Raw genomic sequence first — 57,671 nt, forward strand, 5'->3', positions numbered from 1 at the left:
GATTCGGATATGTTCACCCTCGGCTACCCGTTCGAGCCGTGGCGCGATGCCAAATCGATCGCCGACGGTCCCTCGATTCTGCGCTACATCACCGAGACGGCGCGCCGCTACGGGATCGACAAGCATATTCGCTACGGCACCAAAGTCGTTGCGGCACAATGGTCCAGCGCCGAGTCGCGATGGACGCTGACCCTGCGGCAGGGCGATGCGGAGCGCACGCTGAGCTGCCGCTTTCTCTACTCGTGCGCCGGCTACTACGACTACGACGAGGGCCACGCTCCCGAATTCCCCGGCGTGGAGACCTTTTCCGGCACCATGGTGCATCCGCAGTTCTGGCCGGAGGATCTCGACTACGCCGGCAAGAAGGTCGTGGTCATCGGCAGCGGCGCCACCGCCGTGACGCTGGTTCCGGCGATGGCCGAGCAGGCCGAACTGGTGACCATGCTGCAGCGTTCACCGACCTGGATCTCCGCGGTGCCCGGCCGGGACAAGCAGGCCGACAAGATTCGGGAACTGCTACCGGCGGGCTTGGCGCATCGCGTGATCCGCACGAAGAACATCCTGTTCAACGTCGGTTTCTATCAGTACTGCCGACGTCGTCCGCAGGCGGCGCGCAAGCTGCTCACCGGGCTGACCACTCGCATTCTCAAGGACGAGAAGCTGGTCGCCGAACACTTCACCCCGGAGTACAACCCGTGGGATCAGCGGCTGTGCGCGGTGCCGGACGCCGACTTCTTCAAGGCGATGCGCAAGGGTAAGGCCGAGGTGGTCACCGATCACATCGACACCTTCGTGCCCGAGGGCATCCGGCTGACATCGGGTCGGGTGCTCCCCGCCGACGTCGTCATCTCGGCGACCGGCCTGAAGTTGCTGGCCTTCGGCGGCATCACGCTGGAGGTCGACGGCGAGCCGGTGAACCTGTCCGACCGGTTCGTCTGGCAGGGAACGATGCTCACCGGCGTTCCCAACTTCGCGGTCTGCATCGGCTACACGAATGCGTCCTGGACGCTGCGCGCCGACCTGACCTCACGGCTGGTGTGCAAGGTGATCGCCCATATGGACCGGCGTGGATACGACGCGGTGGTACCGCAACCGCAGGGCGAGCTCACCGAACATCCGCTGCTCGACCTCGCCTCCGGCTACATCCAGCGGTCCATCGGCGACTTCCCGCGGCAGGGCGATCGGCATCCGTGGAAGGTGCGGCAGAACTACCTGCTGGATTCGGCCACGACCATGCGCACGAATCTGGACAAGACGCTGCAGCCGGTCCGGCGCACGGCGGCGCTGTCGAACGCCTGAGCGCCGCGCCGGACCGGTCCGGTCAGCTCGCCCAGGGGCCGACGCCGCCGATCTTGTCGATCCGTACGCGGGTCAGCAGTCCCGGCGGTGCGTCGGCAGGGGGGAAGTTCAGACCCGGTGCGGCGAGCACGGCGGCCAGTTCCTTCAGCAGTTCGGGCGCCCCGCCCTCGACGATGCGCGCGGTGCCGATGACGGACAGATACGGTCGCATGAACTCGCTGGGCTGATCCGAGACGATGGTCAGCGCCACCCGCGGATCGCGGCGCACGTTTCGCACCTTCAGATATTCGCCGAGATGGGCGCTGACCAGCTCGTCGCCCTCGGGAGTGGACTGCAACGCCACCCAGACGACGGAAATCTGCGGGCTGCCGTCGGCATTCAGGGTGACCAGGGTCGCGTTGGCCCCGGCGCCGACGAATTCGCGCGCGGAATCGGGAAGTCGCATATCCAGTCCGACGCCTGCGCGAATCGTTTCATTCCCGCGGTGCGCGCACTCGCCGCGCGGCTGGGACGCGATGTCTGATTTCCGCCGGTATTCGATCCGGGGCTCCGGCAGATTGGGGAGCGTACGGATCGAATACCGAAAGGATCAGCAATGACGGTCTACACGACGACGGCGAGTCCGCTAGGTGAGCTCATGCTCGTCGGCGAGGTGCGCCCGGGTGGTGTCGCCCTCACCGCCCTGTCCATCGCGGGCGGGAAAGGTGTTGTAGCGCAACCTGATTGGATCGAAGATCGCGCACCGTTCGAATCGGTCGTCGACCAGCTCGACAGCTACTTCGCCGGGCGGCGCACCCGCTTCGAACTCGACTGCGCGGTCGAGGGCAGCGAATTCCGGCGTCGGGTGTGGCAGGCGCTCGACGACATCCCGTACGGCCGCACGGTGACCTACGGCGACATCGCCGCCCGGGTCGGTGCGCCGCGGGCTGCGGTGCGGGCGGTCGGGGCCGCGATCGGCGCCAACCCGGTTCTGATCGTGCGACCGTGCCACCGGGTGATCGGCGCGAACGGCCGCCTGACCGGCTATGCGGGCGGGCTCGAGCGCAAGCGTCAACTGCTGGAGCTCGAACATGCGGCGTGAAAACGGTCCGGCAGCGACCGGACCGGGACTTACCGCGACGTCGTTCGGTGCTCGGGTGGATGCGCAGGACTGGACGCGGATGGCGGACGACCTCGACGAGCACGGGTACGCGCTCAGCGGCAGCCTGCTGAGCGCGGACGAATGCCGCTCGCTCGCGGCCCTGTACGACGAGGACGGCCGCTTCCGCTCCACCATCGAGATGGCGCGCCACCGTTTCGGGTCCGGCGAATATCGCTACTTCACCCACGATCTGCCTCCGGTGGTCTCCGAGTTGCGCGCCGCGCTGTATCCGAAACTGCTGCCCATCGCGCGGATGTGGGCGCAACGACTGGGCCGCCCCGGTTCGTGGCCGGACGAGTTGGACGACTGGATCGCCCAGTGCCACCGGGCCGGGCAGAACCGCTCGGCGCAGATTCTGCTGCGCTACGGCCCGGGCGATTGGAACGCGCTGCATCGAGACCTCTTCGGCGACATGATCTTTCCGCTGCAGGTGGTGGTCGGACTGGATGCCGCCGGCTCGGATTACACCGGCGGTGAATTCCTGATGGTCGAACAGCGCCCGCGCGCCCAATCCCGCGGCGCGGCAGTCACTCTGCCGCAGGGGCACGGGCTGGTCTTCACCACCCGCGAGCGCCCGGTGCGGTCCACCCGCGGCTGGTCGGCCGCGCCCATGCGCCACGGCGTGAGCGTGGTGCGCAGCGGACACCGCCATACTCTCGGCCTGGTTTTCCACGATGCGTGAGGGCGGCGTCGACAGGGGTGTCGATGGATGACGGGGACCGCGCTCCGGCGCGGTATTACGTGCTGCTCAACTCCGACGCCGTGCCGTACCGCAGCCCGACCGCGGGCACGATCGGCGGGCATCGGCGTCAGCGCATCTACGGGCGGCTGGACTGCCCGGCGGCACTGCGCGCCCTGCGCCGCGGCAAATACGCCGCATACCGGGTGTTCTTCGCCGACGAGGCCACCGCCGTCGCCGCCGGATACCGGCCGTGCGCGCGGTGTCTGCCGGAGGCGTATCGGCGCTGGAAGTCCGAGCGCTCAGATGCTGCGCTGCCGCCGCCGGATCGGCGGCCGGGGCGGACCGATGTGCCGGTGCACCAATTGCAGGGCGGCCAGCAGGATCAGCGAGAATCCGGTGGACAGGTAGTCCTCGGTCAGCACGCCGAGCACGGCCAGGCCGCCGAAGACCGGTAGTTCCAGCCAGGAGCACCAGGCCAGTAGTCGTAGCCGGGAGGCGTGGGAATCGAGCCAGGCCAGTCCGTCGTCGACGATGTCGGCGGCCGTGTCGAACTCGACCAAACCGTCGCCCACCTGCACGAACCGGTGTACCGCCTGCTCGCGACTAATCCGCCCCAGCCATACCTCGTCGATGAGCCGCTTACCTTCGACCGCAACTTCCGTGACGACCGCGTCCATTCTGCGCCAGTCCCTTTCCAGTTGGTCTCGCAAAGTGTAAGCGCCGAGAGCCGCAATCACCCCGCAATCCGGCCCTCCCATCGCTGGGTCGCGCCACGCCACCCGGCCGGGACCGCCCGCGGTTCCCGGGCGATCGACGCGAATCGGACAGCGCCGCAACCCGTGCGGGTCCGGCCTGGAGGCATCGCCGAAAGTCTTGGCGACGAACGCAATTCGATATCCGACGCAATAACCGGGGGAGTGTTCCGACTTTTCGAAATAAGGTATGGAATACCTTCCTGTGCAATGGTTTACCTAAATTCGGGCAGCCTTTCTTTGCTGGCGAGGAAAAGGCGGCCGGGTTATTTTTGTCTGGTGCAAGCGGATACGGCGGTAATGGAGAGTGTGGTCCGGCCGGAAACTCACGGACCGGGTTTGTCGGTACGACTGAATTGGCTGCGGGCCGGGGTGCTGGGTGCCAACGACGGAATCGTCTCCGTCGCAGGGATTGTCGTGGGTGTGGCGGCCGCCACTACGTCGACGTCGGCGATCGTCACCGCGGGCGTCGCGGGACTCGCGGCGGGCGCGGTGTCGATGGCACTGGGCGAGTATGTGTCGGTGAGCACACAGCGCGACAGTGAGCGCGCGGTGCTGGACGTGGAACGGCGGGAACTCGCCGAGGACCCGGCGGGTGAGCTCGCCGAGCTGGCCGCCATCTACGAGGGCAAGGGCCTGACGCCGGCCACCGCGTGGAAGGTCGCCGAGGAGTTGACGGCCAAGGACGCGTTCGCCGCCCATGCCGAGGCCGAATTGGGCATCGATCCGAGCGAGCTGACCAACCCGTGGCATGCCGCGCTGTCGTCGGCCTCGGCGTTCACCATCGGGGCGTTGCTGCCGCTGCTGGCCATGCTGGTACCGGCGGCGATCCGGGTTCCGGTCACCGCGACGGCGGTTCTGGTGGCACTGGCCGCGACCGGCGCCGTCGGCGCCCGTCTGGGGCAGGCGCCGGTGGGGCGCGCGACGATTCGCGTGCTGGCGGGTGGTGCGCTGGCGATGGCGACGACCTATGTGGTCGGCCACCTGGTCGGTATCGCGGTCTAGCGGGCGGTCGGGGCGGCAGGCGAAATCAGCGGTTCCGGAACCGGTTTCCCACGCGCAGCCGGTCCATGACCGCGCGCATCTTGGCTTGCCGGTGCGGATCGCCGATCCGGAATTCGACGTGCACGACGGGATGGGATGCGTCGATCAGCGCCACGGTTTCGCGGTCCGTGGAGTGAGCAGCGCGGGGTGAAGCGGTCATAACTCCCAGTGTGCACCCGCGGCTATTTTCTGGCAATGTGTTCTGCCGCTCTGTCGCTTTCGAAACCCAATCGAAATGCTCGGGGATGCAGTCGCTTACACCGCCGCGCTGCCGCCGCTCACGACCGGGAGCCCACCAGCTCCCGTTTGCGGGCCTCCCGGGCCAGCGCCCGGTCCCGCTGTTCTTCGAAACGCGCACAATCGTTTCGCAGTTTCTCCAGGAATTCCCCGAGGGTATTGCGCGCCCGGTCGCCGCGCGCGGTGAAGTCGTTGCGATCGAACACATTCCACTTGCGCAACACCGGCATCACCACTTCCTCCAGATGCTGGCGCAGATCGTAGATTCCGTGTTTTGCCATCAGCACGCCGTTGCGCCGCCAATCCGGCATTCCGGCGCCCGGCATCTGGAAATTGCACACGATATCGGTAATCGCCTCCAGCGCCTGGTCGGGCGCCAGATCCAAAGCCGCCGCGCACATATTGCGGTAGAAGATCATGTGCAGATTCTCGTCCGCGGAGATGCGCGCCAGCATGCGGTCGGCGACCGGATCGTCACAGACCTTGCCGGTGTTGCGGTGTGAGACGCGGGTGGCCAGTTCCTGGAAGGTCACGTAGGCGACCGAGTGCACGAATCCGGTGTCGGCCCGCTCCACCACGCTGGCCTTGCCGCTTTCGCGCACGAGTTTCATCGCGTCGTAACCGTTGGTCATATGGACCATCCGGGCCCGTTCCAGGGCCACGGGGTCGACCGCGCGGGTCACGACCAGATAGTCGCGAATCGCGATGCCGTGCCGGTTCTCCTCGGCCGTCCAGCGCCCCACCCAGGTTCCCCAGGCGCCGTCGGTGGAGAAGTTCTCGGCGATCTCGCGATGGTAGGACGGCAGATTGTCCTCGGTGAGAAGATTCGTGACCATCGCGGCGCGGGCGAGTTCGCTCAGTCGTGACTGGGCGGGGTCCCAATCGGTTCCGCCGAGGGCGGCGAAATTGCGTCCCGCATCCCACGGGACGTAGTCGTGCGGATGCCACGTCTTCGCCATCGACAGATGCCGATGCACGTTGCTCTCCGCCACTGGCTCGAGTTCCAGTAGCAACTCGAGTTGGGTGAGATTCCTGACCACGGTGTTGCCCTTCCTCGTTGTGGATCGCCGTGCGACGCTGCGGGAAGAAACCGGTACAGTGCAGTCACGACCGGGTTGCCGGGTGGCACGCAGGGCTGTGCCGGTCGTGTTTCGTCTCGCTAATGTAGCCGCTCCACCGCCACCGTTGTCGCTCCAGCTTGTATTCGCCGCAGTGTTGCCCCTGTTCCGCAGTGTTGCCTGTCGAAAGTGAGCCGAGAATGACGGTTTCCAGCCGTATGCGCTACCGCGATGTCGTCGTCACCAGCCTGGCCGCGACCACGTCCATCGCCGGTGATGTCGACTCCACGTGGAAGGGACTGTTGAACGGTGAGAGCGGAATCGACGTACTCGACGACGGTTTCATCGACCAGTTCGAACTTCCTGTCCGCATCGGCGGTCACCTCAAGGTCGTTCCGTCCACCGTTCTGAGCCGTGAGGAGACCCGCAGGCTGTCCTACGTCGAGCAGATGGCATTGGTGCTGGGGCGCGAGGTGTGGCGCAACGCCGGTGCGCCCGAGGTCGATCCGGAGCGGCTCGGCGTCTCCATCGGCACCGGGCTCGGTGGTGCGGAGGCGTTCATCGACGTCAAGGACAAGATGGCCAACGGCGGATATCGTCGGGTCAGCCCGCTCGCGGTCCAGATGATCATGCCCAACGGCGCGGCGGCGGTGGTCGGGCTGGAGTTGGGTGCCAAAGCCGGTATCGCGACCCCCGTTTCGGCGTGTTCCTCGGGGTCGGAGGCCATCGCCAACGCGTGGAAGATGATCGTGATGGGTGATGCCGATGTGGTCGTGACCGGCGGGGTGGAGGGGTCGATCCAGGCCGTGCCGATCGCCGCGTTCACCATGATGCGGGCGATGAGTACGCGCAACGACGATCCGAAACGCGCCTCGCGCCCCTTCGACACCGATCGCGACGGATTCGTCTTCGGTGAGGCCGGCGCGATGATGGTGCTCGAATCCGAGGAACACGCCCGGGCTCGCGGCGCCACCGTGCACGCCCGGCTGCTCGGCGCCGGCCTCACCTCCGACGGTTTCCACCTGGTGGCGCCGGATCCGGACGGCACGGGCGCGGCGCGGGCCATCACCCGCGCGCTGCAGACCGCCGGATTGTCGAAAACCGATGTGGGACATGTGAACGCGCACGCCACCGCCACCCCGATCGGCGACACCGCGGAGGCCCGTGCCATCGCCGCGGCGGTCGGCAATCACGCCTCGGTCTACGCGCCGAAATCGGCGTTGGGACATTCCATCGGCGCCGTCGGGGCACTGGAATCGGTGCTCACGGTGCTGTCCATTCGCGACTGCGTCGTCCCGCCCACGCTCAACCTGGACAACCAGGATCCGGATGTCGATCTGGACATCGTCAAGGGCCAGGCCCGGGCGGGGCGGATCGACTACGCGGTCAACAATTCCTTCGGATTCGGCGGCCACAACGTGTCGTTGACCTTCGGCCGGTATTGAGTTGCCCGCCGGAGCTCCGCCGAGTGCGGGCTCCGGGCTTTCGTTCCTGCGTGACTGTCCGTGCGTGACGTTCGTGCGTGAAAAGGATGAGGGAATGATCGGCGAGACCTTCGATGACTATCTGGACGAACACGGCAACATCAAGATCCTGGGCGATGCGACCCTGATCGATTTCGTCGACAAGCACAGCGCGGCGAACGGGGACGAGCTGGCCTACCGCTACATCGACTATTCGCGCGAGCGCGACGGTGAGTACCACGAGCTCACCTGGCGTCAGTTCGGTGCGCGGTTGCGGGCGGTGGCCGCCCGGTTGCAGCAGGTGACCCGGCCGCGGGATCGAGTGGCCATTCTGGCGCCGCAGGGCCTGGACTACGTGGTGGCGATGTTCGCGGCGGTGTACGCGGGCAATATCGCTGTGCCGCTGTTCGATCCGGACGAACCCGGCCACACCGACCGGCTGCACGCCGTCCTCGGCGACTGCCGGCCGACCGCGATTCTGACCGCGAGTTCCGCGGCGGCCGGGGTGCGCGAATTCTTCCGCGGCATGCCGACGGGTCAGCGTCCGCGCATCATCGCCGTCGACGCGATTCCCGACAGCGTCGGCGCGGGCTGGACCGCACCGGATATCAGCATCGACAGCGTCGCGTATCTGCAGTACACCTCCGGTTCCACCCGCACGCCCGCCGGGGTGGAGATCACGCATCGCTCGGTCGGCACGAATCTGCTGCAGATGATCGACGCGCTCGGCATCGACGAAACCGCCCGCGGCGTCACCTGGTTGCCGCTGTTCCACGACATGGGCCTGCTGTGTGTGATTCTGCCGGCGATCGGCGGCAAGTTCATCACCATCATGTCGCCGAGTGCGTTCGTCCGGCGGCCCTATCGCTGGATCAAGGAGTTGGCCGCCGCCTCCGACGGCGCCGCAACCTATGCCGCCGCACCGAATTTCGCGTTCGAGCACGCTGCGACGCGCGGACGCCCGAAGGCGGGTGAGCACCCCGATCTGTCGAATGTGATCGGTCTGATCAACGGCAGTGAGCCGGTGTCGGTGTCGTCGATGGCGAAATTCAACGATGCCTTCATGCCCTACGGATTGCCGAAGACGGCGATCAAACCGTGCTACGGGATGGCCGAGGCCACCCTGTTCGTGTCGGCCACCCGGCGCGAGGACACCGCGCGGGTCGTCTACGCCGACCGCACCCGCCTCAATGCCGGACACCTGGTCGAGGTCGCCCCGGATGCGGAAGACGCCGTGGCACAGGTGTCCTGCGGATATGTGGCGCGTTCACAGTGGGCGGTGATCGTCGACGACAACGGCGCCGAACTGCCGGACGGCCGGGTGGGCGAGATCTGGTTGCACGGGGAGAACATGGGGATCGGCTACTGGGGTCGTGCCGAGGAGACCGAGGCGACCTTCCACAACCGGCTCAGCGCTTGGCAGCCCGTTGGCAGCCATGCCGAAGGTGCTGCGCCACAGGCATATTGGATGCGCACCGGGGACTACGGCGTGTATCACGACGGCGAGTTGTACATCACCGGCCGGGTCAAGGATCTGGTGATCGTCGACGGGCGCAACCACTATCCGCAGGATCTGGAGATGTCGGCACAGGAGTCGTCGGCCGCACTGCGGCCGGGTTTCGTGGCGGCGTTCTCGGTGCGCGGTGACGAGCTGCCCGCCGAACTCGCCGCCTCCGGGGCCGGAGGCGAACATCTGGTAATCGTGGCCGAACGGAAAAGTGGCGCAGCGAAACTCGATGCGGGGCCGGTGGTGGCGGAGGTGGTGCGGGCGGCGATTTCGGCGCGCCACGGGGTCACCGTGCGCGAACTGCTCCTGGTGCCGGCCGGATCGATTCCGCGCACGTCGAGCGGGAAGATCGCCCGACGTGCCTGCAAGGCCGCATATCTGACGGGAACCCTGCGCGGCGGCCACCGCCAGCAGGCCTTCCCGGACGTCTCCGACGACTAGCCGTGGCGGAGTGGGGGAGGCTGATTAGGTGAGGCAATCCTCGTGTGCCCGTTGAGATGTCCTCTGGGCACCGGATTGTCCGGTACTTGTCCGTCGGCGACGCCCCGTTGCGGAGTTACCGTGTAGCTACGTCAACATGTAGAACCGGATATGGGGCAATGTCATGGAGTTGTCTACCGATTATCTCATTGTGGTGATGGCACATTCGGCGCCCACCCGGCCATTGACAGTGGAGCGTGCGCATCAGGTGATGCAGTTGCACACCGATTGTTCGACCGACGGCTGCGGTATCAAGCAGGCGGCGTTCGACGCGCTGGTAACCGCCGGGCATATCGTGCCCGACAGTTGCCGGCGCCGCGGGTAGCGTGCGTCGGTCGGCGTCGGGGACGCCGACCGGCACACGTGATCCGATCGATCCTCAGAGTCGTTCGATGACGGTGGCGTTGGCGAGACCACCGGCCTCGCACATGGTCATCAGGCCGTAGCGGCCGCCCGACTGTTCGAGGTGGTTGACCAGCGTCGCGAGGATGCGGACGCCCGAGGCGCCGAGCGGATGCCCCAGTGCGATGGCGCCGCCGCGGGGGTTCAGCTTGGCCGGGTCGGCGTTCAGTTCGTGTGCCCACACCAGCGGGACCGGCGCGAAGGCCTCGTTCACCTCGTAGGCGTCGATGTCGTCGATCGACAGACCGCCGCGCGCCAGGACTTTCCGGGTCGCGGGGACGACCGCGGTCAGCATCAGCAGCGGGTCGTCGCCGGTGACGGCGAAGGAATGGAAGCGGGCGCGCGGGCGCAGGCCGAGTGCGGCGGCCTTCTCCTCACTCATGATCAGGGCCGCGGAGGCGCCGTCGGTGAGCGGGGAGGAGTTGCCCGGCGTGATGGACCAGTCGATCTCGGGGAAGCGGGCCAGATACTGGTCGTCGGCGAAGGCGGGACGCAGACCGGCCAGGCCCTCGACCGTGGTGGACGGGCGGATGGTCTCGTCGGCCCGCAGGGTTCCGGCCGCGACGATCTCGCGATCGAACCCGCCCGAAGCGGCGGTCTCGGCGGCCAGCCGGTGCGACCGGGCCGCGAATTCGTCCAGTGCGGCGCGGTCGAACTTCCACCGCGCGGCGATCACCTCTGCCGAAATGCCCTGCTGCACAAGCCCTTCGGGGTAGCGATGGGCGATCGGACCCCGATTGGCGTCGGCGCCCTGGCCGTTGGAGAACATCGGAACCCGCGACATCGACTCCACACCGCAGGCGATGGCGATGTCGTAGGCGCCGGCGATCACCCCCTGAGCGGCGAAGTGCGCGGCCTGCTGACTGGAGCCGCACTGGCGGTCGACGGTGGTAGCGGGGACGGCCTCCGGAAATCCGGCCGCGAGCACTGCCGTACGGGCGATGTTGAACGCCTGTTCCCCGCTCTGCGTCACACAGCCCGCGATCACATCGTCGACCAGCGCCGGATCCAGGTCGTTGCGTGCGACCAGGTCGGACAGCACTCCGGCCAGCAGGGTGGCCGGGTGGACCTGGGACAGGCCGCCACCGGTTTTTCCCTTACCGGACGGGGTCCGGACGACATCGACGACGACTGCCGTGGTCATAGCCACTCCGATCGATCAAAGTTACTCGAGGTTCTGCTATAAGTTAACACCGATTCGCTTCTTTTCCGAGAGTGGCCCGGTCTGCCGGCGGTCTGCGGCCCGGCGGCGGCGCGGCTCGCGGGCGTCGTCGGCTGCTGCGCGGTCCCCGGATGTGGCAGACTCGGCACGGCACGATGCGGCCGGTCGACGACCGTATGTGGAAGGTGATGCGGGAGTTGGGATGGCGAGTGCGCTGAGCGCGATCGAACAGCAGGTGGCCGACCACAGACGGGCCGCCGCTCAGGAACGATCGGCCGAGGCCGAACTGCGCCTGGCGACGTCGCTGTGCGAGCTGGCCAAGGCCTGCCTGGACACCAAGACCGAGGGCGCCGACCGCGACCGCGCGCCGGCCGCGCTGGAACCCGCCCAGGAGGCGGTGCTGATCCGGCTGCACTGGCTGACCGCCGGTCATGTGACCGCGCAATTCGCCGGGCAGGTCACCGAGGCGTTGCGACTGTTCGAACAGGCCGCTCGCACCATCGGCCATCGTGAACTGGCCACCGCGACCATCCGTCAGGCCTGCGACGCGTATCACCAAGTGGCGCAGAACTATCCGATGGCGGCCGGGGTGTGTGCCGACGGTCTGTCCAAATGCGGGGTGTGGCTGTGCCGGCTGGATCCCGAGTCGGCGGTGGCGGCCAGTGCCGAGGCGGTGCGCATCCGCGCGGGCCTGTTCGCCGCCAATCCCGATCAGGCGGGCCGCTATCTGGCCAGCCTGAACATGCTGTTGCGCACCCTGATGATCGGCCGCGCGCGCAAACAGGCCCTGGCGATGTATCGCGAACGGTATTCCGCGTGGACCACGCCGGAGATGACCACCCGGTTGCGTGAGACCTCGATCGATGAACTCGAGTTCACCAGCAAAACCCATGCCGCCCTGGTGAAATTGGAATGCCCGACGCTCGAGCGCGCCGGATATCTCACCCAGCAGCAGATCCTCTACCAAACCGCCGGCGATCTGACCACGATCGAGGAGATCAACTGGAAGCTCGGCCTGGTCGGGCTCAAACCCCTCGCGGCCGGTGCGCTGGCGGACCCACCGTCCAAGCCGATGGAGATCGCCACCTCCTACGGTGCGTTGAGCGTGCGCTGCGCCGCCGCCGACGCGGTGGCCCGGGTGCGCGCGGCGGTGATCGAGGCCTATGCCGCCGACGGCGCGCATCCGGTGGACAGCAGCGCCTTCGCCGGGGTCGGCGAAACCCATTGGCATATACCCGATCCCGTCCTCAACGCCGATTCGAACCTCGGTGACGACGTGGTGCTGCTGCAGCGCGCGGGCAGCTGGGTGCATGTACTGAGCCTGTTCTGGGAACTCGCGCCCACCGGGAAAAACCCGCTGGCGCTGCGGCTTTCGCGGCAGTGGCCGGTGCTCGCGGTCAACACCATCGAGAATCTGACCTACGAATTGTGCTGGTACGCCGACGGTGCCGCGCGGCAGTTCGCCGCCCTGGGCCGCCCGGCCGGACAGGAGCCGCTGGACACTCCGCTGGCGCCGTTGGACTTCGCGATGCTCGCCGACTACGGCGCCGACTACGCCTCCGAAACTCAGGTCCGGGCGGCGTTCGGCAACTCCGGCATGTTCGCCAAGCTGACCAACTTGCCCGCCAGTGGAATCCGGCAGGCGGGGCAGGCGCGTGCCCTGGCCGATTACGGCGACCAGATCCTGTTCTTCCGCGGCGGTCCGCGGCAGGACTGAGCCCGCCCCGCGTTCCCTGTCACCGCGGGCGGTTACCGTCGACACCATGACACTCTCGGTCGGATGCGCGCAGTGGACCCACGAGGCGTGGCGCGCGTATCAGCCGGATTCGCGGCGGCGGCTGGGCGGTTATGCCCGGTACTGCACGGCGGTGGAGGGCAACACCACCTTCTACGCGACGCCGAGTCCGGCCACCGTGCGGTCGTGGGTCGAGCAGACGCCCGACGATTTCCGGTTCGTGCTCAAGCTGCCGAGGACCATCACCCACGAACGCCGGATGCGCGGTGCGGAAACGGAATTGGCGGAATTCCTCAGCGCGGTGGAACCGCTGGGGCCGCGCATCCACGCGCTCTGGGCGCAATTGCCGGCCTCGTTCGGGCCGGACGATCTCGGCGTGCTCGCCGGACTGCTGCAGCGCCTGCCACGCCGGTACCGCTGCGCGGTCGAGGTGCGCCACCGCGCGTTCTTCGCCGATCCCGAGGCGGCCGACCGGCTGGAGTACGTGCTGGAACGGGTTGGCGCCGAATGGATTCCGTTCGACACCACCACTCTGTTCGCCGCGCCGCCGCGCAGCCCGGCTGAGTACGAGGCGAGCGCGAAGAAGCCGCGGCTGCCGCGCCGCTTGCGCGCACTGACCGACTATCCGATCGTGCGGTATCACGGCAACGACGATATCGAGGCGACCGTCGCCGGCTGGCGGCCGTGGCGCGACCTCGTCGTCGAGTGGTTGCGGGAAGGGCGGTCGCCGACGGTATTCGTCCACACGCCCGACAATGCGGATTCGCTACTGCTGGCCCGGCGGTTCTACGATGACGTGCGGTCCGCCGGCGCGGAACTGCCGGCCCTCGTGGATCCGGCGCCGATCGAGCCGATGACGTTGTTCTGAACGAAATGAACCACCGCCGTACGCCGTCTGTATAGTTGGCGTCGGCAACTACTTGTACGCGCTAAGCAAGTATGCAGATCTGGGAAAAGGGACACCCGATGACCGCTGCCGGCCTTGACCGCACCGTCACTGCCACAGCGCTCGACGACGCTGATCGACTCGGCGCCCAATTGATCCGGTTCGTACGCGCGGTGAATCGCGCCAAGACGCAGCTGTCCAAGACCGGCCCGGACGGACTGGAGAAACTCGCCTACGCCATGCTCTTCTGTCTGGTTCACGACGGACCGCAGCGGACGGGCAAGCCGGCCGAGCAATTGCACGCCGAGATCTCCACCATCAGCCGGCAGACCAGATCTCTCGTGGCACACGGCCTGGTCGAGCGTCGCGCCGATCCGATCGACGGCCGGGCATGCGTACTGGCGGTGACCGACGAGGGTCTTCGGGTGTTCGCCGAGAATCGGCGCTTGCGCAACCTCTGGATCGCCGAGGTGATGGCCGATTGGCCCGCCGCGGACAGGTCCACGCTGATCGCATTGCTCGACCGGCTCAACTGCGGTATCGAATCAACCCCACCATCGACGGCCGAACCGAAACAGGGCTTGGAAATATGACCACTTCGACCACTCGGGAGCCGGCGGCGCAGCCGGCCCCGGGCGCCGCGCCGGGCACACTCTCGCATCGGCAGATTTTGACTATTTTGTCCGGTTTGTTGCTGGGGATGTTCTTGGCGGCGCTGGATCAGAATATTGTGAGTGTGGCGATTGTCCGGATCGCGAATAGTTTGCATGGTTTCGATCAGCAGGCGTGGGCGACGACGGCGTATTTGATTACGGCGACGATTTCGACGCCGTTGTACGGCAAGTTGGCCGATATTTATGGGCGTAAGCCGTTTTATTTGCTGGCGATCGGTATTTTCGTGGTGGGGTCGGCGGCGTGTACGTTCGCGACGTCGATGTATGAGTTGGCGGCGTTCCGGGCGTTCCAGGGTTTGGGCGCCGGTGGCCTGATGTCCTTGGCGTTCACCATCATCGGCGATATCGTGCCCGCTCGCGAACGCGTGCGGTATCAGGGCTACTTCATGATGGTGTTCGGCACCGCGACGGTCGCCGGCCCGGTGCTCGGCGGCTTCTTCTCCGATTACGACACGTTGTGGGGGATCGACGGCTGGCGCTGGGTGTTCCTGGTGAACGTGCCGATCGGCGTGCTCGCGCTGGCCGTGGTCGCGAAGGTACTCAACGTGCCGCACGAGCGGCAGCGGCATCGCGTGGACTGGTTCGGCGCGATCGCGCTGGCGATCTGTGTGGTGCCGTTGCTGATCGTCGCCGAACAGGGCCGCGGCTGGGGCTGGGAATCACCGCGGGCGCTGCTCTGCTACGGAATCGGCGCCGCCGGTGTGCTCTTGTTCCTCCTCGTGGAATTCCTGATGAAGGATGCCGCGCTGATTCCGTTGCGGCTGTTCCGGAATTCGACGTTCTCCATCACCATTCTGGGCGGTTTCATCGTCGGTATCGCGATGTTCGGCGCGATCAGTATGGTGCCGCTGTATCTGCAAGTGGTGCGTGGTTATTCGCCCACCAAGGCGGGATTGCTGATGCTGCCGCTGGTGCTGGGCATCATGATCGGCTCGCTGATCGCCGGGCAGATCACCAAGCTCACCGGCCGGTACAAGATCCTGCCCGTGCTGGGTACTTTCATCATCGCGTGCGGGGCGGCGCTGTACGCGCAGGTGCATTACGACAGCCCGCTCTGGCAACCGCTGGTGTACAGCGCGGTCATCGGCTTCGGACTCGGTGGCTGCATGCAGACGTTGATCATCGCGGCGCAGAATGCCGGTCCGCGGTCGGATATGGGTGTGTCGACGGCGTCGGCGACCTTCTTCCGCCAGATGGGCGGCACGCTGGGCGTCGCGGTGTTCCTGACGATTCTGTTCAATCTGTTGCCGCACAAGATCATCGACGCCTTCGGTGGTGTGCTGCCACCCGGATTCGACGCGGGGAAACTCGACCAGTTGCAGGCCAACACCAGCGGCATCGCGGCGCTGCCGGCGCAGGTGCGCGATCCGATTCTCATCGGCTTCACCGAATCCCTGCACGGCGTCTTCTACGCCGCCGCCGGGGTAGCGTTGCTGGCCTGTGTGGTGCTGCTGTTCATGAAAGAGATTCCGCTGCAGGACAGTCCGACGCCACCGGCGCAACCGCAGCGCGCGGAGTCGGCACCGGATGAGCCGGCCGTGCTCGACCTCGACGCCGCGCCCGCCGACGACGCCGAGACGGCAGGGTCGGAGCCGGAAGCCTGGGAGCGAGAGCGGTTGCGGGAGGATGACGAGGGAGCCGCCCGGCCGGAGCCGGCACCCGCCGGAACGGGGGCGCACGCCGCGTTCCCGGAGAGCGCCGGCGACGCGCCCCTGTCCGGACGCATTCACCGCGAAGACGGGCAACCGGTATCCGGCGCGGCGCTGACTCTGATCGACCAACGGGGACATCAGGTTTCCCGAGCCACGACCGACAGCGCGGGCGCCTATCGCCTGAGCGCGCCGGACCAGGGGAACCACGTGCTGATCGTGTCCGCCGAGGGGCATCAGCCCGCCGCGGTGAACGTCGTGATCGGTGCCGAGCCGCAGACGGCCGAGCTCACCCTGCTGGGCGCGGGGGAGCTGTCCGGCATCGTCACCGAGGGGCCGGGCCGACCCCTCGCGGGCGTGACCGTCACGCTGACCGATCGGCGGGGCGAGGTCGTCGGTGCGGCGGTGACCGGACCCGACGGCGCCTACGCCTGTCACGGCATCGTCGCCGGCACCTACACCCTGGTCGCGGTCGCCGGACATCGCAGGCCCGATGCCACGACGTTGACCGTGCCCGCGACCGGCATGCTGCGCTACGACATCGAGCTCGCGCCGACGGCGGTGCTGTCGGGCCGGGTGCGCTCCGAGCGTGGCCCGGTCGCCCATGCCCACGTCGCGGTGCTGGACTCGGGCGGCACGATGGTGGCCGCCGCGTTGACGGACGGCGACGGTCGCTACCGGATCGACGATCTTCCCGCCGGCGACTACACGGTGGTGGGGCGCGGCTATCCGCCCGCCAGTGCGCGCGTCGCGGTCGACGGCGAGCGGATCGCCCACGACCTGCGGCTCTGCTACGACGGCGCCGCCGACAGATCGTGATCGGTATGCCGCGGCCGGTGCAGCGAGACCGGGGTGCGGTGGGCGTGCGGTAGGTGTGGGTGGCCTCGGACCGGGCCGTATTCGGTGGTGCTCGCCCCCCTGTCGCCCGGCCCGATATCCCCGGGCTCGATATCGCCCGGTCCGATTTCGCCGGATCGCAGGGCGGTGCGCTCGAGGACCCGGGCGCACAGCCGGATCACCGCCTCGTCCAGGGTGATGCCGAGTTCGGCGGCGTGCAGGGTGGCCATCTCGACGGCCCCGAGGTCGTCCACGAAAGCCGGATCGGACAGGATTTCGTCGACGATCATGCCGCTCAGCGCCTGCTCCTGGGTCAGAAGCTCGCCGGGCAGCCAGCTCAGCAGCCACTGCCCGGGAAGTGAGGGCAGACGCTGGGCAGATTCCGGGGTGACATCGCTGGTCATCAACCAGTCGGTGATATGAAGCGTCATGGCATTCCCCTTCCACCAAGCCGGCCGCTGCGGCGGTCGTTGCCGCTCCGATAAACGGAGAGCCGGTGGCTATAGCTAAATGCTAAGGACGGCTTTCCGGGGCTGTCAACTAAGCATCTGTGCTTATCTGAGATATCTTCGGGACCTCAATGCCCATCTTGAATCAGATATGCCCAGCGAATATCCGAATTGATTACCAGTGATGGGTACGAAGGGGTGAAAGTTGGCTTCGCGGAAGGAGTTCGGGCGCCTTGTGGCAGAATCCGCAGCGGGCCCAGCGCATTCGAGTTATCGACGAGCGGTGTTCGAGGTGCGTTCATCGGAGTAATGAAAAATTGATGTTTAGCTGATGATGCAATGGGCCACATGTGATTAGAATTCCGCATCGTGACACAATCTGACCCAGACGGTGGCGAACGGATCGGCGAACTGGTGCGCCGGCTCCGTATCGAGTCCGGTCTCACCCAGGCCGCGCTGGCCAAACAGGCGGACTGTTCACGCAGCCTCGTGCAGCAGATCGAGAACGGCACCCGGGTGCCGCCGCTGCCGCTGCGGGAACGTTTGAGTTCTGCGCTGGGGCAGGAACTTCCGATGGACGGCGTCGCCGGCTCGTCCGAACCCGGCGGGCATTACGACCTGCGGATGCGTTTCAACGTGCTCCTCGGCAAGGACCCCGCGGTGGTGGATCGCGTGCTGACGATCGCCCAGACCGTGCTCGACGCCCGGGGTGCGCGCGAGGAGGTGGAGCCACTGCGCCTCATCGCCGCCCGCCAGCTCGAACGCGCGGAAGAGCTGCTGGCGCAGATACCTTCGCGCAGTGCGACGGTGTGGGAGTGGAATACGGTCAACGACTGGCTGACCATTCTGGAGCAGGCCGAGCAGTCCGTCCGCGCGATACACACCGCCGACCTGGGCACCATCGGTGGTGACGTCGGCGACGACTACCACGCCGCGATCGTGCGCCTCGCCGATTCGGTGCACGAGCCGCGAGTCACGGTGCGGCGCATGTACGTTCTGGATCGCATCGAGGATGTGTGGCCATACGACGACAAGTTGTGGTGGCAGGCGCGCTCCGGTGTCGAGAGTGTGCTGGTCAAGCGCGAGCACGCGCGCAATGCGCAGAGCATGCTCGTCGTCGACGACCGATACGTCTGCGTAGGGGAATACGACTATTCACGGCAGACCCGGGTCGCGACGCGTTTCTCGGTGCTCAAACACGATGTGTCATTCGCGGTCCGACGCTTCGAGAAGCTCTACGACCTGCGGCGCATCGGTTCGGCGATCGTGGTCAACGATCTGCTGGCCGATCCGCGACTGGCCCGATTCGAGCGTCTGGGTGACGGCGAGGGACGGGAGTTGTTCCGCGAGACGCTCGTTCGAGCGTGGAACGAAATCCCGACGCCGGGCCAGGCGCCGCTGGAAACAGGGCGGCTGTGACGACCGGCCCCGGGCATGCCGAGCGCGCCGCCGCCGCGCTGATTCTGCGTTCGGAGGAGCGCAAGAAGGAACTGCGCCGGCAGCTGCCGGAGAGCGTGCCGTTTCTCGGCCGATCCGGTCGCCGGTACCACGGTGTGCTGGACGCATATCACGGCGAGACCGGATTCGAGATCGATCCGGCGGCGGCGCGCGCCCTGCGGCGTGCGTGGAACGATCTGGCGCCCCATCGGATCCGGCGCCGCGGCCTGCCGGACTACGACAAGCGGCAACCGCTGGAGTTGCGGGAGTCGGCCGCCGCCCACCTGTTCGACCGGCTGCACCGCCCCGCCGACGGAGTGGCCGGCGTCCGGGTCCGTCCCGAAGAGGTTGTCGTCTGCCCGTATTCGAGCATGCTGATGCTCGAGGAGGTGATCGCCACGGTCGTGCGGCCCGGCGGCGTGATCGTCTGTCCCGAGGGCTTCTACAAGAACTTCGCCACCCACATCGCGAAATTCGATGTACGAGTGGTGGTTCCGGAGGCGACGCCGGACGACTCGTTCCGGATCGATCCGATGGCACTGGCCCGCGAACTGGAACGGCACGGTGACACCGTCTGTGCCGTGCTGCTCACGCTGCCGGGCAATCCCGTCGTCACGCGGTACTCCTCGGACGAATTGCGCGAACTGGCGGCGGTTCTGGTCGCCGCCGATGTTCCGGTGGTCTGCGATATGGCCTTCGACCGGATCGTCGGCGGGCATATTCCGCTCGCCGCGCTGGAGGTGCCGACCGCGCAGGGTCCGGTCCGGCTGTACGACCGGATGGTGACCGTCACCGGTAATTCCAAGGGCTACAACGCCTTCGGCCCGTGCAAGCTCGGCGCGGCCTGCTCCGGGGACTCGCGGTGGCTGGAGCGTATCCGGGCGCGACTCACGATCGCTTTTCAGCGTGAGAGTACGCATCTGGTGCGCGCGGTGCTGGACCATACGCCCGACGCGTATTTCGAGCACAACCGGAAGCTGGTGCGCGAACAGTTCGACACCGCCTTGGAGCGGATCGCGGCGATCAATGCCGAATTCGGATCGAACACACTGCGACCGTTGGGTTCCGGGGCCAGCATGTTCCTGTCCGTGGTCGCCGATTCCGCCCTCTTGGACGCGGCCGGGGTGGGCGACAGCGCCGCATTGGAGGATCTGCTGCTGGCCGGCGCGGGAATCGACAGCGTCGCGCTGGGCCGCACCGGATCACCGCGGCGGGGTGTGCGGCTCAACGTCCTCGCGCCCCGGCACGGCCCCGGCACCGAGTCCCGGGAGTTGATCGACGAACTGTTCGACCGGCTCGGCGGGCTCGTCGCCGACCTGGCCGGTGGTGCCACCTACCGCGACATCCTGCGTCGGCGCGGTATCGCGGAGCCACCGGCGTGATCGTCGGCGTGCTGCGCGAAACCGCCGCGCGGGAACGGCGCGTGGCGCTGACACCGGACGGTGTGCGATGCCTGACCGTGGCGGGGATGCGAGTCGTCGTGGAGGCGAATGCCGGGCGGGCGGCGGGCTTCGGCGACGCGGCCTACCGGTCCGCGGGGGCTGCCGTCGCCGTGGATCCGGTCACCGTGGTCGCGGCCTGCGATGTGCTGGCGTGGGTGAAGCCGACGACCCACGATCTGCGCACGATGTCGCGGCGGCCGCACCTCACGTTGATCGGCTTCCAGGACCCGCTGCGGCGAGCCCCGCAGATCGCCGAACTGCGTGAATTGGGCGTGGAATCGATCGCGTTCGAACTCTTTTCGCGCGAGTCCGGTGAATTGGACGCGCTCTCGGCGATGAGCCGGATCGCCGGCAGCGTGGCCTATCTCGCGGGCCGGCGGCTGGTGCCGCGCACCGTGCGCCGGCCGATCCGCTCACTGATCCTGGGGTGCGGGCAGGCGGGACTGTCCGCCGTCGCGGCGGCAGCCGCCTGCGGGGCCGAACCCCCGGTGGTGCTGGGGCGCCGGCCCGAACTGCGGCAGGCACTGGATGCGCAGGGCCCCAATGTTTTTCACTGGTCCGAAGAGGTCGACGCAGCCTGCGTCCTGGAGCGGATCCGCGCGGACAAACCGGATCTGCTCTTCTGCGCCGCGGTGCGCCGTGGACAACGGGCGCCGCTGCTGGTCGACCGGACCGCACTCGACGCGCTCGGCGACGGTGCGGTCGTGGTCGACCTGACCGCCAAGGCCGGTGGCAACTGCGCGGCGACCGTCACCGACGCGACCGTGGTGCTGGGCAACGGCGTCGTGGTGACCCACCGCTCGAACTATCCGGCGCGCCGACCGGCCCCGGCCAGCCGGGCCTACAGCGCGGCGGTAGCCGCGTCGATACTGCGATTGGCGGACTCCGGGCTGCCGGAGGCTCAGACGGCCTCGAACGCCTCCGCCACGATCGGCCGGACCTGATCCATTCGCGCGCCCGGCTGTTCGCGCCGCACCGACGTCATATCCACATCGGGCAGTCCGCAGGCGACGGCCCACTGCCACGGCTCCAGATCGCCGTCGACGTTCAGCGCGAATCCGTGACTGGTGACGCCGCGGCTCTGCCGCATGCCGATGGAGACGATCTTGCGGCCGGTCTCGACGGTCCACACGCCGGTGAGCAGTTCCGAACCCGGCGGGGTGTCGCGGCGTTGCGCCCGTATGCCCAGCCGGTCGAGTGCGGCGACCAGGCGGTGCTCGACCTCGCGGATGTAGTCCACCACGCCCTCGCCGTCCCCGAGTTTCACCACGAGATATCCGACCAGCTGTCCCGGGCCGTGATAGGTGAGCTGCCCGCCGCGGGTGGTCTCGACCACCGGAATCCCGTGGTCGGGATCGGGGAGATGCGCACTCGGCGTCCGGCGCCCGATCGTATAGACCTGCGGGTGACTCAGCAGCCACAACGTATCCGGTCGTTCATCGCGCTGGCGCTGTTCCACCAGTTCGGCCATGCGCTCCATGGCCTTGTCGTAGTCGACGAGTTCGTCCTGGATCAGTGTCAGCGGCCGCGACCTCATGCTCCGAGAATACGACCGGGGTCGACAGCGAACTCGCGCAGTAGTCGTCAGAACGCTTCGGTATTCAGCTTGTCCCGCGGCGGCAGCGCGTCGCCGGGCAGCGTGACCCGATCGATGGGAAACCCGGCGTCGAGGCTGGACAGCTGGCCGGTGTCGCCGCGCAGCGTCAGTTCGTCCCCGCCGAGGGACAGATGCTCCAGCTCGGTCTCGGTGGCGGCGGGCGCCGGGTGGCGCCGGTTGTGGACGATGCTGCTGAGGTAGGCCGCGGCGATGATCCCCACTCCCAGCAGGCCGGTGACCACCTCGTTCAGATGGTGGCCGGTGGAGACCAGCAGGATCGCCGCGAGCGCGCCGATCGCCCAGTGCGCACCGTGTTCGAGGTAGATGTACTCGGCCAGGGTGCCGCGCCGGACCAGGTAGACGGTGATCGAACGGACGAACATCGCGCCGATCAGACCCAGTCCCAAGGCGATGACGATCGGATCCGCACTGATGGCGAAGGCGCCGATCACGCCGTCGAAGGAGAACGAGGCGTCCAGCACTTCCAGATAGATGAAGCCGAAGAAGGCGGCGCGCCCGGTCAGAAGGGCGGCGCGCGAGGGGCCCTGGCCGGGCTGCTCGTTCTCGAAATGCGCGCCGAGACCGTCGACGAGGAAGTAGGTGGCCATGCCCAGAGCGCCGGAGACCATGACGACGTCGGCCTTGTTGTTGGGGGCGAGCACACCGGCGGTGAGCACCAACGCGATCAGCGCGATCACCACCGTGAACATCGAGAACCGCCCGATCCGCGCCAGCGGTCGCTCCAGCCAGCTCAGCCAGGTGACCTCACGCTGGGTGCAGATGTAGTTCAGGAACAGCAACAGCAGGAACATGCCGCCGAAAGCCGCGATCTTCGGATTGGCGTCGTTGAGCAGCGTCTCGTAACTGGGCCGGCCGTCCGGGAAGAACGGCGCGCCGCCGGCGGGAGGGTTCATCGCCAGCCGCAGCGCCTCGATCGGGTCCAGATGCGCCCCGATCGCGACCACCACCAGTGGGAACACCAGGCGCATACCGAAGACCGCGATGACCATGCCCACGGTCAGGAAGATGCGCTGCCAGAACGCGCTCATGCGTTGCAGGACACTGGCATTGACCACCGCGTTGTCGAACGACAGTGATACCTCGAGAACGCCGAGGGCCGCGACCAGCACCACGGCCTCCGGCCCGCCGTACAGCAGCGCGACGACGAGAGACGCCGCGGCAACCAGGAACGACAGGGCGAAAACTCGCACGAACATGCCGATGCCTTTCGTCAATTCGACACCCGCGGGGGGTATGACCTCGCGGGTTACAGCATTCAGAGTGCTCGCAACCCTGCCTTCGATTGTGACAGTTGAAGTGGTCCGGCGACAATCGAGGGCTAGTACCAGTGGTGGGACTGCCAGAACGCCCAGGCACCGTCGGGGCTGCCGTACCGCTCGACCATGTAGTCGTAGGTCCAGCGGATCTGGGTCACCGGGTTGATCATCCAGTCCACCCCGTGCGAGGCCATCCGCTCCGGCGGCAACGCCTGCCCGAGACCGTAGGCGCCCGATTCCGGATTGACCGCGAACGGGTTCCAGCTGCTCTCGTGCGTGATCACGTTGTCGAACGACGGGAACTGCGGAGCCGGGACGATCGTCAGGGCGACCGTCTTCATCGGCAGGCCCAGCAGCAGACCCGCGGTGGCGGAACCGGAGGATCCCGCCGAACCCGAGGCCGAACCGGATGCCGATCCGGAGGTGTCGGCGCACGCGGGCCCGCAGTCGGCGCCGGCCGTCGCGGCGAGGGCCACCGGCGCGCCGACCAGCCACAGCGCGCAGAATGCGGCGAGAGCGGCGCGGCGACGCTGAGGCGCTGGTGTCGTCTCGGTCACAATTTGGCCGGCGGTCCGAGCGGGGTCGAAAGATGGCGGCGAGGTTGCCGAGTCGATCGGCGCTGCGAAGGCGGCCGGAAAATGCGTTGCGGAATCCGCGGTGTTCGGGGTCTGATTTGTCGGCTGGGCCGGAATTCGGGCGGGCTCGATTGGCGCAGACATGGTCAGCTCGGTCCTTCCGCGTCGACTTGCCGATCGATCAGAGTCGGAAATGCGACAGTTCGAGCAAACCATCGGTAATCCCGGGATGTCCGGATTGCTCTCGGCGTGTCCGGGCCGGTGTTCCCTGGTGTGGGCCGGGGTACGTGCGAGTGGGTTCCGAACGTATGTATAGTTGGCCTCAGCAACTAGTTGTACATGCTAATCAAATGCGTCGTGGGGAGAAGGAAGCTCGGTCATGGTCGTCGATGCCCGTGATCCCGGCGCCGGCGTCACCGAACAGGATGTGGCCGATCGACTCGGCGGTCAGCTGATCCGGTTGATGCGGGCGATCGGCAGAACCAAATCGCACATAGCCAAGTACGGTCCGGACGGTCTGGAGCGATCGGCCTATTCTGTACTGTTCTGCCTGGTCCACGACGGTCCGCAGCGGACGGGAAAGCTGGCGGACACTCTGCATACCGAAACATCGACCATCAGCAGGCAGACTCGATCGCTGGTGGCACATGGCCTGGTGGAACGCCGGGCCGACCCCGTGGACGGCCGGGCCTGCGTGCTGGCGCCCACCGCCGAGGGGGTGCGGGTCTTCGAGGAGAACCGTCGAAACCGCAACCGCTGGCTGGCCGAGGTGATGGCCGAGTGGCCCGCCGACGAGCGGGCCAGATTGACCGATCTCCTCGAGCTGCTCGTCAGCGGCATCGAGGAATCCACAGCCGAAAAATCCACTGCAACAGCCGATTCGAATTAGGGCTTACATACACATGACGACTTCGACCAGTGAGGCTCCGCCGGCGCAGCCGAACGCTCCGACCGTCGCGCCGCCGGCGGACGTGCGACCGTCTCTGTCGCATCGGCAGATTTTGACTATTTTGTCCGGTTTGTTGCTGGGGATGTTCTTGGCGGCGCTGGATCAGAATATTGTGAGTGTGGCGATTGTCCGGATCGCGAATAGTTTGCATGGTTTCGATCAGCAGGCGTGGGCGACGACGGCGTATTTGATTACGGCGACGATTTCGACGCCGTTGTACGGCAAGTTGGCCGATATTTATGGGCGTAAGCCGTTTTATTTGCTGGCGATCGGTATTTTCGTGGTGGGGTCGGCGGCGTGTACGTTCGCGACGTCGATGTACGAGTTGGCGGCGTTCCGGGCGTTCCAGGGTTTGGGCGCCGGTGGCCTGATGTCGCTGGCCATGACCATCGTGGGCGATATCGTCCCGCCGCGTGAACGGGCCCGCTACCAGGGCTATTTCATGATGGTCTTCGGCACTTCGACCGTGCTGGGCCCGGTGCTCGGCGGTCTGTTCTCCGATTACGACACCCTGTGGGGGATCGACGGCTGGCGCTGGGTGTTCCTGGTGAACGTGCCGATCGGCGTGGTCGCGCTCGCGGTCGTGGCCAAGGTGCTCAACGTCCCACATCAGCGGCAGAAGTTGAATGTCGACTGGTGGGGTGCGATCGCGCTGGCGATCTGTGTGGTGCCGTTGCTGATCGTGGCCGAACAGGGCCGCACCTGGGGCTGGGGCTCCGGCGATTCGGTGATCTGCTACGCCGTCGGCGCGGTGGGCCTGGTGCTGTTCATCGGGGTGGAGTACCTGATGAAGGACTCCGCGCTGATTCCGCTGCGGCTGTTCAAGAATTCCACTTTCTCGGTGGTGATGATCGGCGGCTTCATCGTCGGTATCGCGATGTTCGGCGCGATCAGTATGGTGCCGTTGTATCTGCAGGTGGTGCGCGGCTATTCGCCGACCGAGGCGGGTCTGCTGATGCTGCCGCTGGTGCTGGGCATCATGATCGGGTCGATGATCTCCGGCCAGGTCGTCAAGCGCACCGGCCGCTACAAGATCCTGCCGGTGGTCGGCACCTTCCTGGTGACCGTGGGCGCGCTGCTCTATGCCCAGTTGCACTTCGACAGCGCGATGTGGCAGGTGCTCGCGATCGGCGCGCTGGTCGGTCTGGGCTTGGGCTGCTGTATGCAGACGTTGATCATCGCGGCGCAGAATGCCGGTCCGCGTTCGGATATGGGTGTGTCGACGGCGTCGGCGACCTTCTTCCGGCAGGTCGGCGGCACGCTGGGCGTCGCGGTGTTCCTGACGATTCTGTTCAATCTGTTGCCGCACAAGATCACCGACGCCTTCGGCGGTCACCTGCCGCCCGGACTGGACGCCGGCAAGCTGAACCAGTTGCAGGCCAACACCGCCGGAATCGGCGCGCTGCCGCAGCAGATCAAGGATCCGATCCTGATCGGATTCACCAACTCGATGCACGGCGTCTTCTACGCCGCGGCGGGCGTGGCCCTGCTGGCCTGCATTGTCATGATGTTCATGAAAGAGATTCCGCTGCAGGATGCTTCGGCGCCCGCCCCGGCGCCGAAGGATCCGGTCGAGGCGGCCGAAGCCGAATGGGCCGAGAACCAGGTGTGGGAGGGTGCCGCCCAGGCGCTCTCCGAGCCCGAACCGGTTCTCGCCGCCGCGGCGGCGGGTCGGCACGCCGCGGCCAACGGGCACGAATCACATCGAATTGCGGAGGTTTCGGCGATGACAAACACTCCTGTCGTCAACTCCCACGGCAGCGGCCACGCCATCGGCGGGCAGGTGCGTCGGGCCGACGGCCGACCGGTCGCGGGCGCCGCGCTGACACTGATCGACCAACGCGGACACCAGGTTTCGCGTTCGACCGGCGACAGCGGCGGGCGCTACTCGATCGAGCCGCCCGGCGCGGGCAACTATGTGCTGATCGTCTCCGCGAACGGTCACCAGCCCGCCGCGGTCAATGTCACCGCCGACGGCCGCACTCAGCGCCTCGACCTGACCCTGCAGGGTTCGGGCGAGCTGTCGGGGACGGTCCGGACCACTGTGACGGGTCAGCCGCTGGCCGGTGCGACCGTCACCCTCACCGATCTGCGTGGTGAAGTAGTGGGTGCGGCGGTCACCGACGAGTCCGGCAACTACCTCTGCCACGGGGTGGTCTCGGGGACCTACACCCTGGTCGCGGTGGCCGAACACATGCGCCCGAGCGCGACCGCGCTGGTCGTGCCCGACAGTGGCCTGTTGCACCACGACATCGAGCTCTCGCCGATGGCGGTGCTGACCGGAACCGTGCTCGCCGACGGCGGTGCGGTGCCGGACGCGGAGGTCACGATGCTGGATCGCTCCGGAACCCCGATCGGGACCACTCGCACCGACGAGAACGGGCAGTATGTACTGACCGACCTCAGCGAGGGTGAGTACACGGTGGTCGCGCGCGGATATCCGCCGGTGACCAGCCGGGTCGCCGTCGGCGGCGGCGAGGTCGAGCACGATGTCCGGCTGGGTTACGACGACGGTGACGAGGACGAGCGCCCGGCCGCCGGGCCCACCGGAGTCGCCGGCACCAACGGTGCCGCGACGAACGGAGAACGGAACGGGGTCCGGCACAATGGTGTCGAGCCCAGTGGTGTCGATCAGAACACGGAGCACTCATGAGCGGTTTGACCGCACAGGTTCGCAATTCCGATGGCTGGCCGGTGCCGGGTGCGCTGCTGACCGTGACCGATCTGAACGGTCGCCAGCTCGCCCGTGCGGTGGCCGACGAAACCGGGGCCGCGGCGACCGAGCCGCTGCCCGCCGGTATGCACACCGCGGTGGTGACCGCCCCCGGTTATCAGCCGGTGGCGCAGATCGCGCGGATATCGGCTTCCGGCAGCGGGCAATTGGGTGCGGTGGCGTTGCAGTCGGAGGCGAACTCCCTCGGCACGCCGGCACCCGGCCCGTGGACCATCGACCCGGTGCATTCCACGGTCGTGGCCACCGCCCGCCACCTCGGTATCGCGAGTATCAAGGCGCGGTTCGCCGAGGTCGGCGGCCGGCTGGACGTGGCCCGGAACTTCGAGCAGACAACGGGTTTCGCCGAGATCAAGGCGGCCAGCATCGACACCGGAATCGGGATGCGCGACGACCATCTGCGCTCGGCCGACTTCCTCGATGTCGAGAGTTACCCGCTGATCGGATTCACCGGAACCGGATTGCGGCGCACCGGCGCCGACACCTGGGTGATGCCCGGTGAACTGGAGTTGCACGGTCAGCGCCGCCCGGTGGAGCTGGACCTGACCTACGGCGGGTCGGGACCCGATCCGTGGGGCGGGGTCCGCGCCGCATTCCATGCCGAGACCCATTTGCACCGCAACGATTTCGCGATCGACTACAACGCCGTCGTGCGCGCCGGTGTGGCCGCGGTGGGCACCACGGTGAAGATCGAGCTGGATATCGAACTGGTGCAGGGAGATTCGCTACCGCAGATGTAGCGGCGGGCCGGGCCGGTGCGACCGGTCAGCTCGCGTGGCGTTCCGGGACGACCCAGATGCGCTGCACCGCGGGAAATTCCGTGGTGTCGGCGCTGGGGTCGACCTCGACGTCCGCATCGAACTCCGGATACCAATGTGTCATGCCCGCAAGGGAATCCGCCGCATCGGGGATGTCGAGTTGCAGCTCGATGGTGTCGGTGAACGGGTCGATCACCGCGGCGTGGCGGGCCGGTTCCGGCGCGGCGTGGCGCGGGCGAAACCGTAGCCGATCGATGAAGTCATCGACGGAGGTGTATCCGGCCTCGTAGATCTCGGCCAGCAATCGTTCGGCGGGCGACGGGGCGTGGAATCCGCGCATACTGTCCCTCGATTTATCGATGTTTCACACTACGGTGTTGTTCAGGGGCGATGGGGGCTGTCGGGGACGCAGCCCCCACCTGACCTGATGTTGCGACAGCGGGACGCTGTGGGCATGGCGACCCGCTCTGCAAGCCCCGAGCTATCGAGGCAGTCAGAGCCTAAGCCACCCCGGAGCAACCGCACGGCATTTCGGGGGAAACTTCACTAATTCGCAGACGCGAAATTCGTTGCGCCAGGCCGTACCAGACGGTCGTATTGAATCGCCCACCACACCTGCGCACCCGTGTGGGCCCGGCGCAGATCGCACCCGGTCAGCTCCTCGAAACGGCCGATGCGATAGCGGACCGTATTGGGATGCACGATCAGTCGCTGTGCGGTCGCCTCGATGCGCATGCCGGTATCGAGATACGCCGTCACGGTGTCGATCAGCGTCGCGGCCGAGCCGCTGCTGCCCAGCGGCGCGAGATAGCGACGCACGAGTTCGGCGCCGAGTTCGGGATCGGCGGCGACGCCCGGAAGCAGTCCGAGACTGTCGAATTCACAGGTCCCGGTATGGCCGAGCGCGGCCGCCGTGGCCAGGGCGCGGCCCGCCAGCCGAAACGACCGCGGGGCCTCGGCGAGCGGGCGCGGTGGTCCGAACGCCAGCAGTGCCGCACCCGGAATGTGGATCGTGCGATCGGTGAACCCGGCGTAGTCGCCGTCGATCACGGTGCGGAAGGCGTAATCCGCGCCCTGGGGTCGCAGCAGACGGTCGAATTCGGTCGGCGGCGCCGCGTCGGCGCGGGCGCGGAAGGCACGATAGTCGGCGTCGGCGCGCAGGCCGTAGCGCTGAATGCCCAATGTCAGCTCGGTGGCCGAAATCGTGCCCGCCAGCACGGCTCGCGTGAATTCCGCGCGCTGGATACGGTCGTGACCGGCCCGGGTGCGCTCGACCTCGTGGTGGGCGTCGGAGAACGAGGCCGTCGCATCGTCGACCAATTCGAGCAGATCTCGGGTGATCTCGAACAGCACCGCGTCGTCGGCGCCGCATTCGGCCGCCACCGCGCTCAGCGTCTCGAGATGCAGGCGTTCGGCCAGGCGCCAGGCGCGTAGCAGCGCCTCCATGGACACCGCCTGCGTGGCGCGGATCCGGCCGTAATCGGTCAGCCGGGTGCCTTCGGACGATTCGACATCGGCCGTACCGGCGAGGGAGGCGAACAGCCGGTCCATGATCGCCATCGTCGTCGGCAGCAGATCGGCCGCATCGATCGTGCGGTAATCCGGAATCTCGGCGCGGGCCCGGTCGACGATTCGGCTGGCGAGGGCGTCGCGCTCGGCCCGCATCCGCGCCAGCAAGCGTTGCCGCGGGGCGCTCGAGGACTCGGACGACTCAGTCATGACAGGTCCGAGAATACGACGCGACTTTGGAGAAACCAACAAATCGCGGCCCCCGAACTTCGACGCGAAATCCATGGCTGCCCAGCCTGTGGCGTACGACACTCATCGGAGTTCCTCCGTGCCCCCGCCGGAGCGAAGCGAAGGCAGAAAGCAGAGACGCGCATGTATCTCACTCAGGGCCTGCACCGGGCCGTTCAGCAGAACCCCGACAGGGTCATGTCGATCTGCGGCGATCGTGTTCGCACCTTCGCCGAGGGTGCCGACCGGGTCGCGCGGCTCGCCGCGGCGTTGCGGCAGCTGGGTGTCGGCGAGGGTGATCGGGTCGCGATTCTGGCGCTCAACAGCGATCGGTATCTGGAGTACGTGCTGGCCGTGCCGTGGGCCGGAGCAGCGCTCAATCCGGTCAACATTCGCTGGAGTCCGGCGGAAATCGCTTATTCGCTGGAGGATTCCGAGACGGCGGTCCTGCTGGTCGACGATACCTTCGCCGCGATGGTGCCCGCGCTGCGGGCGGCCGCGCCGGTGCTGCGCACCGTGATCCACTGCGGTGACGGTCCCGCGCCCGACGGCATGCTGTCGTACGAGGAACTGATCGCGGGCGCGGACCCCGTCGAGGATGTTCGCCGCGGCGGTGACGCACCGGCCGGGATCTTCTATACCGGCGGGACCACCGGTCACCCCAAGGGTGTGGTGCTCAGCCACGCCGGTCTGCAGATCTCGGGGCTGGGCAGTCTGTCCACCGGATATCTGGCGCAACCCGGCGCTCGCTATCTGCACGCCGCCCCGATGTTCCACCTCGCCGATCTGGCCGGCTGTGTCACCCAGATCATGATGGGTGGCGCGCAGGTGATGGTTCCGGCCTTCGATCCGGTCGCGGTGATGAAAGCGATTGCCGATCACCAGGTTACGGATACGCTGCTGGTCCCGGTGATGATCCAGATGATCGTCGACCACCCGCGGGTGCGCGACTTCGATCTGTCCAGTGTGCGCGGCATCGTCTACGGGGCCTCGCCGATCGCGCAGGCCGTGCTCGAGCGTGCTATGCGGGCGTTCCCGCAGGCGCGCTTCGCCCAGGCCTACGGAATGACCGAATTGTCCCCCGTGGCAACACTTCTCGGTCCCGAGGACCACCTGGCCGGCCGGTTGCGTTCGGCGGGCCGCGCGGCCCCGCATGCCGAGGTGCGCATCGCCGATGCCGAGGACAACGAGGTGCCGCGCGGCACGGTCGGCGAGATCCTGGTCCGCGGCGGGCATGTGATGCTCGGTTACTGGAACCGGCCCGAGGAGACCACGGCGGCGCTGCGGGGCGGCTGGATGCACACCGGCGACGGCGGTTACATGGACGACGAGGGTTACGTCTACATCGTCGACCGGATGAAGGACATGATCGTCAGCGGTGGCGAGAACGTGTACTCCGCCGAGGTGGAGAACGCCGTATCCGCCCATCCGTCGGTGGCGGCGTGTGCGGTGATCGGTGTCCCGGACGAGGAGTGGGGCGAGCGGGTGCACGCGGTGATCGTGTGCCATCCCGGCGCCACGGTCACCGTTGAGGAGATCCGCGATCACGCCAAGCAATCGATCGCCGGCTACAAGACCCCGCGCACCATCGAGCTGGTCGACGCCCTGCCGGTCTCCGGTGCGGGCAAAATTCTCAAACGCGAACTGCGCAAACAGTATTGGGGCGATTCGGAGCGACAGGTCCACTGAGCGCGTCAGCGCAGCAAGGCGGCGAGGTGGGGTAGCGCCTCGACGGGATGTGCGGCGGCGATTCCGGCGGCGATCTCGCGGAATTCCCAGCCGTGGCGCTCGCGGCGGAAAACTCCCACCACCATGCCGGTATCGCCGCCCGCGCCGAGGTCGCGATCGGCGAGCACGATGCCGTCGCCGGCGGTGACGCGGCAGCGCGCGTTCTCGACTTCGGTGAAGGTCTGGCCGCTGTAGCAGGTGACGACCACGACGATGCCGGTGATCTCGGGGCGCACCCGGGTCAGGTCGAGGGTGATGATCTCGTCGTCGCCCTCGTCCTCGCCGTTGACGCTGTCGCCGAGCAGTCGCACCGCACCGTCGGCGGAGATCAGGTGCTGGTGATACACCACCTCCACCGGGTCGTCGCCGGCCAGCAGGACGGCGGCCGCGTTGAGGTCGATCGCGGTGCGGCGGGCGCCGAACCAGCGCCGGCCGCGGGCGGGGTCCCATCCCAGGCTCACGGTCGCGAATTCCACCGGACCCGCAGCGCCCTGTGGTTGTTCTCCGGACATCAGCCGCACCTCCCCGCCGAGCGGTGCGACGTCGGTGCGCACCGGCTTCTCGCGGTCATTATCGACCGTCGAGTGCGCGACGTTAACCGGCGGCCGGTGCCGAAACTCAGGTGCGGCCCGAAAATTGCTCGGCCACTGAGTAATTCAGCCGATGGGCCGATCGGTGGGAAGATTGACGTAACTCGGTGCGTTCGGATCCAGGCGCAGATGCTGGGGCTCGAGCTCGGAATCGTTGAGCATCGGACGGAACGGCATGGCCTTGGGCGCATTGGCCGCGAACAGGTCGATCCGCAGCCGATGCCCGATCTGCAGCCGAGCCTGGGTCGGGATCACCGCGATGTCGAGGCCCACGGGTTCGCCGGGTGTCACCGGCTGCCGCGCCGCGGCGGTGAGGAGATGGAACGGAATCGTGTAGTCGCCGTTGGCGGATCGGCTGCTGCGGGCATCGTCGACGGCGCGCATGGAGACGGTGAGCTGACCGGTGGTCAGTGCGGTGGAGGTGCCGTCGGGCGCGACGTCGTTGACGGTGGCGCTCCAGAATCCGTCGGTGGCGTCCTGCACGGTCTCGAGGTGGATGTCGATGGGCCCGGAGATGGCGGTCGGCGCGGACACCGGGGCGCTGGTGAAGGTCAGCGCATCGTGTTCAGCCACCCGGGAGTCCTTGGCGCAGGCATCGAGCATCGCCGCGGAACCGGCCGAACCCTGGGCCGCGTCCCGGGAGCAGAGGGTCGCCAGTCCCGGCGCCACGGTGAGTGTGGCGACCTCGGCCGGCGGCTGTGCGCTCAACGACCCGTCGTGCACCGCCGCATCGGTGGTGCCGCTGGGCCCGGCGGTCAGGTAGACCCGGCGGTGGTCGGCTCCCGGCTGCGGATACTGCGGCAGGGTCACCCAGCCGCCGCCCTGCTCCTTCAGCACGATGGGGCCGTAGCTGTCGATACCGTTGTCGATGTCCTTGAGCCACTTGTCGAACCACGCCCGCTGCAACACCTCGAGTCGCGGCGGGGCGCCGGGTACGCCGGTGCCGGCGCCGGGATTGGCGTGATAGGTGTCGCCGACCACGAGTTGTTTCCGCCCGGCCGGCAGCGGGATGGCCTGGTAGATCTTGGTGGCGCTGTTGGCGAAGATGTCGTGCCAGCCGCCGTAGACGAAGGTGGGCACGGTAACTCGTTCCGGATGTCCCATCAGGGCCTGGCGGAAATCGCTGCCGGAGTCCAATGCGTCCGAGAGGGCGGGCGGCATATCGTCCATCGACGGCGTCAACAGGGCCTGAGCGAGCAGGTCCACATTGGTGGCCGGATCCGCCACCCGGGCGCTGAGCCATTTCCAGTCGAAGGTTCCGTTGAGGATCGCCTTCAGATCGGGGATCAGCTTGAGCTGATTGACCGTCTGGAGCCACATCGGCAGGAAGGTGGTGCCGACGCCACCGCCCGGCGCCACCACGTCACGCATCAGATCGCTGCCGGGCACCACCGGGAAGATGGCGCGCAGCGCCGCCGGGGCGTCCTCCGCCGCTCGCAGCTGATTGATGGCCGCGTACGAGCCGCCGCTCATCGCCACCTTGCCGTTCGAGAACGGTTGTGCCGCAGCCCAATCGATCACCTCGCGGGTGTCGATCTGTTCCCGCGCGCCCAGGGTCTCCCAATTGCCCTGGGACTGTCCGGTGCCGCGCACGTCGGCGACCACCAGCGTGTAGCCGCTGCGAATCAGATTGCGGTCCAAGCCGAGGACGGTCGGCACGGTGCCGCCGTCGAGGGCGTGCAGCAGATCGCCGAAGCTGCTGATCGGGGTGCCGGAGAGGTTGATCTGCCGGACCAGGGACATGACCAGGGGCTGCAGTGCGGGATTCTCCACCGCCGAGCCGACCAGATCGGTCATCAGCTTGGTGTAGGGCGTGAGATTGACGATGGTCGGCAGCGGCTGGGCGACCACCGCGCCGGAGGCGTCGACCGGCCGGTACACGTCGGCCTTCAGCACGATCCCGTCGCTCATCCGGATCGGCACATCGGAGTCCAGGTGGACGTCCGAATATTGCTGAGGGCCGTCGTGCACGGCGGTCCACTGGTCCTCGCGGCCGGCGAGGCCGGGGGCGGCGGAGTGCGGTAGGCCACCGAAGAGGGCGGTGGCGGTCGCGGAAATCCCCACTGCCGCAACGGCAATCAGGGTTCGGACGGGCACGACGGGTTTGCGCGATCGCAGCTGCCCGAACATCACGCCCCTTCTCGGTTGAGTTTCGCGCACGACTGGGCCGGTCATCGACGATAGCAATCCGCTACCGAAAATCCTGGTAGCGCGGCCCTGGTGTCGCGCGCGGAACTCAGTCGCCGAGCCGGACCGGGAACTGGGCCAGATCGTTCTGCGTCAGCACGGGAAGATTGTGAATCTCCTCCACCGGTACGGCCAACGACAGCTGCGGGAACCGTTCGAACAGCGCGGGCAGTGCGATCGAGGCTTCCAGCCGGGCGAGCGCGGCGCCCGGGCAGATGTGCGGTCCGTGACCGAAACTGATGTGCCGCTTGGCCGTCGGCCGGGTGATATCGAAGGCGTCGGCGTCGGCGCCGTGCACCGTGGTGTCGCGGCCGATGGCCCGATACGACATGACCACCCCCTCGCCGCGTTCGATGACGGTGTCGCCGACGGTGATGTCCTCGGTCGCGAACCGCATCAGCAGATGTGTCACCGGACCGTCCCAGCGCAGCGTCTCCTCGATCGCTGTCTCCCAATCGATCTGCCCCGACCGCACCAGCTCGAACTGCTCCGGATGGGTGAGCAGGGCGCGCACGGTGGTGAGAATCAACGACACCGTGGTCTCGTGCCCGGCGGCGACCAGCGCCTGCAGATTGCCGACCACCTCGGCCTCGCTGAGCGGATCGCCACCGTCGGTGGCCAGGATCAGCGCACTGGTCAGGTCGTCGGCCGGGTCGGCGGACTTCTTGCGCACCATCTCGGTGAAGTACTCGCCCATCCGCTCGATCACCGCGAGCCGCTCGTCCTGTGGGGTGAGCAGGGAGAAGAACGCCTTGTACCAGTCGAGCAGCATCGGATGATCGGCGTGGTCGACGCCCATGAGCTCGCTGATCACGCGCATCGGCAGCGGATAGGCGAAGACCGATTTCAGGTCGACCGTGCCGTCGCCGGCGGCGGTCAGATCGTCCAGCAGTGCGGCGACGGTCGATTCGATGAACGGGCGCAGGGAGGTCAGGCGGCGCGCGGTCAGCGCCTGGGTGGTCTTGATGCGCAGGCGGCGGTGTTCGGGGCCGTCGACGGTGAACATCGAGACTCCGACGTCGATCATGCCGATCAGCGGCCACTGCCGGGTGACCACGCCGTCGCGCCACAGCGACCAGGAGTTGATGTCCTTGACCAGCCGCGGGTCGATGAGCAACTGCCGGGCCAGGGTGTGGCCGGTGACGGTCCAGGCCGGTACGCCCAGCAGTTCGATCCGGGTCAGCTGTCCGGCATCGCGTAATCGGGCGGTCTCACCGGCGAGGTCGCCGACCATCGGATCGATCACGAGCGGTGCGGCATGCGGGCAACTGGCATTCACGGGGTACCTCCCACGGTACGAACGGGTGTGAAGGTGACCGGCAGCGCCGTCATTCCGCGCAGGAACGGCGACGGCCGGCGAGTCAGTTCGGTGGCGGCGACGGCGAGGTCGAGATCCGGCAGCCGATCCAGCAGCACTTCGATCCCGGTGCGCGCGATGATCTCCGCGATCTGCTGGGCCGGGAAGGGGCAGCGGTATTCGCCGTAACTGAACGCGAAATGCGCGCTGTTGCCGCTGTGCGCGGGTGCGAGGGAATCGGAAAGATCTTGGCGCACATGCGGATCGGCGTTCGCGCCGGCCAGGCCGAGCAGCAGCATATCGCCGCGCCGGATGGTCTTGTCGGCCAGCCGGGTGTCGCGCGAGGCCCAGCGCCCGGCCAGGATCTGGGTGGGGGTGTCCTCCCACAGCACCTCGTTCATCGCCTGCCCGATGCTGTGGCGGCCACCGCCGAGGGCGGCCGCGAAGCGATCGTCGGTGAGCATCAGCCGCACCGAATTTCCCAGCCAGTCGCTGGTCGGCAGCTGGCCCGCGGCCGTGACGGCCATCAGATCGAGCGCGTATTCCTCGTCGCTGAACCGTTCGGGCGAGTGCAGCATCCGCGAGGTGAGATCGTTGCCCGGGCGCGACTTCTTCATCGCGACGAGTCGCTGCATATGTTCGGCGAATCGACCGTAGGCCGCCTGCGCCTCGGCGCCACCGTCGGCGAGGGTCTTCATGGTCCAGGCCAGATCCGCGCCCTGATCGTCGGGGAATCCGATCACCCAGGCCAGCGCCAGCACCGGCAGTGGTTCGGCGAATTCCGCGATCAGGTCCGCGGTGCCGCGCCCGCAGAAGCGGTCGATCAGCTGATCGGCCAGATCCTCACAGGCCCTGCGCAATCCGAACGGGTCGACCTGTTCGAGTGCGGGCTCGACCATGGCCAGATGCCGCAGATGCTCGGCTCCCGCGGTGAAGTAGATCGACGGCATCGGACGGCCGACCATCGGCAGCAGCGGCCAGTCCTCGGGGATGTTCGGCCACTGGTTCCAGCGCGCCACATCGCGCGGGAACAGTTCCGCATCGCTGGTGACCTGGTGAACTTCGCGATAACCGATCACCAGCCAGGCCGGAATTCCGCCGGGCAGTTCCACCGAGACCACCGGGCCATGCGCTCGCCGCATCTCCCGGTACAACTCGTGCGGGTCGGTGTGGAAACGCGGGCCGCTCAACGGCATCGGATCGGCGGGCGAGACCGGGCAACCACCGGCGCTGAGACCGGCCTGCGGCGCGTTCATCGGGCCGATCCCCGGGCGGCGGCCCGCAGGCCGGCGGCGTGCAGATGTTCGACCAGGGCGATCAGCACCCGCTTGCCCGAATCCCGCGAGCGCGCATCGCATTCCACCAGTGGCACGTGCGGATCCAGGTCCAAGGCGGCGCGCAGTTGGGTGTCGTCGTGGCCGGCGGGCCCGAAGATGTTGCACGCCACCACGAACGGGGTCTGCTGATGTTCGAGCCGGTCGATGGCGTACCAGGAGTCGGTGATCCGGCGCGGGTCGACGAGCACGATCGCGCCCAGCGCGCCGGTGAACAACCGGTCCCACAGGAACCAGAAGCGCTCCTGCCCCGGTGCGCCGAACAGATAGAGAACGTGTTCCGCGTCGATGGTGATGCGGCCGAAGTCGAAGGCGACCGTGGTGGTGGATTTGGCCGGTGCGCCGGTGGGATCGTCGATGCCGATGCCCAGCGAGGTCATCGTCGCCTCGGTGTCGAGCGGGCGGATCTCGCTGACCGCGCGGACCATGGTGGTTTTACCGACGCCGAAACCGCCGACGATGACGACCTTGAGCCCGTGCCGGGCGGTGTCGGCCAGCGGCGCCTGGGCCCGGGCGGGACGGTCGCCGAACCCGGTGCGGAGGGGGTCAGAGGTTGCGGAGTCCAACGAGCACCTTCTCCAGTATTTCGGTGTCGGGCAGGGCATTCCACGGCTCCCACGCGGGCGGGGAATGCGGGTGGCGCACGGTGATCTTTCCGGCGTCGAGCAGGTCGGCCAGCAACACCATCGTGATGCCGACCGGCAGCCGTAATTCCGCGGCGATCTCGACCACGGCCGTCGGCGCCCGGCAGATCTCGAGGATCGCGACCTGCTCGGACTGCATCCCCGGGGCAGGCTCCGATTCGGCCACCACGAGTGTCACCAGATCGAAGGCGTCGGTATCGGGGTGGCTGCGGCCGCCGGTGAGGGTGTAGAGCCGGTCCGGGGTGTCGTCGCGGCCCGGCCTGGTCATCGCGCCCGCCTCACGGCCGCGGGCCGCGCGGCGCGGCGGAGAGGTGTTCGCCGAGCTGTTCGACCAGTTCGCTCATGTTGTGGCCGACCAGTCCGGCATCTGCCTCGGCATCGGCGACGACCGCGATGTGGGCGCCCAATCCGGCCTCGACGATGAACAGGATGCCGCCGTAGAACTCCGTCATCGACTGCCGCACGCCACTGCGCCCGTCGCCGAATTCCACCGAGGCGCCGTGCGAGAGGCTCTGGATTCCGGCCGCGATCGCGGCCAGCTGATCGGCCTTGTCCACCGACAGTTCCGGGGTGTGGCAGATCTTGAGACCGTCGCTGGACAGCAGCAGGGCGTGCCGGCTGTGCGGGGTGCGGGCCAGCAGCTGGTCCAGGAGCCAATCCAGGTGCGCCGGTACCGAAGTGGTCATCGATCGTTCTCCAGGGCAATCGAAGGGGAAGGGGAATCCGGGGCCGAGACCGCGCGCTGGAAGGCGCCGAGGGCCGACGGCCGCGTCCGCGGGTAGGCCGAATCCTCGACGGCGGCGGTGCGCAGGCCGTCGGGATGGACCGCGGCGAGAGTGCTGCCGCGGCGGCGCTTCGGTAAGGGCTCGGCCGACCGGTCGGGATGCGGAACCGCTTGCTTGGCAGAGTGTTTCGAGGCCGCGGTGGGGGCGTCGGCGTCCCGGTCGTCGGTGACGGGCGGTCCGAACGGACTCGCCGGAAGGGCGGCCGGGGTCGCGACCCGCGCCGCGGGCGGCAGTTCGATCGTCGCGGTGGAGCCGGGGGAGCGGTCCAGGCGCGTGGTCAGATCGCGCGGAACCACCACGACGACCGCCGTGCCGCCGATCGCCGACGGGCGATACGACACGGTGAGCGCGTGTTTGCGCGCCAGATTGCCGACCACCGCGAGCCCGAGCCGGGTGCCGGTCAGCGAGGACAGATCGGTATCCGCTCCGCGTGCCGTCCGGGTGCCGGACACCGCCTGTTCGGCGCGGCGCAGGGCGGATTCGCTCATCACCAGTCCGCTGTCCTCGATGGTGACGACGACGCCGGCCGGCACTTCGGCGGCGTAGACGTGGACTTCGGTGGTGGGCGGGGAGAAATTGCACGCGTTGTCGATCAGCTCGGCCAGCGCGTGCATGACGCCCTCGGCGGCATGACCGGCGATCGCGATTTCGGCGACCGCGCGCAGGCGCACCCGGCGGTAGCCCGCGACGCGGCCCATGGCGCCGCGTAGAATCGATTCCATCGCAATGGGTTTCGCCCACCGCCGGCCCGAGCGGGCGCCGCTGAGCACCGCGATACTGTCGGCCAGACGGCCGGCCTGTGCGGTGCGGTGGTCGAGGGTCAGCAGATCGGCCAGCACCGACGGATCGGCGTGCCGATGTTCCATTTCGCGCAATTCGGCCAGCATCGAGGTGGTCATCGCCTGCATCCGCCCGGCGGCGCCGGCGAACGCCGCCATCGCGGCCACCCGGCGGTTCTCGCTGCCGCCGGCCTCCCGCCCCGCCGCGACCGCGGTGTCGTGGGCGGCGGCCAGGCGCGCCTCGCTCTCGGCGACGTAGTGTGCCGTCGCACGCTCGGCTCGATCGTTGGCCTCGCGGTAGCGAATAGCCTGGTCACGGTAGTGACCGGCGAATCCCGACGTCACGGCCAAGGCCAGCCCCACGACCGCGGCGGCGACGACCGCGGTCATTCGTTCGGTCTCGGGCGCGAACCGGAGCATGCCGAGGCAAGCCGCGGCGCCGACGAAGACGCAAATCGTCGCGGGAAGGAGAAAGGCCGGTACTCGTCGCGGTGGCCGGGATGTGGCGGCGCCGCCGGGCGCCTGCTGCGAATTGACTGAATAGGTCACTATCGATACTTCCGGATCCACATCCACGTGTGCGGAGATGGCACAGTTCCCCCACCTTCCGCTGTGCACGGCTGACTCGAATGCGCGGACCGCCAGACGATTTCGAAATTCGCGCACGAGCATAACGCCGACCCCGAGGGTGCGCTACCCGAAGTGTTTCGTGCCGTCCGTCGGCTTCGAAATGGAAGTTTCACGGCGAGTTCTCGAAATGAAGGAATGTGATACCGAGTGCCCCGTTTCCGCGAAAACACTGCTCGGCAACCATGTTCGAAAATACTGGCGAATGTGTCGTGCGCGCGATCGGCACGATCACGAACTGAAAACGTTGCGGCGCACTATCTTTCGGCAATTTAGTGAACAGCGTTCATTTCACCCTGAGCAGTGCTTTTCTTCGCGACACGAGTGTCCGGTGAGCGGGAGTGCGCGCCGGACCGAAACCTGTTTCAGTTACCGTCCGGGCATGGCCGCAGAACCGAACGACATCATCGATCCGCACCGCTACGGGCCGTGGGCCGTCATCGCCGGCGGTTCGGAGGGGGTCGGCGCGGAGTTCGCCGACCGGCTCGCCGCCGCGGGAATCAATATCGTCCTGCTGGCACGGCGGGAGGGCCCGCTGGCCGAGACCGCCGAACGTGTCGCGGCGCGTGGGGTCCAGGTACGGACACTGGCGGTCGATCTCACCGCGCCCGACGCACCGTCGCGCGTCGCGTCCGCGACCGCCGACGTGGAGGTCGGCCTGCTCGTCTACAACGCGGGGGCCAACACCCACAGCGCCGAATTCCTCGACGGCGACCTCGACGCGTTCGCCGCCATGAACGCGCTCAATGTCACCGCGCCGCTGGCGCTCGTGCACCATTTCGGGCGCGGCATGCGTGAGCGGGGCCGCGGCGGCATCGTGCTGGTCGGCTCGCTCACCGGTTACTGCGGCTCGGCCCGCCACACCGTCTACGGCGGTTCCAAGGCGTATCTGCGGATCTTCGCCGAGAGCCTGTGGCTGGAACTGCGGGATTACAACGTCGACGTGCTGCATCTGGTGCTGGGTGTCACCCGGACACCGGCGATGGCACGTGCGGGATTGAATTTCGACATCCCCGGCATGCTCGTGGCCGAACCGGCCGATGTGGCGCGCGAAGGGCTCGAGCAGCTGGCCAACGGACCGGTGTTCGTCGCGGGCGGCAATGCCGAGACGGCGGCGCGCAGCAGCGGTCCGGATCGGGCGGCGATCGTGCTGGGCGGGCATCGCCGGATGCAGAAGTTGATCGGCGCCGAACCGGATCCGCGATGACCGGCCCGGTGCGCCTGGCCCTGTCGTCGCCGATCGTGGTGCGGTTCCCCGGGCAGTACTCGCCGTGGGAGGCCGATGCCGGCATGGCGGAACTCGCCCGCATCGCCGAGACCGCCGACCGCCTGGGCTTCGACCATCTCACCTGCAGTGAACACACCGCGGTACCGGCGTCGGTGGCCGCTTCCCGGGGTGCGACCTACTGGGATCCGCTGGCCACGCTCGCGTATCTGGCCGCCCGCACCACCCGGATCCGGCTCGCCACCTCGGTGCTGGTGCTGCCGTATCACCACCCGCTCGAGATCGCCAAGCGCTACGGCACACTGGACCGGATCAGTGGCGGCCGGGTCGTCCTGGGTGTCGGGGTGGGATCTCTGCGGGCGGAATTCGATCTGCTCGGGGCGATCTGGGAGGGACGCGGAGAGCGCGCCGACGATGCGATAGCCGCCCTGCGCGCCGCATTCGGCGTGCGCGAACCCGATTACGCCGGAACGCATTACAGCTTCTCCGGGTTGATCGTCGAGCCTGCCGGAGTGCAATCCCGGGTGCCCATCTGGGTGGGCGGGCGAACCATGCGCTCGCTGCGCCGCGCGGTCCGCTTCGGCGACGGGTGGATGCCGTTCGGCTTGCCGATGGCGGAGCTGAAAACGATGCTCTCGCAGGTCGATTCGCCACCCGGATTCGAGGTGGTACTGCCCACCGGTCCGCTGGATCCGCTCGGTGAGCCGGACCGGGTGACGCGGCGGCTCGCGGCCCTGGCGGATGCGGGTGCGACACTGGCCGGATGCGCCGTCACCGCGAACTCGGCCGAACACTACTGCGACCAATTGGCCGCATTGGCCGAGCTGGCGAACCGGTGAGCCCGATATCGCCACGGGCGGACCAGAGGAGGACGAGATGACCGAGGTCGAACTCGCGGATATTCTCCGCCGGCTGCGACGGGTCGAGGACGAACTCGCGATCCTGCGCATCATCGCGTCCTACGGACCGCTGGTCGATGCCGGGCAGGCGCAGGCGACCGCCGAATTATGGTGTACCGACGGCGAATACGACGTCGAGGGCTGGCGGATGCGGGGGCGTGACCAGGTGCGCGCGATGGTGGAATCGCCCGCGCATCGGACGCTCATCGCCGCCGGGTCGGCGCATTTCCAGGGTCCGGCACGCATCGACATCGACGGTGACGAGGCGCTCGCGGTCTTCGAATCACTGCTGGTGCATCGCGAATCGGACGGTTACGAGGTGCTGCGCGCGAGTGTGCACCGGCTCGAACTGCGCCGCGAATCCGACGGGTGGCGCATCGCCCGCCGCACCGGCCGGCTGCTCGACGGGGGTGAGCAGGCACGAGAACTGCTGTCCACCTTCGCGCGCCGAAGCGGGGACCGGCCCTCGGCCGATCCCCGCGACTGAATGCCGGTTACTTGTCGGCGATGAGCCCGTACTCGGCGAGCAGCAGTCCGACCTCCGAACTCTCCAGCTTCCCGATGAGCCTGCGCCGCAACGCCTCCGGGCCCGGGATCTTCAGCGCGTCCCCGTCGCGCATGTGGCCGACCGCATTGAGCAGTCTGCGCACGTCGTACGTGGAGTTGAACACTTCGGGCACGCCACGCTCGATGCCCAGCAGCCGATAGGCGGCCTCCATACCGGTGCGCACCGAGTACTCGGTGGTGAAGATGCAGTCCCGGCTCGTTTCGGCGAACTGGCCGATGAAGGCGAAGTTCACCGCGCCCTCGGGCACCACGTCGGGCCTGTCACCGGCCTGGCGCGGCATGAAGAACGAGGTGACGTAGGGCATCATCACAGGCACGCACTTCGCGGCCTCGGCCGCCAGTTCCGGGATGTCGTCGAGCGGAACGCCCAAGTGGTACAACCACTCCTGGGTGATCTCCTCGCCGGTGCACTCCTGCATCGTCTTGTGCACGTAGTCGCCCGGCTTGTCGGCGAACAGCGAGTACACCCACACCACGATCTGATCGGCCGGTTGCTGTTTGAAGTGCGGTTGCCGGTTCACCGTCCAGCTCAGCAGCCAGCTGGAATCCCGGGCGGTGACGATGCCGCCGGTGACGACCTTGCCGCTGAAGGGATCGCGTTTGCAGATCTTGCGGATGTACTCCGGTATGCGCTGATCGAGTGTGGTGACCGTCGCCGATTCCCATTTGGTCTGGGGAATATGGGATCCGAAGACGTCGGGGCGGCCGAAGGCGCGATCCTTGGCCGCGATCCGCCGCCACAGTTCCCATGCGGGCGCCGGTCCCTCGTTCAGTGTCGCCGGGGTGTGGTGATCGCCCTCGTCGGAGTTCTCCACCAGCGAACCGATCGTGGTGAACAACAGATCGTCCGGGCCCAGCCGGACGCCGCCCTCGACCCCGTCCGAGACCCAGTGGATACCGGTGGCCTGCTTGCGATCCGCGGTGATGTCGAAGTCGATATCGGTGACCTCGGTATCGAACCGGAACGTCACGCCCTGATCGAGCAGCCACCGATACAGCGGCAGCACCAGCGATTCGTACTGGTTGTACTTGGTGAACTTCAATGCCGAGAAGTCCGGCAGGCCGCCGATGTGATGGATGAACCGGTGCAGGTACAGCTTCATCTCCAGCGCGCTGTGCCACTCCTCGAAGGCGAACATCGTGCGCCAGTACAGCCAGAAGTTGCTCTGCAGGAAGTCCTTTCCGAACACCTCGTCGATGCGCTTGTTCTCCATCTCCTCGCGGGTGGCGAGGAAGATCTTCGCGATGTCCTTCTGCGCCCTGTCGTTCAGCGCGAAGAGGCCGTCGGTGTGCGCGTCCTGGCCGCGATCCACCGTGGCACGCTGCAGCGAGTAGTTCGGATCGTCCTTGTTCAGCCAGTAGAACTCGTCGAGGACGCTCGCGCCCTCGATCTCGATCGAGGGCACCGAGCGGAACAGGTCCCATAGGCACTCGAAGTGGTTCTCCATTTCGCGGCCACCACGGATGACGAAACCCTTTGCCGGCTCCTTGATTCCGTCCAGCGCGCCACCGGGCAGCTTCAATCGCTCCAGGATGGTGATCCGGTCACCGGACATCTGCCCGTCGCGGATCAGGAAGGCCGCGCCCGACAGCGAGGCCAGGCCCGCCCCGACGAACCACGCCGTCTTGTCGTCGACGCCCTCGGGTTTGCGCGGGCGGGCGAACGCCTCGTAGTTGCCGCTGCTGTAGTACATTCGGGTCTCTCCTGCCTCTAGGTTGTTCGCCCCGACTGTCGAATGTGGCTGTGCCGTAACGCCTTACGCGTTGTACCGGTAGAAGCCCTCGCCGCTGGCCAGGCCGAGCCTGCCCTTGTCGATGTATTCCGACTTCAGCCACCGCGCCAGCTTCTGGCCGTCCTCGCCGCTGTTGACCAGGATGTTGTACGGCGTGGTCAGACCGACGATGTCGAGGATCTGGAAGGGGCCCGCGGGCGCGCCGGTGCCGATGCGCCAGGTCTCGTCGACGGCCTTCGGCTCCGCGTAGCCGCCCGCCGCCAGCGCCATCGCCGAGTTGAGGAACGGCACGAGCAGCGAGTTGAGGACGTAGCCGGCCTTCTCCTTGTGCAATTCGATCGGCACCATGCCGATGGCCCGGGCGAATTCCACCACCGCCTGATACACCTTCGGATCGGTGTCCTCGGTGCCCATGACCTCGGCGGTGTTGAAGTGCCACACCTGATTCGCGAAGTGCAGGGCGAGGAATCGGTCCGGGCGGCCGGTGGCGTCCTTCATGTCGCTGGGCAGCAGCGTCGAGGAGTTGGTGGCGAAGATGGTGTGCTCGGGCGCGAGCTCACCGAGCCGGCGATAGGTGTCCTGTTTGATCGACAGCACCTCGGGCACCGCTTCGATGATCAGATCCGCGTCCCGGGCCGCCTCGGCGAGATCGCTGGTGAGCGCGATGCCCGCGGCGGCGGCCTCGGCCTTGCCGTCACCCGCGCCCGGTACCTGCTCACGGTAGGTGGCCGCGAGTTTGTCGAAACGCTCGTGCGCGGCGGTCAGCGCCTCGTCGTTGATGTCGTAGGCGGTCACCTCGAAACCGTTGAAGGCGGTCTGGAAGGCGATCTGGGATCCCAGGACGCCGGTCCCGAGGACGCTCACCTTGCGAATCGTGCCGGACATGTCGACTCCGTTCTGCGGGCCGTGGCCCGCGTTGGTTTTTCAGGCTCCGGTGACCGCGGCGCTGCGGAAACCGGCGACGAGCTGAGCGATCTGGGCGTGGAGATCGTCGATCGGATCGTGGTGGGGGTGGACGCCGGTGGACGGGCGCACCAGCGCCATGTGCAGTACCGCGAAGAGACTGCGGCCCGCCACGCGGGCCGCCTCCCGCTGCGCGGCCGTGGGCTCGCCGGAGTTCGCGACCGCGGTCAGCAGAATCTCGGCGAGGACCGACTCGAGCTGCGCCACCAATGCCAGCCCCTGTTCCCGGTAGGTCTCCTCGGGCGGGCCGAACAGTAATTCGCGCTGGTAGGCGATGGTGTTCTCGGTATTGCGCGCCGCCGCGACCAGGATCGGCCGCAGCAATGCCGTGATCGCGCCCACCGGATCGGCGATGTCGCGGGCGCGGCGGGCGCCGGCCTCGAGCGCCGACCGGAAGTCCTCGTTGTAGACCATGAGCAGCAGCTGTCCCTTGGACGAGGCGTAGCGGAACAGCGTGCCCGCGGCGATATCGGCCCGATCGGAGATCTGCTGAGTGGTGACCGCGGAGAAACCGCGTTCGGCAAACAACCGCGCGGCCACCTCGAAGATCCGGCTCTGCTTCTCGCGCATATTGCGCACCCGCCGCCCGACCTGCCGGCTCTGCTGTGTACTTGCCACTCGACACCTCCTATCGGCCGATAAGAATGAGTGCGCTCATAAATGAGCATACTCAGAGCTATCGGAAGTGCAACACGTCCAGCATGACGTCGGCCACGTGCGCGGGTGCCGGCCTCGTCGCAGGCGTGGCCCGTTCGTGATGACCGGCCCGCCCGCGACAATGGACCGACCGCGGTCGCGGCGACCACGGCAGCGAAGGAGGGCCACGATGGCCGAACGGGTGACCACGGAGCGCGAGATCACCGTGAGTGTCGATCTGTGCACGTCGCGGGGCCGGCTGAATCCCGACGCGGTGGGCTGGACGCGCCGGCCGCTGCACCGGGCGAATCTGCGTGGCTGGGGTCGCACCAAGCGGTGGGAGTACTGGGGCATCGTCACCCCGGACCACATCATCGGAATCGTGCTGACGTCGCTGGATTACGCCGGTCTGCAGGGTATCTACCTGCTCGATCGGGCGAGCGGCACCGAGATCGTCAAGGATGTGGTGACGCCGTTCGCCCGCGGTGTGCACCTTCCCGATCGCAGCGGTGTCGGCGCCGCGACCGGACATGCCGGCGATCTGGTGATCGAATTGCGAAACGACCCGGACGGCACCAGGATTCACGCCGCCACCCCGCGCATCGATATAGATCTGGCGGCCGGACTGCCGGCGGGACACGAATCGCTCGGTGTCGTGGTGCCATGGAGCGCGAAGCGCTTCCAGTACACCGTCAAGGATCTCGGCCGTCCGGTATCGGGCACCCTCACCGTGGACGGCGTCGCCTACGTGGTCGCCGACGGGTTCGCCGTCCTCGACCACGGACGCGGGAAGTGGCCGTACTCGATCGCGTGGAACTGGGCCGCCGGCTGCGGCCCGGAGACGGCGATCCAACTCGGCGGCAAATGGACCGATGGCACCGGTTCGACCGAGAACGCGCTGTTCGTGCGTGGCCGGCTGCACAAGATCGACGATGAGCTGGAATGGGTGTACGACCGCCGGGATTGGTTGCGGCCGTGGCAGATTCGCGGCCCGCGCGTCGCCGTCGAATTCACGCCCTTCCATGTGCGCGAATCCCGGACGGCGCTGGGTGTGCTGGCCAACGACACTCATCAGTGCTTCGGGCACTTCACCGGCCGGGCCCGCACCGACGACGGGGATTGGGTGGAGCTCGACGGCCTCACCGGCTGGGCGGAAGAGGCGCGCAACCGCTGGTGATCCGAAACGCTACCTACTCGCAATAGCTATTGCGTTCTTGTCTTGCGGATGTAGCATTATCGAAACCGAGAATGCGATTTCCGCCAGGTTGTCGCGACGTAGCGGGGTTCCGGGAGGTGGCGGCATGGCGATAACTCTGCCGGGCTGGTCCCGGAGTATGTCCCGCCGTTCGGCGGGCGGACTGCAGACCATCGGCGGACTGTTCGCCATGTCGGCCGATGCGGTGAAGTTCGCGTTCCGCCGTCCCTTTCAGACCCGCGAATTCCTGGAGCAGTCCTGGTTCGTGGCCCGGGTCTCGCTGATTCCGACCCTGCTCGTGGCGATTCCGTTCACCGTGCTGGTGAGCTTCACGCTCAACATTCTGCTGCGCGAATTGGGTGCGGCCGACCTCAGTGGCGCGGGCGCGGCATTCGGCGCGGTCACCCAGGTGGGTCCCATGGTGACCGTGCTGATCGTCGCCGGATCCGGTGCGACCGCGATGTGCGCGGATCTGGGCTCGCGGACCATCCGCGAGGAGATCGACGCCATGGAGGTGCTCGGCATCAATCCGGTGCAGCGACTCGTCACCCCGCGCATGCTCGCTTCGGGACTGGTCGCGCTGCTGCTGAACAGTCTGGTCTGCATCATCGGTATCGCCGGTGGTTACGTCTTCTCCGTCTATGTGCAGAACGTCAATCCCGGTGCCTTCGCCAACGGCATCACCCTGCTGACCGGGCTGAACGAAGTCGTGATCTCGGCGGTCAAGGCGCTGTTGTTCGGTCTCGTCGCCGGGCTCATCGCCTGCTATCGCGGGCTGATCGTCTCCGGTGGCGCGAAGGCCGTGGGCAATGCGGTGAACGAAACCGTGGTCTATGCCTTCATGGCGCTGTTCGTGATCAATGTCGTCGTGACCGCGATCGGCATCCAGATGACGGCCAGATGAGGGGGAACGGCTGTGGTACTGGAAGCAAGATATCCGCGTGCCGTGCGGCGGGCGCGCCGGCCGGTGAAAAGCCTCGGCAGCATCGGCGATCACACGCTCTTCTACGTGCGGGCGCTGTTCGGCGCTCCGTTCGCCGCGTGGCGCTACAAGAAGGAGACCATCCGGCTCATCGCCGAATTCAGCATGGGCTCCGGCACTTTGGCGGTTTTCGGCGGCACCGTGGTGATCGTCGGATTCCTCACCCTCGCCACCGGTGGCACCCTGGCCGTGCAGGGCTACAGCTCCCTGGGCAATATCGGCATCGAGGCATTGACCGGATTCCTGTCGGCCTTCATCAATGTGCGCATCTCGGCGCCGGTGGTGGCCGGCATCGGACTGGCGGCCACGTTCGGCGCGGGAGCCACCGCGCAGTTGGGCGCCATGCGGATCAACGAGGAGATCGACGCGCTGGAATCCATTGCGATCGAGCCGATCGCCTATCTGGTCGGCACCCGCATCGTGGCCGGGATGATCGCGATCACGCCGCTGTACTCACTCGCGGTGGTGGCCTCCTTCCTCGCCAGCCGGGTCACCACCGTCTTCCTGCTCGGCCAGTCCTCGGGGCTGTACGACCACTACTTCACCACCTTCCTCAATCCGCTCGATCTGGTGTGGTCGTTCGTGCAGGCGATCCTGATGGCACTGACAATTCTGTTGATACACAGCTATTTCGGCTTTTTCGCCGCCGGCGGGCCGTCCGGAGTGGGTACCGCGGTCGGCAACGCGGTGCGGACCTCGCTGATCGCGGTCGTCTCGGTGACCTTGCTGGTCTCGTTGGCCATCTACGGTTCCAACGGCAACTTCAACCTGTCGGGCTAGGGGAGAAGCCTTGTTGCGCAGCATTTTACGTCCGATCGTGGGTCTGCTGTCGATCGCCGCGATCGCCGGGGTGGTCGCTCTGGCGGTGGTCATGTTCCGCGGCGGATTCGCCGACACCGTGCGGGTCACCGTCCTGTCACCGCGTGCGGGCTTGGTCATGTACCCCGATGCGAAGGTGAAGATGCGCGGGGTGACCGTGGGCAGGGTGGCCGCGGTGGACGAGCGGCCCGACGGGCTCGCCGCGATCCAGCTGGCGATCGACGCTGATCAGGTGAAACGGATTCCGTCGAATGTGACCGTGGACATCGCCTCCACCACCGTGTTCGGCGCCAAATTCGTCGAATTCCTGCCGCCGGCGGAGAAATCCGCGTCCTCGATCCACGCCGGCCAGATCTTCGACTCCCGGCACGTGACTGTCGAGATCAACACCATCTTCGAACGATTGACCGCGGTGCTGGGGCAGATCGAACCGGAGAAGCTGAACGAGACGCTGGGCGCGATCGCCGGTGCGACCAACGGCCGCGGCGAACAGGTCGGGCAGATGCTGACCGATCTCGACTCGTTCCTGGCCGAGATCGAGCCGGCTCTGCCCTCGCTGAGTCATGAGATCGCGGCCGGACCGAATGTGGCCGCCTCCTACGGCGATGCCGCGCCGGACCTGCTGTCCACCGCGCGCAACGCCGCCACGATCAGCCGGACCGTGGTGGACGAACAAACGAATCTGGATGCGCTGCTGGTCAATGCGATCGGCCTGGCCGATGTCGGCAATCAGGTGCTCGGCGACAACGGCGCGCCGCTGGCATCGATGCTGCACCTGCTGGTACCCACCACCGATCTGGCCGCCGAATACGCACCGGCGCTGAAATGTTCGATCGAGGGCTTGGACTACATGGACAATGTGAAACCGGTGCAGGTTCCGGGCATGGGACTGACGGTCAACTTCCTGTGGGGCGCCGAACCGTACCGATATCCGCGCGATCTGCCCAAGGTCGCCGCATCCGGTGGCCCGCAGTGTTCGGTGCTGCCGGTGCCCTACAACGGCAAGCCCAAGTTCGTGGTGGTCGACGACGGCGCCGTCCCGTTCCCGAATACCAACCGGACCCTGCGCGTGAATCCGGATCTGCTGCAGAGCGTGCTGTTCGGGGCCGTCGATCCCGCCGCCGGAGGTCCGCGATGAGACAACGGGATACGCCGCTGCTGAAATTCGGCGCCTTCGCGGTGGTGATGGTGATTCTCTCCGGATTCCTGGTCCTGGTCTTCGGCCAGTACCGCACCGGTGCGACCAACGGCTATTCGGCGGAATTCACCGACTCGTCGGGACTGCGTTCCGGAGACAGTGTGCGGGTGGCCGGCGTCGAGGTGGGCCGGGTGCAGGGGGTGACGCTGCGTCCGGATCAGCGGGTGGTGGTGACCTTCGACGCCGACCGAGACATCGTGCTCACCGGGGGCACCAAGGCCGCCATCCGCTATCTGAACCTCGTCGGCGACCGCTATCTCGAACTGACGGACGGTCCGGGATCCACCGCGACCCTGCGGCCCGGCGCGCGGATTCCGTTCGAACGCACTACGCCCGCACTGGATCTCGACCTCCTGCTCGGCGGCCTGAAACCGGTGCTGCAGGGACTGAACGCCCAGGAGGTCAATTCGCTCACCTGGTCGCTGGTGCAGATCGTGCAGGGGCAGGAGGGCACGGTGGATTCGCTGCTGACCAAGACCGCCTCCTTCTCCTCCCGGCTCGCCGACACCAGCGATGTGGTGGGCAAGCTGATCGACAACCTGAACCAGGTGATGGAGACTCTGGCGAGCAACGGCACCCAGTTCTCCGATGCCATCGGCCGCCTCGAGCAACTGGTGACCCAGCTGTCGCAGGACCGCGATCCGATCGGCTCCGCGATCGACGCACTGGACCGCGGAACCGGCTCCGTCGCAGACCTTCTCACGCAGACCCGGGCTCCCCTGGCCGACAGCGTCGAACAGCTCGCGCGGCTGGCTCCCGCCGTGGACGACGGCAAGGACAAGGTGGACCACGCATTGCAGCGGGCGCCGGAGAACTTCCGGAAGATGGTGCGGACCGGCTCCTACGGCAACTTCATCCAATACTTCGTGTGCGCGTTGACCATCCGAGTCAGCGATCCGTCCGGGCAGGTCGTCCAGCTGCCGTGGATCAAGACCGAGACGGGGAGGTGTGCACCGTAAATGCTGCATTATCGCGGCGCTCATCTGTTACGTCCCGGACTGGTCGGGATCGTGGTGATGGTCTGCGTCATCCTCATCGGCCTGCAGTCGCAGAAGTTCATGGCATGGGGGACCACCGTGCGCTACCAGGCGCTGTTCGGTGAGGCCGCCGGACTGGCGGTCGGCGACGACGTGATCGTCTCGGGCGTACGGGTCGGCACCGTGCAGAAGGTGGTGCTGCACAACGGGGATGCGCTGGTGGTGTTCTCGGTGAACTCGACCATCCGGCTCGGCGCCGACAGTTCGGCGCACATCAAGACCAGTTCGCTGCTGGGGAAACGCGATCTCACGGTGGTCTCCGCGGGAACCGGCCGGATGCGCTCACTCGACACCATTCCGTCCTCGCGGACCTCCTCGCCGTATTCCCTGACCGATGCCGTCGGTGATCTGAGCACCAAGACCTCGGCGATCGACATCGATTCGCTCAACCGCTCCCTCGACATGCTGTCCTCGACGCTGAATCAGATCGCACCGCAGGTGGGCCCGGCATTCGACGGGCTGACACAGCTGTCGAAGACGATCAACAGCCGCAACGAATCGCTACGGCAGTTGCTGACCGGCGCGGGCACGGTCACCTCGGTGCTCGCCCAGCGCAGCGAGCAGGTGAATACGCTGATTCTCAACGCGAACGCGCTGGTCGACGTGCTCGCGCAGCGTCGCCAGGAAATCGTCGACCTGCTCGCCAACACCTCGGCGGTGGCGAAGCAGTTGTCGGGCCTGGTGGCCGACAACGAGGCCGCGCTCGGGCCGACACTGGACCGGCTGAACTCGATCGCCGCGATGCTCGAGAAGAATCGCGACAATATCGGCAAGGCCATCCCCGGATACGCGAAAGTCGCACTGACCCAGGGTGAAGCGGTCTCCGGCGGCCGCTTCTACAACGCCTACGTCGCCAATCTGATCGACGGCCAGGATATTCAGCCCTTCATCGACCGGGCGTTCGGCGTGAACCCGCCGGCCCAGTTCCCGCTACCGCATCCGGAGCCGCCGCGATGAGTACGAGATGGATGGTCCGGATCGTCGGTGCCGTGGTGATCGTCGCGGTCGTGGTGACCGGAGGCGTGATCGGTTATCGAGAACTGTTCGGGCCCAAGCACTTCACCGCGATATTCACCACCGCGACCGCGATCTATCCCGGCGACGACGTACGCGTCGCGGGGGTGAAGGTGGGGCATATCGAATCGATCCGGCCGCAGGGCACGACGACCCGGATGGTGCTCGCCGTCGACCGCGACGTCCGGGTGCCCGCCGGCGCGAAGGCGGTGATCGTGGCACAAAGCCTGGTCGCGGCCCGCTACGTCCAATTGACTCCCGCCTATCGAACCAGCGGCCCCACGCTTGCCGACGGTGCGGTGATCCCGGTCGAGCGCACCGCGGTGCCGGTGGAATGGGACGAGATCAAGACGCAATTGACCAAGCTGGCAACGGGTTTGGGCCCGAACGGCGACGCGGCGGGGAGTTCGATGGGCCGGTTCGTCGACAGTACCGCCGCCGCACTGAGCGACGGTAACGGGGAGAAGCTGCGCCAGATGCTGGCCCAGCTGTCCGCGGTGGGGCGCATCCTGGCCGACGGCAGCGGCAATATCGTCGACATCCTGCAGAATCTGCAGACGTTCGTGGACGCGCTGAAGGGCAGCAGTACCCAGATCGTCGAGTTCGAGAATCGGCTGGCGACACTGTCCAGCGTTGTCGACGACAGCAAATCCGATCTGGACGCGGCCCTGCGCGAACTGTCGGTCGCGGTCGGTGAGGTCCGGCGGTTCGTCTCCGAGAACCGCGCGAAGGCCGGCGAACAGGTGCAGCGGCTGGCGAATGTCACCCAGAATCTGGTGGATCATCGCGCGGATCTGGAGAATCTGCTGCATATCGCGCCGAACAGCATCGCGAACTTCTATCACATCTACAACCCCGACACCGGCACGGAGGCAGGGGTTTTCGAGCTCAACAACTTCTCCAATCCGATGCAGTTCATCTGCGCCGGGGTGGCGAGTATCGAGAACGCCACGGCCGCCGAATCGGGGGAGAAGTGCCGCCAGTATCTGGGGCCGATTCTGCCCCTGCTGAGTTTCAACTATCTGCCGTTCCCGGTGAGCCCGGTGACCGGGCCGGCGCCGGACCCGAACAACGTGATCTACAGCGAACCCGATCTGGTGCCGAAGATCGTCGGACAGCAGCCCGGCCCGTCGGCGCCGACATCGGTCACCGAACTGCTCCAGCCCTGGGGGAGGCCACCGTCATGATCGCGCGGTTGCTCGTCCTGTGCGCGTGCGCACTGGTCACCGTCACCGGATGTGGCTGGCGCGGCGTGGATTCGCTGCCGCTGCCCGGCGCCCCCGGCCGCGGTGCGGACGCCGCGATCTATCACGTCGAGATGGCGAATGTCGGGACGCTGGTGTCGAATTCGCCCGTGATGATCGACGACGTGGTGGTCGGCAGCGTCGGGTCGATCACCGTGCACGGCTGGCACGCCGTCGTGGACGTCTCGGTGAAGCCGGATGTGGTCGTGCCCGCGAATGTGGCGGCGACGATCGGCCAGACCAGTCTGCTCGGCTCGACTCATCTGGCGTTGAATCCGCCGGCCGGACAGGCGCCGAGCGGGCGCCTGCAGCCCGGGGCCACGGTGCCGCTGAACCGGACCTCGACCTATCCGTCGACCGAACAGACCCTCGCGTCGCTGTCGGTGGTGCTCAACGGCGGCGGGATGGGTCAGATCAACGACATCATCCACAATCTCGATGCCGCGTTCTCCGGTCGTGAAAGCGCCATCCACGATCTGATCCCGCGCCTGGACGCGTTCATGACCGTGCTGGATCAGCAGCGCGACAATCTGCTCGCCACCGTGACCGGGCTGAACCGGATGGCGGAAACCTTCGCCCAGCAACGGGATACGGTCAGCGATACCTTGCGCGAGGTCGGGCCCGCACTCGAGGTGCTGCTCACCGAGCGGCCGAAGATCACCACCGCACTCGACAAACTGCGTACCTTCAGCGACACCGCGACCGGGGTGATCTCGCAGGTGCAGTCGGATCTGCTCACGAATCTGCACAACCTCGAACCGACCCTGCGGGAATTGGCCGACGTGGGATCGAAGATCGACGGCGCGGTCTCCTTCCTCACCGTGTTCCCCTACGGGCAATACGGCATCGACCACGGTATCCGCGGCGACTACGTCAATCTGTTCGCCACCATCGACCTCACCGTGCCGCGGTTGCGGCGCGAACTGCTGCTCGGCACCCCGCTGGGTGACCCGAACGCCGTACTGCAGGCGATGGTCGGCGACCCCGGCTACGGCACCCAGACCAACGACCCGCTGGGTGCGCCGGTGAACCCGCCCGATCCGAACGGAGGCGGCCGATGATCCTCACCCGATTCGTCCGAGCGCAGCTGGTGATCTTCTCGATCCTGGCCGTGATCGGCATGGTGTCGATGGCCGTGCAGTACATGCGGCTGCCGACCCTCGCCGGTATCGGCACCATGAAGGTGACGCTGGAACTTCCGACCTCCGGTGGGCTGTATCGATTCGGCAATGTCACCTATCGCGGCGTTCAGATCGGCAAGGTCACCTCCGTCGATCTGACCGACGACGGGGTGAAGGCGACCCTGTCCATCGACGGCGGGCACAAGATCCCCGCCGATCTGCGGGCGCAGGTGCGCAGCGTGTCGGCGGTGGGCGAGCAGTACGTCGATCTGCAACCGCGCACCGACGCACCGCCGTATCTGCACGACGGATCCGTGATCGACGTGCGCGACAGCACCGTTCCGCAACCGGTGGGACCGATGCTCGACGAACTCGACACTCTCGTCGGCAGCATTCCCAAGGACAGGCTGCACGACATGCTCGACGAGGTGTTCACCGGCGTGAACGGTGCCCGATACGACCTGCAGTCGCTGCTGAACTCCGCGTCGACGGTGGCCGCCGATGCGAACCGGACCGGTGACACCACCCGCGACCTGCTGGCGAAGGCCGAGCCGCTGATGGACTCGCAGGACCGCTCGGCCGACGCGATCCGGATCTGGGCGCGCAGCCTGGCCGGAGTGTCGGGACAGATCGCCACCGACGACGAGCAGGTGCGGACCCTGCTGAACACCGGGCCGGGCGCGGCGCAGGAGGCGACGAAACTTCTGGATTCGGTGAAGCTCACACTGCCCGTGCTCCTGTCGAATCTGACCTCGGTCGCGCAGCTGGGCGTGACCTATCACGCCGGGCTGGAACAGGTGCTGGTGTTGCTGCCACCCGAGGTCTCGATCGTGCAGGCGGTGCAACCCACGAAGAACGCACAGGGCTTGGGGCCCGGAGACTTCCGGATCAGCGGGGTCTCGGATCCGCCGGCCTGTACGGTCGGCTTCCTGCCGCCGTCGGCATGGCGGCCGCCGTCGGACACCACCACCATCGACACCCCCGACGGCTTGTACTGCAAGCTGCCACAGGATTCGCCCGTCGCGGTCCGCGGCGCGCGCAATTTCCCGTGCGCCGGGAAACCGGGGAAGCGGGCGCCGACGGCGGAGATCTGCAACAGCGACCAGGAATACGAACCGGTGGCGCCGGACCAGCCGGTGGTGGGACCGTATCCGCGCGATCCGAATCTGGAAGCACAAGGCATCCCGCCGGATTCGCGGTGGAACGCACCGCCGCCGGCGCCGGCCGCGCCGGGAGTTCCCCTGCCGCAATTGCCGCAGATCGAGCTGCCCAGGATTCCCGGGTTGAACGCGCCCGCGGCATCGCGCTCGACCACCGCACCGTCGGTGGGCTTCGCCCACTACGACCCGCGCACCGGGAACTACCTGGCGCCGGACGGAAGGATGTATCGGCAGGACGATCTGGCCGGTACCCGCCCGGCGAGCTGGAAAGACATGGTGGCGCACTGAATTCGACGCCTACCTCGCTCGCTCGCGGTGCGGACTCACACCGGATCGAAGGACGAGATCAACCACTTGCCGTCGACCTGCGAGAGCGAGACCTTGACACTGCTCGAGGTCATCGACGGATCGGGCTTGTCGGAGGTGGTGGTGGTCTGATTGATGAACACCAGCACCACGGCCGAATCCGGACGCATCTGCTCGATCGCCGAACGCACCACGGCCGCTGAGGTTTTCACCGCCTTCTGCTTGGCCGCCGGCGCGACCACCTGCTGGGTGAACTGCCCGTAATAGGTGAGGAAGTCTCCGGTCAGGAAGGACCTCGCGGCGGTGAGATCGTGGTCGAGGGTGTCGGGAGCATAGGAGAGAATCGCGACCGAGCCGTTCGAGGCGGCGGCGATCGCCGCGCGCTGGGCGGCGTCGTCGGTCTGCTGATCGGGGCGGTACTGCGTGAAGTACAGGCTGGTCGCCGCCACCACGGAGGCCGCCGCGAGTCCGCCGAGCAGTCCGGCCCCCACCCCGGCGCGGTGGCCGCGCACCCAGGTCAGCGCCGCGCGCGGGCGTGGGAGCTTCCGCGCACCCTTCTCGGAAGGCGCAGGCGCCCCGTTTCTTTCGGAGTTCGCACTTTCGCGCTCGTCGATGTGCTCGGGCCGGGAATCGGAGGATGTGCTCACGGGACGAACTCCACTTTCGACATCTTGAGTTGGCCGTCGACGCGTTCCACGGTGACGCTCAACCGCCAGGCGCGCGGTTCCTGTTTCGCGCCGGCGGAATTGGTGACCTCGGAGGTCGCCGCGACCAGGACCACCGCCGAGTCGTCGGTCATCGACTGCACCGCGGCCGCGTCGACCCTGCCCTGGGTGGCAACCTTGGACTGCTGGATCACCTTGGCGAAATCGTCTGCGCGCGACTGGAAATCGTTGCGGAAGGCACCCGTGGAATCGTCGAGCACGCGCTTCACGTCATCGGCGGCATGATTGAAATCCAGTGAGGTCAGCGTGGTCACGCCCTGCCGCGCCGCCGCCACGAACTCCGCTTCGCGATGCTGCCTCGCGGTCACATCGTGATGCCGCCACATCATGTATCCGCTGCTGCCCAGTCCGGCGCACAGGACGATCGCCGCGACCGCCACACCGGCCGTGCGCCGCCGGATATGTCGAACGGCGCCCAGCCGTGGTCTCTTGTGGCGTCTGCTTCCCTCGGGCTCCGAGCCGGGATCGTTCGTCGCGGCGGGCTCGAGGTCCGACTCGGGCTCGAGATCGGACGTGGTAGCGGCGTCGGAGGCCGTGTCCGCATGGTCATCGTCGAGGGTCCGCTCGGCGGTTGTCGCGGGCTGCCGGGCTTGCCTGTCTTCCGGGCCGGGGACGGGGTCGTCGCTGTCCGGCGTGTCGTTTGGGTTCGGGTGTGTGCTCGCCTGTACGGCGGATCCGGCGCGGCGACGCAGCGTTGCCGCGCGAGCTCGGGCGCGGGCAGCGGCTGCCACCGCCTCGGCGGCTTCGGCCTCGGCTTCGGCTTCGGCGGCGGCCAGCAGCAGATCGCGATCGGAGATATCACCGGTATCCGGCGGCGAGGGGTGTGTTCCGGACGTCACTGCGCGCTCCGTTCGTCGGGCCGGTGGCTGGCAGACCTGCGAGAACAATACTTCCACGCATTGAGAATCATACTCTA

The 57,671-nt window shown here is 67.3% G+C and carries 54 protein-coding genes and 1 pseudogene (1 of these 55 running past the window's edge); 31 read left to right on the top strand and 24 right to left on the bottom strand.

The features are described from left to right. A protein-coding gene (locus NE2_RS18585; RefSeq protein ID WP_063027863.1) for a flavin-containing monooxygenase crosses the window boundary here: on the top strand, nt 1-1,299 show its 3' portion. It extends 174 nt beyond the left edge of the window; only the last 1,299 of its 1,473 coding nucleotides appear in the window; its start codon lies beyond the left edge, outside the window; the stop codon is at nt 1,297-1,299. Between the two features lie 22 nt (nt 1,300-1,321). Here the strand turns inward: NE2_RS18585 and NE2_RS18590 are convergent, their stop codons facing one another. Beyond that, entirely contained in the window at nt 1,322-1,744 is a 423-nt protein-coding gene (locus NE2_RS18590) for a PPOX class F420-dependent oxidoreductase (RefSeq protein ID WP_063027865.1), read from the bottom strand. Between the two features lie 150 nt (nt 1,745-1,894). On the opposite strand from NE2_RS18590, the gene NE2_RS18595 reads away from it, so the two are divergent. From NE2_RS18595 to NE2_RS37165, 3 genes and pseudogenes are all read left to right on the top strand, one after another. Continuing rightward, on the top strand, nt 1,895-2,380 hold the full coding sequence (locus tag NE2_RS18595) for a methylated-DNA--[protein]-cysteine S-methyltransferase (RefSeq protein ID WP_063027867.1): 486 nt from the start codon (nt 1,895-1,897) through the stop codon (nt 2,378-2,380). Further along, entirely contained in the window at nt 2,370-3,122 is a 753-nt protein-coding gene (locus NE2_RS18600) for a 2OG-Fe(II) oxygenase (protein ID WP_084494140.1), read from the top strand. Before NE2_RS18595 ends, NE2_RS18600 begins: the two co-directional genes overlap by 11 nt. Nucleotides 3,123-3,145: 23 nt before the next feature. Continuing rightward, nucleotides 3,146-3,421: pseudogene (locus tag NE2_RS37165) on the top strand (Ada metal-binding domain-containing protein); the annotation flags it as partial. Here the strand turns inward: NE2_RS37165 and NE2_RS37170 are convergent. Further along, a complete protein-coding gene (locus tag NE2_RS37170) occupies nt 3,422-3,799 on the bottom strand; it encodes a hypothetical protein (RefSeq protein ID WP_030516063.1) in 378 nt (125 codons plus the stop codon). It lies immediately after the preceding pseudogene. Between the two features lie 375 nt (nt 3,800-4,174). Here NE2_RS37170 and NE2_RS18610 point away from each other — a divergent pair, with 375 nt between their 5' ends. Further along, entirely contained in the window at nt 4,175-4,879 is a 705-nt protein-coding gene (locus NE2_RS18610; RefSeq protein WP_063027871.1) for a VIT1/CCC1 transporter family protein, read from the top strand. Between the two features lie 25 nt (nt 4,880-4,904). Here NE2_RS18610 and NE2_RS35760 read toward each other — a convergent pair whose 3' ends face one another. Both NE2_RS35760 and NE2_RS18615 read right to left on the bottom strand, forming a co-directional pair. Next, a complete protein-coding gene (locus NE2_RS35760) occupies nt 4,905-5,078 on the bottom strand; it encodes a hypothetical protein (protein ID WP_156055668.1) in 174 nt (57 codons plus the stop codon). Between the two features lie 118 nt (nt 5,079-5,196). Beyond that, nucleotides 5,197-6,195: an acyl-ACP desaturase gene (locus tag NE2_RS18615; protein ID WP_063027873.1), complete on the bottom strand. Its 999-nt coding sequence runs from the start codon at nt 6,193-6,195 to the stop codon at nt 5,197-5,199. A gap of 218 nt (nt 6,196-6,413) precedes the next feature. On the opposite strand from NE2_RS18615, the gene NE2_RS18620 reads away from it, so the two are divergent. From NE2_RS18620 to NE2_RS18630, 3 genes are all read left to right on the top strand, one after another. Next, nucleotides 6,414-7,658 carry a KasA/KasB family beta-ketoacyl-ACP synthase gene (locus NE2_RS18620; RefSeq protein WP_063027875.1) on the top strand — a complete coding sequence of 415 codons (1,245 nt, stop codon included), beginning with the start codon at nt 6,414-6,416 and terminating at the stop codon, nt 7,656-7,658. A 94-nt stretch (nt 7,659-7,752) separates the two neighbouring features. Continuing rightward, nucleotides 7,753-9,624, top strand: coding sequence for a long-chain-fatty-acid--AMP ligase FadD32 (gene fadD32 / locus NE2_RS18625; protein WP_063027959.1), 1,872 nt, complete (start codon nt 7,753-7,755; stop codon nt 9,622-9,624). Nucleotides 9,625-9,787: 163 nt separating this feature from the next. Further along, on the top strand, nt 9,788-9,988 hold the full coding sequence (locus NE2_RS18630; RefSeq protein WP_030516058.1) for a hypothetical protein: 201 nt from the start codon (nt 9,788-9,790) through the stop codon (nt 9,986-9,988). A 54-nt stretch (nt 9,989-10,042) separates the two neighbouring features. On the opposite strand, the gene NE2_RS18635 is transcribed toward NE2_RS18630, so the two are convergent. Beyond that, entirely contained in the window at nt 10,043-11,209 is a 1,167-nt protein-coding gene (locus NE2_RS18635; protein WP_063027877.1) for a thiolase family protein, read from the bottom strand. A 220-nt stretch (nt 11,210-11,429) separates the two neighbouring features. On the opposite strand from NE2_RS18635, the gene NE2_RS18640 reads away from it, so the two are divergent. The 4 genes from NE2_RS18640 (at nt 11,430) to NE2_RS18655 (ending at nt 16,990) form a co-directional block, all read left to right on the top strand. Next, on the top strand, nt 11,430-12,944 hold the full coding sequence (locus NE2_RS18640; RefSeq protein ID WP_063027879.1) for a hypothetical protein: 1,515 nt from the start codon (nt 11,430-11,432) through the stop codon (nt 12,942-12,944). A 46-nt stretch (nt 12,945-12,990) separates the two neighbouring features. Further along, on the top strand, nt 12,991-13,830 hold the full coding sequence (locus NE2_RS18645) for a DUF72 domain-containing protein (RefSeq protein ID WP_063027881.1): 840 nt from the start codon (nt 12,991-12,993) through the stop codon (nt 13,828-13,830). Between the two features lie 98 nt (nt 13,831-13,928). Then, entirely contained in the window at nt 13,929-14,441 is a 513-nt protein-coding gene (locus NE2_RS18650; protein ID WP_063027961.1) for a MarR family winged helix-turn-helix transcriptional regulator, read from the top strand. Beyond that, nucleotides 14,438-16,990, top strand: coding sequence for an MFS transporter (locus NE2_RS18655; protein ID WP_063027883.1), 2,553 nt, complete (start codon nt 14,438-14,440; stop codon nt 16,988-16,990). Before NE2_RS18650 ends, NE2_RS18655 begins: the two co-directional genes overlap by 4 nt. Here the strand turns inward: NE2_RS18655 and NE2_RS18660 are convergent. Continuing rightward, nucleotides 16,963-17,439: a hypothetical protein gene (locus NE2_RS18660; protein WP_063027885.1), complete on the bottom strand. Its 477-nt coding sequence runs from the start codon at nt 17,437-17,439 to the stop codon at nt 16,963-16,965. The two genes, NE2_RS18655 and NE2_RS18660, sit on opposite strands and share 28 nt — an antisense overlap. 387 nt (nt 17,440-17,826) lie before the next feature. Here NE2_RS18660 and NE2_RS18665 point away from each other — a divergent pair, with 387 nt between their 5' ends. From NE2_RS18665 to NE2_RS18675, 3 genes are read left to right on the top strand one after another with little or no spacing between them, the layout of a single operon-like run. Beyond that, nucleotides 17,827-18,876: a helix-turn-helix domain-containing protein gene (locus tag NE2_RS18665; RefSeq protein WP_167356749.1), complete on the top strand. Its 1,050-nt coding sequence runs from the start codon at nt 17,827-17,829 to the stop codon at nt 18,874-18,876. Continuing rightward, nucleotides 18,873-20,276, top strand: coding sequence for a pyridoxal phosphate-dependent aminotransferase (locus NE2_RS18670; RefSeq protein ID WP_063027889.1), 1,404 nt, complete (start codon nt 18,873-18,875; stop codon nt 20,274-20,276). Before NE2_RS18665 ends, NE2_RS18670 begins: the two co-directional genes overlap by 4 nt. Next, a complete protein-coding gene (locus tag NE2_RS18675; RefSeq protein WP_063027891.1) occupies nt 20,273-21,280 on the top strand; it encodes a Rossmann-fold NAD(P)-binding domain-containing protein in 1,008 nt (335 codons plus the stop codon). The genes NE2_RS18670 and NE2_RS18675 overlap by 4 nt, the downstream gene beginning before the upstream one ends. On the opposite strand, the gene lipB is transcribed toward NE2_RS18675, so the two are convergent. From lipB to NE2_RS37175, 3 genes are all read right to left on the bottom strand, one after another. Further along, nucleotides 21,238-21,873, bottom strand: a complete 636-nt coding sequence (gene lipB / locus NE2_RS18680) for a lipoyl(octanoyl) transferase LipB (protein WP_030516050.1) — start codon at nt 21,871-21,873, stop codon at nt 21,238-21,240. The genes NE2_RS18675 and lipB overlap by 43 nt on opposite strands. Before the next feature lie 47 nt (nt 21,874-21,920). Continuing rightward, complete coding sequence (locus NE2_RS18685; RefSeq protein ID WP_084494144.1) at nt 21,921-23,150, bottom strand: DUF475 domain-containing protein; 1,230 nt, start codon at nt 23,148-23,150, stop codon at nt 21,921-21,923. Nucleotides 23,151-23,272: 122 nt separating this feature from the next. Continuing rightward, complete coding sequence (locus NE2_RS37175) at nt 23,273-23,767, bottom strand: aggregation-promoting factor C-terminal-like domain-containing protein (RefSeq protein WP_233429819.1); 495 nt, start codon at nt 23,765-23,767, stop codon at nt 23,273-23,275. A 397-nt stretch (nt 23,768-24,164) separates the two neighbouring features. Here NE2_RS37175 and NE2_RS18695 point away from each other — a divergent pair, with 397 nt between their 5' ends. From NE2_RS18695 to NE2_RS18705, 3 genes are read left to right on the top strand one after another with little or no spacing between them, the layout of a single operon-like run. Beyond that, nucleotides 24,165-24,674: a MarR family winged helix-turn-helix transcriptional regulator gene (locus NE2_RS18695; protein WP_062963508.1), complete on the top strand. Its 510-nt coding sequence runs from the start codon at nt 24,165-24,167 to the stop codon at nt 24,672-24,674. A gap of 13 nt (nt 24,675-24,687) precedes the next feature. Next, nucleotides 24,688-27,387, top strand: a complete 2,700-nt coding sequence (locus NE2_RS18700; RefSeq protein WP_084494145.1) for an MFS transporter — start codon at nt 24,688-24,690, stop codon at nt 27,385-27,387. Beyond that, nucleotides 27,384-28,205 carry a YceI family protein gene (locus NE2_RS18705; protein WP_030516045.1) on the top strand — a complete coding sequence of 274 codons (822 nt, stop codon included), beginning with the start codon at nt 27,384-27,386 and terminating at the stop codon, nt 28,203-28,205. Before NE2_RS18700 ends, NE2_RS18705 begins: the two co-directional genes overlap by 4 nt. A 25-nt stretch (nt 28,206-28,230) precedes the next feature. On the opposite strand, the gene NE2_RS18710 is transcribed toward NE2_RS18705, so the two are convergent. After that, nucleotides 28,231-28,563 (bottom strand): hypothetical protein, encoded by a 333-nt coding sequence (locus NE2_RS18710; RefSeq protein ID WP_063012126.1) that lies wholly within the window; start codon nt 28,561-28,563, stop codon nt 28,231-28,233. 206 nt (nt 28,564-28,769) lie between these two features. Beyond that, complete coding sequence (locus NE2_RS18715; protein WP_063027895.1) at nt 28,770-29,942, bottom strand: PucR family transcriptional regulator; 1,173 nt, start codon at nt 29,940-29,942, stop codon at nt 28,770-28,772. Nucleotides 29,943-30,104: 162 nt separating this feature from the next. Between NE2_RS18715 and NE2_RS18720 the strand changes: the two genes are divergently transcribed. After that, the gene (locus NE2_RS18720; RefSeq protein ID WP_063027897.1) at nt 30,105-31,649 is read left to right on the top strand and encodes a long-chain-fatty-acid--CoA ligase; all 1,545 of its coding nucleotides are present in this window, start codon (nt 30,105-30,107) and stop codon (nt 31,647-31,649) included. 5 nt (nt 31,650-31,654) lie between these two features. Here NE2_RS18720 and NE2_RS18725 read toward each other — a convergent pair whose 3' ends face one another. The 8 genes from NE2_RS18725 to NE2_RS18760 all read right to left on the bottom strand — a co-directional run bounded on the left by NE2_RS18725 (nt 31,655) and on the right by NE2_RS18760 (nt 39,694). Continuing rightward, nucleotides 31,655-32,200, bottom strand: coding sequence for a TerD family protein (locus NE2_RS18725; RefSeq protein WP_063027963.1), 546 nt, complete (start codon nt 32,198-32,200; stop codon nt 31,655-31,657). A gap of 144 nt (nt 32,201-32,344) precedes the next feature. After that, nucleotides 32,345-34,408, bottom strand: a complete 2,064-nt coding sequence (locus NE2_RS18730; protein WP_063027899.1) for a CocE/NonD family hydrolase — start codon at nt 34,406-34,408, stop codon at nt 32,345-32,347. A gap of 106 nt (nt 34,409-34,514) precedes the next feature. Further along, nucleotides 34,515-35,744 (bottom strand): cytochrome P450 family protein, encoded by a 1,230-nt coding sequence (locus NE2_RS18735; RefSeq protein WP_063027901.1) that lies wholly within the window; start codon nt 35,742-35,744, stop codon nt 34,515-34,517. Beyond that, nucleotides 35,741-37,018: a cytochrome P450 gene (locus NE2_RS18740; RefSeq protein ID WP_063027903.1), complete on the bottom strand. Its 1,278-nt coding sequence runs from the start codon at nt 37,016-37,018 to the stop codon at nt 35,741-35,743. The genes NE2_RS18735 and NE2_RS18740 overlap by 4 nt, the downstream gene beginning before the upstream one ends. Next, nucleotides 37,015-37,593 (bottom strand): GTP-binding protein, encoded by a 579-nt coding sequence (locus tag NE2_RS18745; RefSeq protein ID WP_267468917.1) that lies wholly within the window; start codon nt 37,591-37,593, stop codon nt 37,015-37,017. Before NE2_RS18745 ends, NE2_RS18740 begins: the two co-directional genes overlap by 4 nt. A gap of 49 nt (nt 37,594-37,642) precedes the next feature. Further along, nucleotides 37,643-38,008, bottom strand: coding sequence for a DUF742 domain-containing protein (locus NE2_RS18750; protein WP_063027907.1), 366 nt, complete (start codon nt 38,006-38,008; stop codon nt 37,643-37,645). A 10-nt stretch (nt 38,009-38,018) separates the two neighbouring features. Beyond that, nucleotides 38,019-38,426, bottom strand: coding sequence for a roadblock/LC7 domain-containing protein (locus NE2_RS18755; protein WP_036506268.1), 408 nt, complete (start codon nt 38,424-38,426; stop codon nt 38,019-38,021). Then, complete coding sequence (locus NE2_RS18760) at nt 38,423-39,694, bottom strand: sensor histidine kinase (RefSeq protein WP_233429821.1); 1,272 nt, start codon at nt 39,692-39,694, stop codon at nt 38,423-38,425. Before NE2_RS18760 ends, NE2_RS18755 begins: the two co-directional genes overlap by 4 nt. 640 nt (nt 39,695-40,334) lie before the next feature. On the opposite strand from NE2_RS18760, the gene NE2_RS18765 reads away from it, so the two are divergent. The 3 genes from NE2_RS18765 to NE2_RS18775 are packed head-to-tail and all read left to right on the top strand — an operon-like array spanning nt 40,335 to nt 42,542. Beyond that, complete coding sequence (locus NE2_RS18765; RefSeq protein ID WP_063027965.1) at nt 40,335-41,138, top strand: SDR family NAD(P)-dependent oxidoreductase; 804 nt, start codon at nt 40,335-40,337, stop codon at nt 41,136-41,138. Between the two features lie 8 nt (nt 41,139-41,146). Then, on the top strand, nt 41,147-41,995 hold the full coding sequence (locus NE2_RS18770; protein WP_063027967.1) for a TIGR03619 family F420-dependent LLM class oxidoreductase: 849 nt from the start codon (nt 41,147-41,149) through the stop codon (nt 41,993-41,995). Between the two features lie 37 nt (nt 41,996-42,032). Continuing rightward, on the top strand, nt 42,033-42,542 hold the full coding sequence (locus tag NE2_RS18775) for a nuclear transport factor 2 family protein (RefSeq protein WP_063027911.1): 510 nt from the start codon (nt 42,033-42,035) through the stop codon (nt 42,540-42,542). A gap of 7 nt (nt 42,543-42,549) precedes the next feature. Here the strand turns inward: NE2_RS18775 and NE2_RS18780 are convergent, their stop codons facing one another. From NE2_RS18780 to NE2_RS18790, 3 genes are all read right to left on the bottom strand, one after another. Then, nucleotides 42,550-44,316, bottom strand: coding sequence for an oleate hydratase (locus NE2_RS18780; protein ID WP_063027913.1), 1,767 nt, complete (start codon nt 44,314-44,316; stop codon nt 42,550-42,552). Between the two features lie 63 nt (nt 44,317-44,379). After that, the gene (locus NE2_RS18785) at nt 44,380-45,240 is read right to left on the bottom strand and encodes a 3-hydroxyacyl-CoA dehydrogenase (RefSeq protein ID WP_063027915.1); all 861 of its coding nucleotides are present in this window, start codon (nt 45,238-45,240) and stop codon (nt 44,380-44,382) included. Nucleotides 45,241-45,279: 39 nt separating this feature from the next. Further along, nucleotides 45,280-45,936: a TetR/AcrR family transcriptional regulator gene (locus tag NE2_RS18790; protein ID WP_233429822.1), complete on the bottom strand. Its 657-nt coding sequence runs from the start codon at nt 45,934-45,936 to the stop codon at nt 45,280-45,282. Between the two features lie 208 nt (nt 45,937-46,144). Between NE2_RS18790 and NE2_RS18795 the strand changes: the two genes are divergently transcribed. From NE2_RS18795 to NE2_RS18835, 9 genes are all read left to right on the top strand, one after another. Beyond that, complete coding sequence (locus NE2_RS18795; protein ID WP_218018626.1) at nt 46,145-47,131, top strand: DUF2804 domain-containing protein; 987 nt, start codon at nt 46,145-46,147, stop codon at nt 47,129-47,131. Between the two features lie 124 nt (nt 47,132-47,255). Further along, entirely contained in the window at nt 47,256-48,053 is a 798-nt protein-coding gene (locus tag NE2_RS18800; protein WP_030516026.1) for an MlaE family ABC transporter permease, read from the top strand. A 12-nt stretch (nt 48,054-48,065) separates the two neighbouring features. Further along, nucleotides 48,066-48,911, top strand: coding sequence for an MlaE family ABC transporter permease (locus tag NE2_RS18805; protein WP_030516025.1), 846 nt, complete (start codon nt 48,066-48,068; stop codon nt 48,909-48,911). A 43-nt stretch (nt 48,912-48,954) separates the two neighbouring features. After that, nucleotides 48,955-50,088: an MCE family protein gene (locus NE2_RS18810; protein WP_063027973.1), complete on the top strand. Its 1,134-nt coding sequence runs from the start codon at nt 48,955-48,957 to the stop codon at nt 50,086-50,088. Next, nucleotides 50,085-51,107 (top strand): MCE family protein, encoded by a 1,023-nt coding sequence (locus NE2_RS18815; protein ID WP_063027917.1) that lies wholly within the window; start codon nt 50,085-50,087, stop codon nt 51,105-51,107. Before NE2_RS18810 ends, NE2_RS18815 begins: the two co-directional genes overlap by 4 nt. Next, nucleotides 51,108-52,142 carry an MCE family protein gene (locus NE2_RS18820; protein ID WP_030516022.1) on the top strand — a complete coding sequence of 345 codons (1,035 nt, stop codon included), beginning with the start codon at nt 51,108-51,110 and terminating at the stop codon, nt 52,140-52,142. Then, a complete protein-coding gene (locus NE2_RS18825) occupies nt 52,139-53,386 on the top strand; it encodes an MCE family protein (protein ID WP_084494149.1) in 1,248 nt (415 codons plus the stop codon). Before NE2_RS18820 ends, NE2_RS18825 begins: the two co-directional genes overlap by 4 nt. Further along, nucleotides 53,383-54,504, top strand: coding sequence for an MCE family protein (locus tag NE2_RS18830; RefSeq protein ID WP_063027921.1), 1,122 nt, complete (start codon nt 53,383-53,385; stop codon nt 54,502-54,504). Before NE2_RS18825 ends, NE2_RS18830 begins: the two co-directional genes overlap by 4 nt. Next, complete coding sequence (locus tag NE2_RS18835) at nt 54,504-56,012, top strand: MCE family protein (RefSeq protein ID WP_063012279.1); 1,509 nt, start codon at nt 54,504-54,506, stop codon at nt 56,010-56,012. The genes NE2_RS18830 and NE2_RS18835 overlap by 1 nt, the downstream gene beginning before the upstream one ends. Nucleotides 56,013-56,047: 35 nt before the next feature. Here the strand turns inward: NE2_RS18835 and NE2_RS18840 are convergent, their stop codons facing one another. After that, nucleotides 56,048-56,677, bottom strand: a complete 630-nt coding sequence (locus NE2_RS18840; protein ID WP_106958551.1) for an Rv1363c family protein — start codon at nt 56,675-56,677, stop codon at nt 56,048-56,050. Continuing rightward, nucleotides 56,674-57,594 (bottom strand): Rv1363c family protein, encoded by a 921-nt coding sequence (locus NE2_RS18845; protein WP_157110944.1) that lies wholly within the window; start codon nt 57,592-57,594, stop codon nt 56,674-56,676. The genes NE2_RS18840 and NE2_RS18845 overlap by 4 nt, the downstream gene beginning before the upstream one ends. Nucleotides 57,595-57,671: the final 77 nt, after the last annotated feature.

It is taken from the genome of Nocardia elegans NBRC 108235 (assembly GCF_001612845.1).
Lineage (GTDB): Bacteria > Actinomycetota > Actinomycetes > Mycobacteriales > Mycobacteriaceae > Nocardia > Nocardia nova.

Coding starts and splice junctions, on each gene's coding strand:
- NE2_RS18640 (WP_063027879.1), top strand. CDS start 11,430: ATGGCGAGTGCGCTGAGCGCGATCGAACAGCAGGTGGCCGACCACAGA.
- NE2_RS18820 (WP_030516022.1), top strand. CDS start 51,108: ATGCTGCATTATCGCGGCGCTCATCTGTTACGTCCCGGACTGGTCGGG.
- NE2_RS18600 (WP_084494140.1), top strand. CDS start 2,370: ATGCGGCGTGAAAACGGTCCGGCAGCGACCGGACCGGGACTTACCGCG.
- NE2_RS18725 (WP_063027963.1), bottom strand. CDS start 32,200: ATGTCCGGAGAACAACCACAGGGCGCTGCGGGTCCGGTGGAATTCGCG.
- NE2_RS18700 (WP_084494145.1), top strand. CDS start 24,688: ATGACGACTTCGACCAGTGAGGCTCCGCCGGCGCAGCCGAACGCTCCG.
- NE2_RS18660 (WP_063027885.1), bottom strand. CDS start 17,439: ATGACGCTTCATATCACCGACTGGTTGATGACCAGCGATGTCACCCCG.
- NE2_RS18740 (WP_063027903.1), bottom strand. CDS start 37,018: ATGAACGCGCCGCAGGCCGGTCTCAGCGCCGGTGGTTGCCCGGTCTCG.
- NE2_RS18785 (WP_063027915.1), bottom strand. CDS start 45,240: ATGTCCGGCACGATTCGCAAGGTGAGCGTCCTCGGGACCGGCGTCCTG.
- NE2_RS18730 (WP_063027899.1), bottom strand. CDS start 34,408: ATGTTCGGGCAGCTGCGATCGCGCAAACCCGTCGTGCCCGTCCGAACC.
- lipB (WP_030516050.1), bottom strand. CDS start 21,873: ATGAGGTCGCGGCCGCTGACACTGATCCAGGACGAACTCGTCGACTAC.
- NE2_RS18650 (WP_063027961.1), top strand. CDS start 13,929: ATGACCGCTGCCGGCCTTGACCGCACCGTCACTGCCACAGCGCTCGAC.
- NE2_RS18780 (WP_063027913.1), bottom strand. CDS start 44,316: ATGTACTACAGCAGCGGCAACTACGAGGCGTTCGCCCGCCCGCGCAAA.
- NE2_RS35760 (WP_156055668.1), bottom strand. CDS start 5,078: ATGACCGCTTCACCCCGCGCTGCTCACTCCACGGACCGCGAAACCGTG.
- NE2_RS18620 (WP_063027875.1), top strand. CDS start 6,414: ATGACGGTTTCCAGCCGTATGCGCTACCGCGATGTCGTCGTCACCAGC.
- NE2_RS18800 (WP_030516026.1), top strand. CDS start 47,256: ATGGCGATAACTCTGCCGGGCTGGTCCCGGAGTATGTCCCGCCGTTCG.
- NE2_RS18685 (WP_084494144.1), bottom strand. CDS start 23,150: ATGTTCGTGCGAGTTTTCGCCCTGTCGTTCCTGGTTGCCGCGGCGTCT.
- NE2_RS18655 (WP_063027883.1), top strand. CDS start 14,438: ATGACCACTTCGACCACTCGGGAGCCGGCGGCGCAGCCGGCCCCGGGC.
- NE2_RS18775 (WP_063027911.1), top strand. CDS start 42,033: ATGACCGAGGTCGAACTCGCGGATATTCTCCGCCGGCTGCGACGGGTC.
- NE2_RS37170 (WP_030516063.1), bottom strand. CDS start 3,799: ATGGACGCGGTCGTCACGGAAGTTGCGGTCGAAGGTAAGCGGCTCATC.
- NE2_RS18755 (WP_036506268.1), bottom strand. CDS start 38,426: ATGACCACTTCGGTACCGGCGCACCTGGATTGGCTCCTGGACCAGCTG.
- NE2_RS18595 (WP_063027867.1), top strand. CDS start 1,895: ATGACGGTCTACACGACGACGGCGAGTCCGCTAGGTGAGCTCATGCTC.
- NE2_RS18815 (WP_063027917.1), top strand. CDS start 50,085: ATGAGACAACGGGATACGCCGCTGCTGAAATTCGGCGCCTTCGCGGTG.
- NE2_RS18795 (WP_218018626.1), top strand. CDS start 46,145: ATGGCCGAACGGGTGACCACGGAGCGCGAGATCACCGTGAGTGTCGAT.
- NE2_RS18720 (WP_063027897.1), top strand. CDS start 30,105: ATGTATCTCACTCAGGGCCTGCACCGGGCCGTTCAGCAGAACCCCGAC.
- NE2_RS18830 (WP_063027921.1), top strand. CDS start 53,383: ATGATCGCGCGGTTGCTCGTCCTGTGCGCGTGCGCACTGGTCACCGTC.
- fadD32 (WP_063027959.1), top strand. CDS start 7,753: ATGATCGGCGAGACCTTCGATGACTATCTGGACGAACACGGCAACATC.
- NE2_RS18715 (WP_063027895.1), bottom strand. CDS start 29,942: ATGACTGAGTCGTCCGAGTCCTCGAGCGCCCCGCGGCAACGCTTGCTG.
- NE2_RS18635 (WP_063027877.1), bottom strand. CDS start 11,209: ATGACCACGGCAGTCGTCGTCGATGTCGTCCGGACCCCGTCCGGTAAG.
- NE2_RS18630 (WP_030516058.1), top strand. CDS start 9,788: ATGGAGTTGTCTACCGATTATCTCATTGTGGTGATGGCACATTCGGCG.
- NE2_RS18610 (WP_063027871.1), top strand. CDS start 4,175: ATGGAGAGTGTGGTCCGGCCGGAAACTCACGGACCGGGTTTGTCGGTA.
- NE2_RS18705 (WP_030516045.1), top strand. CDS start 27,384: ATGAGCGGTTTGACCGCACAGGTTCGCAATTCCGATGGCTGGCCGGTG.
- NE2_RS18645 (WP_063027881.1), top strand. CDS start 12,991: ATGACACTCTCGGTCGGATGCGCGCAGTGGACCCACGAGGCGTGGCGC.
- NE2_RS18590 (WP_063027865.1), bottom strand. CDS start 1,744: ATGCGACTTCCCGATTCCGCGCGCGAATTCGTCGGCGCCGGGGCCAAC.
- NE2_RS18695 (WP_062963508.1), top strand. CDS start 24,165: ATGGTCGTCGATGCCCGTGATCCCGGCGCCGGCGTCACCGAACAGGAT.
- NE2_RS18710 (WP_063012126.1), bottom strand. CDS start 28,563: ATGCGCGGATTCCACGCCCCGTCGCCCGCCGAACGATTGCTGGCCGAG.
- NE2_RS18760 (WP_233429821.1), bottom strand. CDS start 39,694: ATGACCGCGGTCGTCGCCGCCGCGGTCGTGGGGCTGGCCTTGGCCGTG.
- NE2_RS18825 (WP_084494149.1), top strand. CDS start 52,139: ATGAGTACGAGATGGATGGTCCGGATCGTCGGTGCCGTGGTGATCGTC.
- NE2_RS18750 (WP_063027907.1), bottom strand. CDS start 38,008: ATGACCAGGCCGGGCCGCGACGACACCCCGGACCGGCTCTACACCCTC.